The sequence below is a fragment of the Nocardioides sp. Z22_16 genome (assembly GCF_058134365.1).
Genome location: NZ_JBYTTI010000002.1, coordinates 781,419 through 836,786 on the forward strand (window position 1 = coordinate 781,419; position 55,368 = coordinate 836,786).

Consider the following 55,368-nt stretch of genomic DNA (forward strand, 5'->3'; position numbering starts at 1 on the left):
TCGAGACCGCCTCCGACCTCGCCCAGATGATCGCCCGCGGCCACTTCCCGCACACCGGCCAGCGCAGCGACGACGTGGACGCACCGCGGGTGGGGGACGGGTTCCTCCGGGTCGACGCTTCCGGCCGTGTCACCTACGCCAGCCCCAACGCGCTCTCGGTCTACCGGCGGCTCGGCCTGACCGGCGACCTCGCCGGGGTGGTGCTGGCCGACCTGACCCGCAGCCTGGTCCCGCCGCGACGGCGGCCCGACGAGGAGATCATCAGCGCGGTCCTGGGCGGACGGGCCCACCGCGACACCGAGCTGGTCACCGACGACGTCTCGGTGGTGGTGCGCGCGGTGCCCCTGCGCCCGCGCGGGGAGCACATCGGGGCCCTGGTCCTGCTGCGCGACGTCACCGACCTGCGCCGCCGCGAGCGCGAGCTGGTCACCAAGGACGCCACCATCCGCGAGATCCACCACCGGGTGAAGAACAACCTGCAGACGGTGGCGGCGCTGCTGCGCCTCCAGGCCCGCCGGATCGACCAGCCCGAGGCCCGCTCGGCGCTCGAGGAGGCGGTGCGCCGGGTGGGCTCGATCGCCATCGTGCACGAGACGCTGAGCCAGGCGGTGGAGGAGAGCGTCGACTTCGACGAGATCGCGGACCGGCTCGGACGCATGGTCACCGACGTGAGCGTGGCCGGGGACCGGGTGCGGGTGGAGCGCCGGGGATCGTTCGGCCACCTGGCCTCGGAGGCGGCGACGCCGTTGGCGATGGTGCTGACGGAGGTCCTGCAGAACGCGGTCGAGCACGGCTACGAGGAGGACGACGGCGTGCCCGGACTCATCGTGGTGGAGGCGCGCACGAGCGTCGGCCGGCTCCACCTCACGGTGTCCGACGACGGCGCCGGCCTGCCCGGGGGGTTCGACCTGGACGTCTCCACCAACCTCGGCCTCTCCATCGTGCGGACGCTGGTGGAGTCGGAGCTCGGCGGGCAGCTCACCATGGGCGCGGGGCCCGAGGGTGGCACCCGGGTGGTGGTCGACGTCCCGGTCGACGCGTTCCCGCGCTCGTGACGGCTAGGGGAGGTCGCCGGCGCTCAGGCGGTGCGCACCCGGGCGCGGGCGTTGCGCCGCTTGAGCGCGCGCCGCTCGTCCTCGCTGAGGCCACCCCAGACGCCGTGGTCCTGCCCGGCCTCGAGGGCCCAGGCCAAGCACTGCTCCCGGACCTCGCACCGTCGGCACACCTGCTTGGCCTCCTCGATCTGGAGGATCGCCGGGCCCGTGTTGCCGATCGGGAAGAACAGCTCGGGGTCCTCGTCGAGGCAGGCAGAGCGATGGCGCCAATCCATGGCTGAGGGTTCCTCATTCCTTGGGTTAGGGGGAGCGACGAGTCGGTTCTCATCTAGTCGCTGGGGCTGAGAGGGCTCGGGGTTGCACGGCAAGAAACGCCGTGGCAAGCGCGTCTCCAAGACTCGCAAGAGATCTGCCGCCGCACAACCCTTTGGGGACGTCACATCGGTCACAACTACAGTGGACAGGGTGAAGAACTTCCTTCCCGTGCCCCTGCCTCTGGCGCTCGCCCTGCTCCTCGTGGCCGTCGAGGCCGTGGTCATGCTCGGGCTCGCGGTGGTCGAGCTGCTCTCCCTGGACACGGGCCGCCTCACGATGGGACTCACGACCGCCGTCTTCTTCGCCGGGTACGGCCTCGGCCTGCTCGTCTGCGCCCGAGGCACCTGGCACCGGGAGACCTGGGGCCGCAGCCCGCTGGTGCTCGCGCAGCTCATCCAGCTGGGCGTCGCGTGGAGCTGGTATGCCGGGAACCCGCTCCTGGCCGGGGCGCTCGCGGTGGTGGCGATCGTCGTGCTGGCCGGGATCTTCCACCCCGCCAGCCTGCGCGCGCTCGACGCCGACTCCGACGCCGAGCAGCGGGTCTGAGGCCGGGCCCCGGCGGGGTCAGTCGGACTCGAGCGAGGCGCGCAGCTGGTCGAGGGTCCGGCTGAGCAGACGCGAGACGTGCATCTGCGAGACCCCGATCTCGCTGGCGATCTGCGACTGGGTCATGTTCTTGAAGAAGCGGAGCAGCAGGATCTTCTTCTCCCGGGCGCCCAGCCCCTGCAGCAGGGGCTTGATGGACTCGCGGATCTCGACGTGCTCCAGGTTGGTGTCCTGGACACCCAGGGCGTCCAGGATGGAGGGGCCCTCGTCGTGGTCGTCGCCGGCGTCCAGGGAGAGCGTCGCGTAGGCGTTGGAGGACTCGATCCCCTCCACGATCTCCTCGACCGAGCAGCCGATGGCCTCCGCCAGCTCACGAGGGGTGGGGGAGCGCCCCAGGGACTGGCTGAGCTCACCGGTCGTGGAGGTGATCTGCATGCGCAGCTCCTGGAGCCGGCGCGGCACCCGGATCGCCCACCCCTTGTCCCGGAAGTGGCGCTTGATCTCGCCGATGATCGTCGGGGTGGCGTAGGTGGAGAACTCCACGCCCCGGTCGGTCTCGAACCGGTCGATCGCCTTGATGAGACCGATCGTGCCGACCTGGACGAGGTCCTCGAACGGCTCCCCGCGGTTGCGGAAGCGGCGCGCGCAGTGCTCGACGAGCGCCAGGTGCAGGTGCACCAGCTCGTCGCGAGAGACGAGGGCCGTAGCCGACTGCGGCTCGGCAGCGCGCAGCTCGCCGAAGAGCTCAGCGCTGCGCTGACGCGTCAGCTCGAGAGCTGTGGGCTGTGCCGCGTCGGAGTCCCCCATCTCCACGACCATCTCAGAGGTCGGCCTCGCTTATGCTCGAGGCCATCGAGAGCCTGACGGTGAGGCGATCGTCCTCGGTGAAGACCTTGGTCTCGCCGGCCAGCGTGCTCAGCACCTGCCAGGCGAACGAGTCGGTGTCCGACTCCGGGGGGTGGTGGCACTCGACCGAGATCTCGATGACCATCGAGTGCGGCTCCAGGTAGAAGCGGCACGTCAGGTCCGAGCCCTCGTCGGCCTCCGGCAGCACCATGGCGCCGGCCTCGCCGATGGCGATCCGCAGGTCCTCGATGTCGTCGAGGGTGAAGTCGAGGCGGGCGGCCAGCCCGGCGGTGGTCGTGCGCAGGACGGAGGCGTAGGCGCCGTCGGCGGGCAGCCTGAGCTCGACCTCCGCCTTGCGAGCGGTGCTGCTGTCACTCATCGTCGTCCTACCGTCCTCGCTCCGTCGAACCGTGCCCAGACCTTAGTGGGGACGGGCGTCCGAAGAACGACCCGCCCCACCAGTGGTCTGAACCGGTCAGGCCTTCTTGGTCTCCCAGAAGATGTCGGCGATCTCGTCGATCTTGGCCAGCAGCTGGTCGGCCTTGGCGGCGTCGAGCTCACCCTTGGTGCCGGAGGCCCCGGCGAGCTTGGTGGCCTCGTTGATGAGGGTGTGCAGCTGCGGGTACTTCTCGAAGTGCGGCGGCTTGAAGTAGTCGGTCCACAGCACCCAGAGGTGGTGCTTGACGAGCTCGGAGCGCTGCTCCTTGATCAGGATGGCGCGGGTGCGGAAGTCAGGGTCTGCGTTGTCGGCGACCTTGGCGATGATCTGCTTGATCGACTCGGCCTCGATGCGGGCCTGCGCCGGGTCGTAGACGCCGCAGGGCAGGTCGCAGTGTGCCGAGGCCTCGACGGTGGGGGCGATGAAGCGGGAGAACATCAAACGTTCCTCTCGGTCGTGCTCATGGTGCAGCAGTCGTGATGGTCGACTGCGACACTACTCGCGTGAGCGGTGCCGGTCAGTGGGGTGGTACCCCGTCGGGACGAGGCCATGCGGTCGGCCTGGCCCGGGTGCGGGGAGCCTCGATGGTTCCCGTGCTGCGGCCGGGTGACCGGCTGGTGGTGCGGTACGGCGCCCGGGTCCGTCCGGGCGACCTGGTCCTCGCGACGCTCGCCGACGGGACGCTCGCGGTGAAGCGCGCGGAGTCGCGACGGCCGTTGCGCGACGGCCGCCCCGGGTGGTGGCTGCTCAGCGAGGACCCGGAGGTGGGCGTCGACTCCCGGCACCGCGGCCCGGTCGCGGAGGCCGCCGTCCACGCGGTGGTGCTGGCACGGGTCTGGCCCCGTCCTCGCTGGTGGCGCAGAGCCCCGGAGTAGCCCGGGGAGACCCGCTCCGGGGCGCCTCGCGACGGGACCTTCGGACACGGTCGTCGGCCGCCGGAGGGCGCGTGGAAGAATCGCCGCCATGGTTGACGCACCCGATCCGGCCCACCCGTTCCTCGGCGATCCGGTGTTCGACCTCCACGTAGGCGGCAAGCTCGAGACGGTCTCCACCGTCGAGCTCGACGGCCCCGAGGCGCTCGCCCTCGCCTACACCCCCGGCGTGGCCCGCGTCTGCGAGGCGATCGCGGAGGACCCGGCCATGACCCAGCACTACACCTGGGTCCCCAACACCGTGGCGGTCGTCACCGACGGGACCGCCGTGCTGGGGCTCGGCGACATCGGGCCCGCCGCGGCGATGCCGGTGATGGAGGGCAAGGCCGTCCTCTTCAAGCAGTTCGGCGGTGTGGACGCGGTGCCGATCGCCCTGGCGACCACCGACGTGGAGGAGATCATCGAGACGGTGGCCCGGCTCGCGCCGAGCTTCGGTGGGATCAACCTGGAGGACATCTCGGCCCCGCGGTGCTTCGAGATCGAGGACCGGCTCAAGGAGATGCTCGACATCCCGGTCTTCCACGACGACCAGCACGGCACCGCGGTGGTGGCGCTCGCCGCCCTGACCAACGCGCTGCGGCTCACGGGCCGTACCCCGGCCGGGACCCGGGTGGTGATCTCCGGTGCCGGCGCGGCGGGCGTCGCCGTCGCCCGGATCCTCCTCGAGGCCGGTCTGGAGGACCTCGCCATCGTCGACCGGCAGGGCGTCCTCAACTCCGAGCGCGCGGACCTGACCCCCGTCAAGGCGGCCCTGGCCCGCGACACCGCCGACCGGTTCGGGCGCAGCGGCCCCCTCGCCGAGGTGATGCGCGGAGCCGACGTCTACATCGGCGTCTCGGGCGGCACCGTGCCGGAGGAGGTGGTGGCCACCATGGCCGACGACGCCATCATCTTCGGCCTCGCCAACCCGCACCCCGAGGTCCACCCCGAGGTGGCGCACCGCCACGCCAGGGTCGTCGCCACCGGGCGCTCGGACTTCCCCAACCAGATCAACAACGTGCTCGCCTTCCCCGGCATCTTCCGCGGCGCCTTCGACGTGCACGCCACGGCCATCACCGAGGGCATGAAGCTGGCAGCGGCCGAGGCCCTCGCCGAGCTGGTCGGCGACGAGCTCGCCGCCGACTACGTGATCCCCTCGCCGTTCGACCCGAGGGTCGGGCCGGCGGTGTCGGCGGCCGTCGCCGCGGCCGCGCGCCGTGACGGGGTCGCCCGGCGCTGAGTGCCCGGCTCGGGTCCTGGGGCCGGCGAGGGATAACCTCGGGGCATGTTCGCCGTGTACGCCGACTCGTTCGCGCCCCGTGACTCCGCCGAGCCCCTGGCCGGCCTGGTGGTGGGGGAGCGTCCCGACCCCGTGGCCCCGGAGGGGTGGACCACCGTCACGGTGAAGGCGGCCTCCCTCAACCACCACGACCTGTGGTCCCTGCAGGGCGTCGGGCTGCGCGAGGAGGCCCTGCCCATGATCCTGGGCTGTGACGCCGCCGGCCACGACGAGGACGGCAACGAGGTCGTGGTCCACGCCGTGATCAGCGACCCCGACTGGTCAGGGGACGAGACCCTGGACCCGCGCCGTTCCCTGCTCTCCGAGCGGCACCAGGGCACCTTCGCCGACAAGGTGGTCGTGCCCCGCCGCAACGTCGTCCCCAAGCCACCCTCGCTCTCCTTCGAGGAGGCGGCGTGCCTGCCGACCGCCTGGCTGACCGCCTACCGCATGCTCTTCACCCAGGGCGGGCTGAAGGCCGGGGACTCGGTGCTCGTCCAGGGCGCCGGTGGCGGCGTCGCCACCGCCCTGATCACCCTCGCGCGGGCCGGCGGGCTCCGCGTCCTCGCGACCTCCCGGGACGAGGGCAAGCGGGCGCGGGCGCTGGAGATCGGGGCGCACGAGGTCTTCGAGTCCGGTGCCCGACTGCCGCAGAAGGTCGACGCGGTGATGGAGACCGTGGGGCGGGCGACCTGGTCGCACTCGATCCGGGCGCTGCGTCCCGGCGGCAAGGTCGTGATCAGCGGGGCCACGAGCGGCCCTCAGCCCGACGACGCCGAGCTGACCCGGATCTTCTTCCTCCAGCTGCAGGTCATCGGCTCCACGATGGGGACGCGTGCCGAGCTGGCCTCGCTGGTGGCGATGCTCGACGCCACCGGCACCCGGCCGCTGGTCGACCGGACGCTCCCGATGGAGAAGGCGTTCGAGGCGTTCGAGGCGATGAGTCGCGGCGACCTCTTCGGCAAGGTCGTACTGACCCGATGACGGCGCCGCGGACCCACCTGGTCACCGGTGCCGGCTCCGGCATCGGCCTGGCGCTGGCGCGCATGCTCTCGGCCCGCGGCGACCGCCTGGTGATGCTGGCGCGGACGCACCGGCGCGCCGAGGAGATGCAGGCCGAGCTGCCCGGGCACGCCTGCCACGTCGTCGACCTGTCCCAGCCGGAGGCGGTGGCCACGGCCGGCTCCGTGCTGGCGGAGATGGAGAGGCTCGACTCCCTGGTGCACTGCGCCGGTGTCGTCCACCTCGGTCCGGTGGCCAGCCTCAACGCGGACGCCTGGCAGGAGCAGCTCCAGGTCAACCTGGCATCCCCGGCCCGCCTCACCCGGGCGGTGCTCCCGGCGCTGCGGGCCGCGCGCGGCAGCGTCGTCCTGGTCAACTCCACGGCGGTGCACTCCGCCAACCCGCACTGGTCGGCCTACGCGGCGTCCAAGGCAGGCCTGCGGGCGTTCGCCGACGCGGTGAGGGCCGAGGAGGTCCGCCATGGCGTGCGGGTCACCTCCGTCTACCCGAGCCGCACCGCCACACCCATGCAGGAGCTCGTGCACCGGCAGGAAGGGCGGAAGTACGACCCCTCCGCCTTCCTCAGCCCCGAGTCGGTGGCGGAGACGATCTGCCACGTGCTCGACCTGCCTGCCGACGCGACGATCCCGGACGTGACCGTCCGCACGTCGCCGAAGCCCACCCCGGCCTGAGGCCGCACACCCCGGAGCGCTGCCCGTGCAGCGTCTGACACACCAAGGAAGTCCCCCGTGAGCCCCCTGCACCCCGCCCTCGAACCCGTCTACGCCGAGGTCCTGCACCGCAACCAGGGCGAGCTCGAGTTCCACCAGGCCGTCCACGAGGTCCTGGAGAGCCTGAGCCCGGTCGTGGAGAAGCGTCCCGAGTACGTGGAGGCCTCGATCATCGAGCGCATCTGCGAGCCCGAGCGGCAGATCATCTTCCGGGTCCCGTGGGTGGACGACCAGGGCACGGTGCGGATCAACCGCGGCTTCCGGGTCGAGTTCAACTCGGCGCTGGGGCCCTACAAGGGCGGCCTCCGCTTCCACCCGAGCGTCTACCTGGGGATCGTGAAGTTCCTGGGCTTCGAGCAGGTCTTCAAGAACGCGCTCACCGGCATGCCGATCGGTGGCGGCAAGGGCGGCTCCGACTTCGACCCCAAGGGGCGCTCGGAGGGTGAGGTGATGAGGTTCTGCCAGTCGTTCATGACCGAGCTCTACCGCCACCTCGGCGAGTACACCGACGTCCCGGCCGGCGACACCGGGGTGGGCGGCCGGGAGATCGGCTACCTCTTCGGCCAGTACAAGCGGATCACCAACCGCTACGAGTCGGGGGTGCTCACCGGGAAGGGCATCACCTGGGGCGGCTCCAAGGCGCGGACCGAGGCGACCGGCTACGGCACGGTCTTCTTCGTCGACGAGATGCTGCGTGCCCGCGGCTCCTCCTTCGACGGCAAGCGGGTGGTCGTCTCCGGCTCCGGCAACGTCGCCATCTACGCCGTGCAGAAGGTCCACCAGCTCGGCGGCACCGTCGTCGCGGTCTCGGACTCCGGCGGGTACGTGGTGGACGAGGCCGGGATCGACCTCGAGCTGCTGCGCGAGGTCAAGGAGGTGCGCCGGGCGCGGATCAGCGAGTACGCCGAGCTGCGCGGAGCGGGAGCGCGGCACGTCGAGGGCGGCTCCGTCTGGGACGTGCCCTGCGACGTGGCGCTGCCCTGTGCCACCCAGAACGAGCTTCCCGAGGAGGCGGCCCGCACCCTGGTGCGCCACGGCGTGCAGGTGGTGGCCGAGGGGGCCAACATGCCCACCACGCCGGGGGCCGTCGACCTCCTCCGCTCCGCCGGGGTCCTCTTCGCGCCCGGCAAGGCGGCGAACGCCGGGGGCGTGGCCACCAGTGCCCTGGAGATGCAGCAGAACGCCTCGCGCGACCGCTGGACCTTCGAGCACACCGAGGAGCGTCTGGCCGACATCATGGCCGGCATCCACCTGCAGTGCGTCACCACCGCCGACGAGTACGGCGTGCCGGGCGACTACGTGGCCGGGGCCAACATCTCGGGCTTCTGCCAGGTCGCCGACGCGATGCTGGCGATGGGCGTCATCTGAGGCACCGGGCACGCCGGGCCCACTGGACGGACGCCGCTCGCGGGGGAGCGGCTCACTCGAAGGTGACGGCGAAGTCCCGGAGCCGGAACGACGCGAGCGGGTGCCTGTCGGCCAGCCAGCCCAGCGGGCCCTGGGCGTCGAAGGACCAGTGGGCCAGGCAGGGGAGTCCGCGTGAGGACCCGGTGATGCTCGCCGTCCGGGTGCCCGCCGCGAGGGTGGGCTGCCGGGTGCGGGCACGCAGGGGGGCCCGCAGCGAGAGGGCCGAGGCGTCGAGGAACTCCGCCGTGGCCAGCGGGGCCCGGCCCTCCGACGCGCTCCAGAAGGTGCGGTCGACCGGACCCAGTCCGCCGTGGGAGTGGCTGAAGGTGGCCAGCTCCTTGGGCAGCCCCCAGAGGGCGCGGCCACCCTCGCGGGAGACCTCGGAGTCGACCCACAGGTCTCGGACCCGCAGGGCCAGCCCGCCCTCCGCGGCACGCCGGGCCACCAGCAGCTCGGAGTAGTCCAGCGTGCCGCCGGGGCGGTACTCCACGAAGGCGACCGCGAAGACGCCGGGGGACTCTCCGGGCGGGCGCGCCCGGAAGAGCGAGCCCCACAGATGGCCTCTCAGGTGCCACGGGGGTGACGGGAAGACCATCGGCCCGACTCCCTCCTTCAGTCCTCGGGGTCGTCCTCGCGGGCGAGCCAGGTGGCGAACCGCTCCACGGCCGTCTCGAACTCGGGATGGAGGTCGGTGAACTGCTGGAGCCGGTCGGCGAGCCACGCCAGGGTGACCTCCTCGTCACCCCGGCGTCGCTCCAGCTCCTCGATGCCCCGGTCCGTGAAGTACATCGGCTCAGTAGTCGGAGGCGTACGCGGAACCGGAGGCGAAGGCCTGACCGAGCAGGTTCTTCTGCTCCTCGGTGTGCCGCTTCAGCGTGCCCACCGACGGCGAGGCCGAGGCCGGGCGGGTGACCGGCTCGACCTTGATGCCGAGCTCCTCCCACACGTTGAGCGCGTAGTGCGGCCACGGGCCCATGTTGCGCGGCTCGTCCTGCACCCACCGGACGGTCTTGAGGTGGGGGTACCTCGCGATCTCCGCCTTGATCTCCTCGGTCGGACGCGGGTAGAGCTGCTCCACCCGGCCGATCGCGAACTTGTGGCCGTCCTCGCGCTTGCGCCGCTCCACGACCAGGTCCCAGGTGATCCGGCCCGAGCAGAGCAGCAGCGTCTCCACCTGCGAGGCGTCGGCCTCGTCGTCGCCGATGAAGGGACGGAAGGAGGTCCCCTCGGTGAAGTCGCTCGGCATGGAGGCCGCCTCCTTGCGCTTGAGCATCGACTTCGGGGTGAAGACCACCAGGGGACGGTGCTCCTCGCCCAGCGAGTGGCTGCGCAGCAGGTGGAAGTGCGAGGCGGGGGTCGAGGGCTGGGCGACCACCATCGCCTCCTCGGCGCACATCGTCAGGAAGCGCTCGATGCGGGCCGAGGAGTGGTCCGGGCCCTGACCCTCGTAGCCGTGCGGGAGGAGGAGGACCACCCCGGACTGCTGGCGCCACTTCGTCTCGCCCGCGGAGATGAACTCGTCGATCACGGTCTGGGCGCCGTTGACGAAGTCGCCGAACTGCGCCTCCCAGAGCACCAGGGCGTCGGGGCGCGCCACGGAGTAGCCGTACTCGAAGCCGAGGGCGGCGTACTCGGAGAGCAGCGAGTCGTAGATGTAGAACTTCGCCTGGTCCTCGCTGAGGTTGGTCAGCGGCGTCCACTCGTCGGCGTTCTTGCGGTCGATGATGGTGGCGAACCGCTGGACGAAGGTGCCGCGGCGGGAGTCCTGACCGGCCAGGCGGACCGGGCGGCCCTCCATCAGCAGCGAGCCGAAGGCGAGGATCTCGCCGGTGCCCCAGTCGATGGGACCGTTGGTGATCGCGGCGGCGCGCCGCTGCAGCTGCGGCATCACCTTCGGGTGGACGGTGAAGCCCTCCGGCGGGGTGATGTAGGCGTCGGAGATCCGCTTGAGCACCTCGGACGAGATCGCGGTGCCGCGGGTGCCCGCGGACTTCTCGGGGTAGTCGGGCACGGTGGTCCACTCCGACGGCTGGGCCGTCGCCTCGCGCACCTCGGTGAAGACCCGCTCCAGCTGCTGCTGGTAGTCGCGCAGGACCTGCTCGGCCTCCTCCAGGGTGATGTCGCCGCGACCGATCAGGGACTCGGTGTAGAGCTTGCGCACCGAGCGCTTCTGCTCGATCAGGTCGTACATGAGCGGCTGGGTGTACGACGGGTCGTCACCCTCGTTGTGACCGCGCCGGCGGTAGCAGACGAGGTCGATGACGACGTCCTTGTTGAACGCCTGGCGGTACTCGAAGGCGAGTCGGGCCACCCGGATGCAGGCCTCGGGGTCGTCGCCGTTGACGTGGAAGATCGGGGCCTGGACCATCCGGGCCACGTCGGTGGCGTAGAGGGAGGAGCGCGACGAGCCGGGCGAGGTGGTGAACCCGACCTGGTTGTTGACCACCACGTGCACCGTGCCGCCGGTGCGGTAGCCGCGCAGCTGGGAGAGGTTGAGGGTCTCCGCCACCACGCCCTGGCCGGCGAAGGCGGCGTCCCCGTGGACCAGCAGCGGCAGGACGGGGTACTCGGCGCCGCGGTCCAGGACGTCCTGCTTGGCCCGGGCGATGCCCTCGAGCACCGGGTCGACGGCCTCGAGGTGCGAGGGGTTGGCCGCGACCGAGACCTTGATGGTGTCGCCGCGCCCGGAGACGAACTCGCCCTCCGCGCCCAGGTGGTACTTCACGTCACCGGAGCCCTGGACGGTGCGGGGGTCGATGTTGCCCTCGAACTCCCGGAAGATCTGCGAGTAGCTCTTTCCCACGATGTTGGCCAGCAGGTTGAGCCGGCCGCGGTGGGCCATCCCGATGGTGACCTCGTCGAGGGAGGCCTCGGCCGCCGCCTCGCAGAGCTCGTCGACCAGCGGGATCGTGGTCTCGCCGCCCTCGAGCGAGAACCGCTTCTGCCCGACGAACTTGGTCTGCAGGAAGGTCTCGAACGCCTCGGCCTGGTTGAGCTTGAGCAGGATGCGCAGCTGCTCCTCGCGCGGCGTCTTGGTGTGCGGCTGCTCGACGCGCTGCTGGATCCAGCGGCGCTGCTCGGGGTCCATGATGTGCATGTACTCGATGCCGATCGTGCGGCAGTACGAGTCACGCAGGATCCCCAGGATGTCGCGCAGCTTCATGAAGCGGCGACCCTCGCCGCCGAAGGAGCCGGTGGCGAACTCGCGGTCGAGGTCCCACAGGGTCAGCCCGTGCGACTCGATCTGCAGGTCCGGGTGCGAGCGCTGGCGGTACTCCAGCGGGTCGGTGTCGGCCATCATGTGGCCGCGGACCCGGTAGGCGTGGATCAGCTCGAGGATCCTGGCCTGCTTGCTGATGTCCTCGTCGTGGTTGGTCGCGATGTCCGCGGCCCACCGGACCGGCTCGTAGGGGATCCGCAGGGAGCGGAAGATCTCGTCGTAGAAGCCGTCCTCGCCCAGCAGGAGGGCGTGCACGCGCTTGAGGAACTCACCCGACTGCGCGCCCTGGATCACCCGGTGGTCGTAGGTGGAGGTGAGGGTCATCACCTTGCTGATGGCGTTGCGGGCGATCGCCTCGGCCGAGGCACCCTGCCACTCGGCCGGGTACTCCATCGCGCCGACGCCGATGATGGCGCCCTGTCCCTTCATCAGCCTCGGCACCGAGTGGCTGGTCCCGATGCCGCCGGGGTTGGTCAGCGAGATGGTCGTGCCCTGGAAGTCGGTGACGCCGAGCTTGCCGTCGCGCGCCTTGCGCACGATCTCCTCGTAGGCGGTCCAGAAGCCGGCGAAGTCCATCGTCTCGGCGCCCTTGATGGAGGGCACCAGCAGCTGCCGGCTGCCGTCCTTCTTGGGGACGTCGATGGCCAGGCCGAGGTTGACGTGCGCGGGGGTGATCAGGTTGGGCTTGCCGTCGATCACGTCGAAGCCGACGTTCATCTCGGGCATCGCCTTGACCGCCTGCACCAGGGCGTAGCCGATGAGGTGGGTGAACGAGACCTTGCCGCCGCGGGCGCGGGCCAGGTGGTTGTTGATGACGGTGCGGTTGTCCCACAGGAGCTTGACCGGGACCGAGCGGACCGAGGTGGCCGTCGGCACGGTGAGCGAGGTGTCCATGTTCTGCGCGGTGCGCGCGGGGGCGCCGCGCAGCACCGTGTGGGTGGGCTCGTCCTTGACCTCCGCCGGAGCGGCGGGCCGGGCGTCCTTGGCCACGGGCTGCGCGGTGCCGGCAGCCGGCTCGGCGGCCGCCGCGGCGGGGCGCGGCTTGGCCTTCGGGGTGGGGGCGCTCGCCTGCTTGCCCGGCGCGCCCTGGGAGGAGGGCGCGGCCTGGGACGACGACGCACCCGGCGACGCGGCGGCCTGCGACGGGGCTCGCTCGGGGGCCGGCTGCGCCGGCGCCGATGACTTCGCGCCGTCCTGGTCCGACGCGCGGCCGGAGCCGCCGCCCTCGGACGTCGCGTGCTCCTTGAAGTAGTCGGCCCAGGCGGGGCCGACGCTGGCCGGGTCCTTCTGGTACTGCTCGTACATCTCCTGGACCAGCCACTCGTTGGCGCCGAAATCGGCGTCCGCCGAGGAGTTGGAGGACTGGTCAGAGGTGGGGGACTGCGGCACGGCTTGGTTCGCCTCTTCCGGGTAAGCGCGCGGTTATGGGATGAGTCGCCGTCAAGGCTAGACCCCCCGGTCTACAAATGCGTGGCAAGGTGGTCTTTGGGGCAGGCTGTGGGGGACGCCGTACCCTTCCCCGAGCTGGAGAACCCGCTGTGCCGTCCCGCCCCACCCACCGTCTCGTCGCTGTTCCCGTGGTGCTGCTGCTGCTCGGCCTGGCCGGCTGCTCGGGTGACGAGGACGAGCCCGACGGTGCGCCGTCGCCCACCGCCCCCGCCGCCTCCGCGCCGCCCGAGGCCGCCGCGGTTCCCACCAAGCACCTCCTCGGGCAGGTCGTCGGCCGTCTGCCGGGACCGGGCCGCAAGCGGCTGGTGCGCCAGGTGGCCCCGGTGGTGGACGGCTGGCTGGACGACGCCTTCGTCGGCGGCACCTTCCCGCGCGAGATCACCGGCGCCTGGTCGGGCTTCACCCCCGGGGCCGCCCGGCGCGCCCGCAGAGACAGCGGGCTGACCTCGCTCTCGGGGCTCTCGGAGCGGATCGACGGGGTGCGGGTCACCAAGCGCGCGGTCCGCTACAACGTGCTCTCGCCCGGAGGCCGTCCGGCGGGGGTGACGGCTCGCCTGACCCTCGACCTGCACACCTCGGGCGAGGTCTCGCGCAAGGTCTCCGTGCGAGGGCGGCTCTCGCTGACCCCGGTGCGTCAGCGCGGCGGCACCGGGTGGCGGATCTTCGCCTACGACCTGACCCGGGGGCAGCGATGACGCGCGCGCCCGGCCGCCGCACCCGCCGCCACGCCGCCCGCAGGTGGGCCGGGGCGCTGCGCGTCGTCGTGCTGGGCGTGGTGCTGGCGGTGCTGGGGCTGGTCGTGCCCGACTCGGCGGTGGCCCCGACCGAGGTGACGCTGGTCAAGGTGCGCCGCGCCCAGGGGGTCGACCTGAGCCCCGACGTGGTGTGGATCCTGGCCCTGGGCTCCGACGCCCGGCCCGGCCAGTCGATGACCCGCAGTCGCGCCGACGCGATCCAGCTGGTGGGCCTCAACGCACGGACGGGCGCGGCGACCGCGATCGGGGTGCCGCGAGACGCCTGGGTCGACGTCCCCGGTCACGGTCGCACCCGGATCAACGCCGGCCTCGTCTACGGCGGCCCCCAGCTGATGGCCTCGACGATGCGCGGCCTCACCGGGATCGAGGCCGACTACGTGATGGTCACCCGCTTCCCGTTCTTCGAGGACATGGTCGACGACATCGGCGGCATCACGGTGCGGAACCCGCGCCGCTTCGCCGATCCGAACCTCAAGAAGGAGGGCTTCGCGCCCGGGCGGATCCGGCTCGGCGGGTACGACGCGATGGCCTTCAGCCGCATCCGCAAGGGGCTGCCCGACGGCGACTTCGGACGCTCCGCCAACCAGCAGCGCACCCTGCGGGGCATCCACGCCAGGATCGTGGCGGCCAAGGACCGCCCGGGCTTCCTGGAGCGCGGCGTGATGACGGTGCTGCAGCACACCGACACCGACGCCTCCCCGGCCGAGCTCTTCCGGATCGCCCAGGCGGTCGCGCAGGTCCGGTCCCGGTCGATCACCACCTGCGTGGTGCCGGGCCGGGTCGGCTTCGCCGGCTCGGCCAGCGTGGTCTTCCCGGACGTGGCGACGGCACGGCGCTGGGGCGCCGACGCACGCCGTGACGCGACGATCCGGCGCTGCTGAGCGGACGGCGGAGACGACGAGGGCCCCGACCGCGTGCGGTCGGGGCCCTCGTGTCGTGCGTGCCTCCGGCAGGATTCGAACCTGCGGCACCTGGTACCGGAAACCAGTGCTCTATCCCCTGAGCTACGGAGGCAGTGCGTCGCGACGACGCGAGTGGGGAGACTACCTGCCCAACCTGCCGCAGCGGAAACCGGGACCCGCGGATACGCTTGTCGGGTGACCCCGGACCAGCTCTCCACGACCATCCTCACCGCCCTCGAGTCCCTGGTGGCCGACGGTGCGGTGACGCTCCCGGACGGCCTCCCGGCGTCGGTCACGGTCGAGCGACCCCGGCAGAAGGGGCACGGCGACTACGCCACCAACGTGGCGCTGCAGCTGGCCCGCAAGGCGGGCACCGACCCGCGGTCCTTCGGGGAGCTGCTCGCCGAGCGGCTGCGCTCCGCCGACGGCGTGGCGGGCGTGGCGGTGGCGGGTCCCGGCTTCCTCAACATCACCGTCGAGGCCGGCGCCCAGGGGCAGGTCGCCGCCGAGGTCGTGGCGGCCGGCGCCAGCTACGGCCACAGCCGCACCCTGGACGGGCGCAAGATCAACGTGGAGTTCATCTCCGCCAACCCCACGGGTCCGCTCCACCTCGGCCACACCCGCTGGGCGGTGCTCGGCGACGCGATCGGACGTGTGCTCTCCGCGGCGGGTGCGGAGGTGACGCGTGAGTTCTACATCAACGACCGCGGCGTCCAGATGAACCACTTCGCCGCCTCCATCATCGCCGCGGCGCTCGGTGAGCCGACCCCTCAGGACGGCTACGCCGGCGGCTACATCCAGGACCTCGCCCGCCGGGTGGAGGAGGCCAGCCCCGGGATCTTCGAGCTGCCCGCACCCGAGCGGCTCGACGCCGTGCGTGCCAAGGGCTACGAGCTGCAGCTCAAGGAGCAGCAGGAGCAGCTCGACCAGATCAACACCCACTTCGACGTGTGGTTCTCCGAGAACTCCCTCCACGACGGTGGCGAGGTCCCCGAGACGCTGGCCCGCCTGAAGCGGCTGGGCCACGTCTTCGAGGAGGGGGGCGCGCTGTGGATGCGCACCACCGACTTCGGGGACGACAAGGACCGGGTGCTGATCAAGTCCGACGGCGAGCTCACCTACTTCGCCTCGGACACCGCGTACTACCTCAACAAGCGGGCGCGCGGGTTCGACCGCTGCCTCTACCTGCTCGGCGCCGACCACCACGGCTACGTCAACCGGCTCAAGGCCATGGCCGCCTGCGTCGGGGACGACCCCGACGAGACCCTCGACGTGATGATCGGCCAGCTGGTCAAGATCCTGCGCAACGGCGAGGAGCTCAGGCTCTCCAAGCGCGCCGGCACCATCGTGACGCTGACCGAGCTCGTCGACGAGATCGGGGTGGACGCGCTGCGCTACTCGCTGGCGCGCTACCCCGCCGACAGCCCGCTCACCCTGGACGTCGCCGAGATCACCAGGGCCTCCAACGACAACCCCGTCTACTACGTCCAGTACGGGCACGCCCGGACGTGCCGGATGATGGAGAACGCCGGAGACCTCGGCATGCGGCTGCCGGAGGACCCGTCCGAGGGCTTCGACCCCGCCCTCCTCTCCCACGAGCTCGAGGGCCGGCTGCTGCGGGCCCTGGCCGAGTTCCCCCGCGTCGTCGCCAGCGCCGCGGAGCTGCGTGAGCCGCACCGCGTCGCCCGCTACCTCGAGGACACCACCTCGGTCTTCAACAAGTGGTACGACTCCCGCGAGTGCCGGATGCTGCCCCAGGGCGACGAGCCGGTGACCGAGCTCAACCAGGCCCGGCTCGTCCTGGTCGCGGCCACGCGCACCGTGCTCTCCAACGGTCTGGGCCTGCTCGGGGTCTCCGCCCCGGAGCGGATGTGAGCACCACCCACGAGGCGGGGTGGGCGCACGCGTCCGGCGCCCTGCGCGGGCCGTCCTGGCTGGGCCAGCCCGAGGACCCCAACGCGCTCGTGCCGCACCTGTGGTCGAGCACCGCACGCAAGGTCGACGGCGTGCTCGAGATCGGCGGCGTGCCGATGGACGAGCTCGCCGCGGAGCACGGCACCCCGGCCTACGTCCTCGACGAGGCCGACTTCCGGGCGCGGGCCCGCGCCTTCCGCGACGCGTTCGACGACTTCGACGTCTTCTACGCCGGCAAGGCGTTCCTCAGCACCGCGGTGGCCCGCTGGGTCGCGGAGGAGGGGCTCCACCTCGACGTCTGCAGCGCCGGCGAGCTGCTGGTCGCCCAGCGCGCCGGCTTCGACATGGCCCGCGTCGGCTACCACGGCAACAACAAGTCGTCCTCGGAGCTCGCCCGCGCGATCGAGCTCGGGGTGGGTCGCGTCATCATCGACTCCTTCGACGAGATCGACCGGCTCCTCGCCCTGACCGGGGAGCCGCCCCACGGCCGGGTGCCCGTGATGGTGCGGGTGACGGCCGGCGTGGAGGCGCACACCCACGAGTACATCGCCACCGCGCACGAGGACCAGAAGTTCGGCTTCTCGATCACCTCCGGCGACGCGCTCGAGGCGGTCCGGCGGGTGCACGACGCGCCGGGGCTGGACCTGCTGGGACTGCACTCCCACATCGGCAGCCAGATCTTCGACTCCTCCGGCTTCGAGGTCGCCGCCCGCCGCGTCCTGGCGCTGCACGCCCAGGTGGCGGCACAGCTCGGGGTGACCATGCCGGAGATGGACCTGGGTGGAGGCTTCGGGATCGCCTACACCACCCAGGACGACCCGGCGGAGCCGTCGCGGCTGGCGGAGGAGATGCGCGGGATCGTGGCCCACGAGTGCCGCGCGCTGGGGATCGCCGCCCCGCGGCTCTCGATCGAGCCCGGCCGGGCGATCGTCGGCCCCTCGATGTGCACCCTCTACACGGTCGGCACGGTCAAGGAGGTCGCGCTCGACGGCGGTGCCCGCCGCACCTACGTGAGCGTCGACGGCGGGATGAGCGACAACATCCGCACCGCGCTCTACGACGCCGACTACTCCTGCACGCTGGCCGGGCGCGAGTCCGCCGGACCGGCCCGGCTCTCCCGGGTGGTCGGCAAGCACTGCGAGGCCGGCGACATCGTCGTCAAGGACGAGTTCCTCCCCGCCGACGTCGTCCCGGGAGACCTGCTGGCGGTGCCGGCGACCGGCGCCTACTGCCGCTCGTTGGCCTCCAACTACAACCATGCCCTGCGACCGCCGGTGGTCGCGGTCCGAGACGGCGCCTCGCGCGTCGTCGTTCGACGTGAGACTGAGGACGACCTGTTGGCAACCGACGTGGGTGACGCATGAGTGACAAGCGGCTGAAGGTGGCACTGCTGGGCTACGGCTCGGTGGGGTCCCAGGTGGCCCGTCTGCTGACCGAGCAGGCGGACGACCTCGAGGCGCGGGTCGGTGCCCGGATCGAGCTGGTCGGGATCGCGGTGCGGCGTCTCGACGCCCCCCGCGAGGTGGAGGTGCCCGAGGGGCTGCTCACCACCGACGCCGAAGGGCTGGTCAGCCGCGGGGACGTCGACGTCGTGGTGGAGGTGATCGGCGGGATCGAGCCCGCGAGGTCGCTGATCCTGACCGCCCTCGAGCACGGGGCCTCGGTGGTGACCGCCAACAAGGCGCTGCTGGCCGAGGACGGCCCGAGACTCTTCGAGGCGGCGGACAAGGCCGGACGCGACCTCTACTACGAGGCGGCCGTGGCGGCCGCGATCCCGATCGTCCGTCCGCTGCGCGAGTCGTTGGCCGGCGACCGGGTGACCAGGGTCCTGGGCATCGTCAACGGCACCACCAACTTCATCCTGGACAAGATGGACACCTCGGGCGCCGGCTTCGCCGAGGCGCTGGAGGAGGCCCAGGAGCTCGGCTACGCCGAGGCCGACCCCACCGCCGACGTCGAGGGGTTCGACGCGGCGGCGAAGGCGGCCATCCTGGCGAGCCTCGCCTTCCACACCCGGGTCACCGCGGCCGACGTGCACCGGGAGGGGATCTCCGAGGTGACCGCGGCCGACGTCGCCTCCGCCCGTGACATGGGCGCGGTGGTCAAGCTGCTGGCGATCGCCGAGCTCGTCGACGACGAGGTCGCGGTGCGGGTGCACCCCGCCATGATCCCGCGCACCCACCCGCTGGCCAGCGTCCGCGAGGCCTACAACGCGGTCTTCGTGGAGTGCGAGGCGGCGGGTCAGCTGATGTTCTACGGCCCCGGGGCCGGCGGTGCGCCGACCGCCTCCGCGGTCCTGGGCGACCTCGTGACGGTCGGTCGTCACCGGCTCTCCGGCACCAGCGGCGCCGGTGAGTCCGCCTACGCCGAGCGGGTGGTGCGGCCGATGGGGGAGACCCGCACCCGGTACCACGTGGCGATCGACGTGCAGGACCGGGCCGGCGTGCTCGCGGACGTCGCGCACGCCTTCGCCGAGCACGACGTGTCGATCCAGACGGTCCGGCAGGAGGGCCGCGGTGCGGACGCCCAGCTCGTCGTCGTCTCCCACCAGGCCACGGACGCCCAGCTGGCGGCGACCGTCGAGCAGCTCAGCCAGATGTCGGTGGTCCGCGAGGTCACCTCGGTGATGCGGGTGGAAGGGGAAGCGGAGTGAGTGCCCATCAGTGGCGAGGCGTGATCGAGGAGTACCGCGAGCTGCTCGACATCCCGGAGGGGACCCCCGCCGTCACGCTCGGTGAGGGCGGCACGGCGCTGGTCGACTCGCAGTGGCTCTCCGGGCTCACCGGCGGGCAGGTGTGGCTCAAGGTCGAGGGCGACAACCCCACGGGCTCCTTCAAGGACCGGGGCATGACCACGGCCATCTCCGTGGCCCGGCACGAGGGCGCCGAGGCGGTCGTCTGCGCCTCCACCGGCAACACCTCCGCCTCCATGGCCGCCTACGCCGCCAAGGCGGGCCTCAAGCCCCTGGTGCTGGTCCCGGAGGGCAAGATCTCCGCCGGCAAGATGGCCCAGGCGATCATGCACGGTGCCCAGGTGATCATGGTGCGCGGCAACTTCGACGACTGCCTGCGGCTCTCGCGCGGGCTTGCCGAGCAGTACCCCGTCGCCCTGGTGAACTCGGTCAACCCGGTGCGGCTGGAGGGTCAGAAGACCGCCGCCTTCGAGGTCGTCGACCGGCTCGGCGACGCCCCCGACGTGCACCTCCTGCCGGTGGGCAACGCCGGCAACATCTCGGCCTACTGGCTGGGCTACCGGCAGTACGCCGAGCTCGGCCGCAGCGGCAGGAAGCCCATCATGCGGGCCTTCCAGGCCGAGGGCGCCGCGCCGCTGGTGACCGGTGAGCCGTTCCCCCACCCCGAGACCCGGGCGACCGCCATCCGGATCGGGAACCCCGCGTCCTGGAAGCTGGCGGTGGCCGCCGCCGAGGAGTCGGGCGGTCGCTTCGCCTCCCTGAGCGACGACCAGATCCTGAGCGCGCAGCGCGAGCTCGCGCGCCGGGACGGCGTCTTCGTCGAGCCGGCCTCGGCGGTCGGCGTGGCGGGGATGCTCCAGGAGCTCGAGCAGGGCGAGTCCTACGCCGGCCAGACGGTCGTGGTGACGGTGACCGGTCACGGTCTCAAGGACACCGACACCGCCCTCGAGGGCCTGGGTCCGGTCGTCGACACGGTGGTCGACGCCGACGTGCTGGCGGCCGCCACGGCGGCCGGACTGGCCTGAGCGTGGCGACCTTCGTCGAAGGGCCCGTCCGGGTCACCGTGCCCGCGACCTCGGCCAACCTGGGTCCCGGGTTCGACACCCTCGGGCTGGCGTTGGCCCTGCGCGACGAGCTCACCGCGCAGGTGACCGCCGACGGGCTCCGGGTCGAGGTCGAGGGGGAGGGGAGCGACGGCGTTCCCCGCGACGAGCGCCACCTCGTCGTCCGCGCCATGCGCGCGGGGTTCGCGGCGATGGACGCCGCCCCGCCGGGCCTGGCGCTGTGCTGTCGCAACGTCATCCCGCACGCCCGCGGCCTGGGCTCCTCCTCCGCCGCCATCGTCGGCGGGCTGGTGCTGGCGCGGGCGCTGGTGGCCGGCGGCGCCCTCCTCCTCGACGACGACGCCCTCTTCGCCATCGCGGCGCGGATGGAGGGTCATCCCGACAACGTGGCTCCGGCACTGCACGGTGGGTTCACCATCTCGGGCCGGGACCGGGACGAGTGGTTCACCGTCCGGGCCCCCGTGGACCCACGGCTGACCACCGTCGCCTTCGTCCCGCCCCATCCCGTCTCCACGGAGGAGGCGCGTGGGCTGCTCCCCGCCCAGGTGAGCCATGCCGACGCGGCCGAGAACGCCGGCCGGGCCGCGCTGCTGGTCGCCGCGCTGGCGGGTCGGCCGGAGAGCCTGCTCGTCGCGACCGAGGACCGGCTGCACCAGGACCACCGCGAGCCCGCGATGCCCGGGTCGCTGGCGCTGGTGCGCAGCCTGCGCGCGGCCGGGGTGCCGGCGGTCGTCTCGGGTGCCGGCCCGACCGTCCTGGCCCTGACCGACCACGCGTCGGTCCCCGAGCTGCTCGGGAGGGGACCTGACGGCTGGCGGGCGCACCACCTGGAGATCTCCGCCGCAGGCGCCCTCGTGCTGCGGGACTGATCCCGGTGCTACCGTGAGCCTGCGCCATTCGGCGTACGCACCGATCGTGGTGGTTGATCGCCCCGGTGCAGTTCTCCTCGTCCAGGCTCGCCGTGACCTGTGGTCCACGTCTCGCACGGGTGAGGAACCCACGAGAAAGCCGGCGGCACTGGCCGCGCGGCACTGAGACGGCAGGACCTCACGTGAGCGAAACCACGGACTCGACCACCTCGACCAGCCAGGCGACGGAGCCTGCTCAGGCGTCCCGCAAGCGCGCCGGCGGGCTCAACGGCATGCTGCTCGCGGAGCTCAAGGCGGTGGCCCAGCAGCTGGGGATCGCCGGTGCCGGCGCCATGCGCAAGGCACAGCTGGTCGAGGCGATCAAGGACCATCAGGGCGGTGGCGGGGCGAAGGGGACGCCGTCACAGACCCGGACGGAGCCCAGGCACGCGCAGCCCAGCCGCGAGGAGCCCGCCCGGGCCGAGCAGGCCGAGCAGGAGCGGGGGACCCAGCGCGAGCCGCGGGCCGGCCGCGCCGGCAAGGCCGAGCCCGGCAGCCCGGCCGGGCGCGCGGAGTCTGCCGAGACGAGCAGCATCCCGGAGCGCCAGCCCGCCGAGCACACCGTCACGGTCACCCGCCGCGAGCGCACCCGCAGCCGTCAGCAGGGTGAGAGCCAGGAGCGTCCCGCCCAGGAGCGTCCGGACGAGAACGCCGCACGCGGGACCCAGCAGGGCCGTGGCAAGCAGGACGGCCACAAGCAGGACGGCCACAAGCAGGACGGCCAGAAGCAGGACGGCCAGAAGCAGGACGGCCAGAAGCAGGACGGCCACAAGCAGGAGAGCCGGAAGTCCGGGGGCGAGAAGCAGGAGGGCCGCGACCGCCAGGGCGGCCAGCAGCCCAAGCAGGAGCGGCGCCCCCGCACCGAGCACGACGAGCAGGACCTGCGCGACGAGCGCGAGCTCGGGGACGACGAGAGCGGGAGCCGCCGCAACCGTCGGCGCCGCGGCCGGGAGCGGCAGCCCGTGGCGCGGGGCAACCGCAACGAGCCGGACACCACGATCCTGGAGGACGACGTCCTGGTCCCCGCCGCGGGCATCCTCGACGTCCTGGAGAACTACGCGTTCGTGCGCACCAGCGGGTACCTGCCGGGCACCGACGACGTCTACCTGTCGCTCTCCATGGTGCGCAAGTACGGCCTGCGCCGCGGCGACGCGATCGTCGGTCAGGTGCGTCAGCCCCGGGAGGGCGAGCGGCGGGAGAAGTTCAACCCGATGGTCCGCGTCGACACGGTCAACGGAACGGATCCGGAGGCCTCCCGGGACCGTCCGGAGTTCGACACGCTGACGCCGGTGCACCCCGCGGACCGGCTGCGGCTGGAGACCGGCCCCGACAACCTGGTCGGCAGGATGATCGACCTCGTGGCGCCGATCGGGAAGGGCCAGCGCAGTCTCGTCGTGGCCCCGCCGGAGGCGGGCCGGACCACGGTGCTCCAGGCGGTCGCCGACTCGATCAGCGCCAACAACCCGGAGTGCCACCTGATGGTCGTCCTGGTGGACGAGCGGCCGGAGGAGGTGACGGACTTCCAGCGCCGGGTCAAGGGTGAGGTGATCGCCTCGACCTTCGACCGGCCCGCCACCGACCACACCATCCTGGCCGAGCTGTCGATCGAGCGCGCCAAGCGTCTCGTGGAGCTGGGCCACGACGTCGTGGTGCTCCTCGACTCCCTCACCCGGCTCGGCCGCGCCTACAACGCGACCGCCCCCGCGAACGGCCGGACCCTCTCCGGTGGCGTGGACGCCGCCGCGCTCCACCTGCCGAAGAGGTTCTTCGGAGCGGCCCGCAACGTCGAGGACGGGGGCTCGCTGACCATCCTGGCCACCGCCGTGGTGGAGAACGGCTCACGGACCGACGAGGTGATCTTCGAGGAGTTCCAGGGCGCCGGCAACATGACGCTGCGGCTGCGCAGGGAGCTCGCCGGGCAGCAGTCCTTCCCGGCGATCGACGCCGTCCGGTCCGGCACCCGGCACGAGGAGCAGCTGATGGGGGCCGAGGAGCTGGCCATCGTCCGGAAGCTGCGTCGGGCGCTGGCCGGGATGGACGACCAGCAGGCGGCGCAGCTGCTGCGCGAGCGGCTGGCGAAGTCGCAGAGCAACATCGAGCTGCTGACCTGGGTGCAGAAGTCCGGTCCCGAGCTGGGTCTGTCCTCGGGGGGCTGAGGCCTCCCGGTCGGTTCCTCCTCGGGGAGGATCGTGCCGCGTCGTACGTCACAGGTCGCCGTTTCGGCCCGCCTGACGCCCTGAGCACCTACGCTGAGGGCCACATCCAGCAGGAGGAACACGAAGCCATGGCACGCATCCTTGTCGCGGACGACGACGTCGACATCCGAGAGCTGGTGGAGTTCAAGCTCTCCACCCTGGGCCACGACGTGGTCGCCGTGGCCGATGGCGCCTCGGCGGTCGACGAGGTGCAGCGGCAGCGCCCGGACCTCGCCGTCCTGGACGTCATGATGCCCGGCATGTCCGGGCTCGACGCGGTGCGGGTGATCCGCAACGACCCGGCCCTGGCCGACCTGCCGGTGATCCTGCTGACGGCCCGGGCCCAGGAGTCGGACGTGGAGACCGGCTTCGACTCGGGTGCCGACGACTACATCACCAAGCCGTTCAGCCCCCGCGAGCTCGCGTCCCGGGTGCAGGCGCTCCTCACCAGGGCGCGATGACCGACGTGGCATGACCACCGAGCGGCTCGCGTGGTGGGGAGCCGCGATCTGCGGGGTCCTCTGCGTCCTGGTGGTGCTGGTGCTCGTCGTGGCCCGTGTCGTGCGCGATCGCAGCGACGAGCGGCGTCGCCGTACCCGGGCGCCGGTGTGGAACCAGATCCTGGTGCTGACCCTCGGTGAGCCGGACGAGATCGAGGCCGCCACGCTCGCCCTGCTGCGCACCGGGCGCAGGCAGCGGAGGGCGGTCTTCGACGACGCCTTCGGCCTGGTGCCCAAGCTGCGCGGCGATTCGCGCACGAGGCTGCGCCAGCTGATGCGCGACTGGGGCTCCCTGCACGAGGCGCAACGGCTGGCGGCCAGCGCCTCCGTGGTGCGCCGGTGCCGCGGCCTCTACCAGCTGGGCATCCTGGCCGATCCCTCCAGCCTCCCCAGGCTGTTGCGCGGGCTGCAGGACACCGAGTTCGCGGGACGCCGCAGCGCGATGCTGGCGCTGGCCTCCTACCAGGGCGACGAGGTGGTCGAGGCGCTCCTGGAGGCGGCCGCCGGTGAGGTTCGTCTGCGGCACGACTTCCTGGCCACCCTCGACCGGATCGGCGCCTCCGCCGTCCCGGTCCTCCAGGTCGCCCTCGTCTCGGGGCCCGAGGCCGACTCGGCGCTCGGCCAGCGTCGGCAGTTCCTGGCCGCGGAGGCGCTCGGGCTGGTCGGCGGGCACACCGCGGTGCCCACCCTGGAGGCCGCGCTCTCCTCGGCGTCCCAGGACCTGGTGGTCGCCTGCGTCAACGCCCTGGGCGACCTGGGGGCACCCAGCTCCGTGATCTCGCTCGCCGGGCTGCTCGACCACGAGTCGAGGGAGGTCCGCCGCACCGCAGCGGTGGCACTGGGCATGATCGGGGGCCCCGGCAGCGTGGCCTTCCTCGCCGCCGGGCTGCGGGACCGGGAGGTCGAGGTCGCCCGGGCGGCGGCCCAGGCGCTGGAGCGCTGTGGCGAGGCCGGACGGCGCGCGCTCGAGGCGAGCGCGGCCCACCCCGTGGTCCGCGAGACCCTCGCCCTGAGCCGGCTGGTGGCCAGTGGCTGACCTCGTCCCGCTGGTCCAGTCCGCCTTCTTCTGGAGCACCCTGGTCTTCGCTGTCTACTCGGTCCTGATCAACGCCAGCTTCGTCGTCCTCACGCTCCTGGCCCTGGTCGACCTCGGGGCGCACCGGCGCAGGCTCGCCTACGCCGGGTACGACGAGTGGTTCCTCGATCCCCACGCGCGGGGGGTCTCGGTGCTCATGCCGGCCCACGACGAGGCCCAGACGATCGTCACCTCGGTGATGGCCATGACCTCGCTGCGCTACCCCGACTTCGAGGTCGTGGTGATCGACGACGGCTCCGGCGACGACACCTCCGAGCGGCTGATCCGGGCCTTCGACATGCAGGAGGTGCCGCTGGTGCCGTCCGGTGGCCTCGAGACCCGGGGAGAGGTGCTCTCGACCTGGGTCACTCGTCAGGGACGCCGCAACCTTGCCCTGGTCGTCAAGGCCAACGGCGGGAAGGCCGACGCCTTGAACGTGGGGATCAACTACTCGCGCAAGGAGCTGGTCTGCATGGTCGACGCGGACTCGCTGCTCGACCCGGACGCCCTGCTCAACGTGGCGCGACCCTTCGCCGACGACCCCGGCAACGTGGTGGCGGCCGGGGGAGTGGTCCGGGTCGCGAACGGCTCACGCGTGGACCGCGGCCGCGTGGTGGACATCAAGATGCCGCGGCGGTGGATCTCCCGCATCCAGGTCGTGGAGTACCTGCGGGCCTTCCTGGTGGGGCGCTCGGGGTGGAGCCGGGCGGGTGGCCTGCTGGTCATCTCGGGCGCCTTCGGGGTCTTCCGCAAGGACGTGCTCCTCGAGGTGGGTGGGCTCTCGACCGAGACCATCGGGGAGGACGCCGAGCTCGTGGTGCGACTCCACCGTCACCTCGGTGAGACCGATCGTCGCGCCGGCGTCGTCTTCGTGCCCGAGCCGGTGGCCTGGACCGAGGTGCCCACTTCGTGCGCGATGCTGCGCAAGCAGCGCCGCCGCTGGCACCGGGGGCTGGCCGAGATCTTCTGGCGGCACAAGGCGATGCTGGGCCGGCCCCGTTTCGGGGTGGTGGGCATGCTCGCCATGCCGTGGTTCCTGGTCTTCGAGCTGCTCGCGCCCGTGGTCGAGGTCCTCGGGCTGCTCCTCATGGGCCTGCTCCTCGGATCCCTGGTGGCGGAGGCGTGGTGGGCCCCCGGCTGGGACGTGGTCGACCTGCCGGTGGTGGTGCTGCTGCTGACCGCCTCCGTCCTCTTCGCCGTCCTGGTGACCCTCTTCGCGCTGCTGGCCGAGGAGCTGAGCTTCCGTCGCTACCGGGGACTGCCCGACCTCGCGCGGGCGGTGTGGGCGGCGGTCGAGGAGAACTTCGGGTACCGGCAGCTCAACGCGTTCTGGCGGCTGGGCGGCCTGGTCGAGGCGGTCCGCGGCACCCGCCAGGAGTGGGGCCGGATGGAGCGGACGGGCTTCGGCGACCTCGACGACCGGCGTCGGGCCGCCGCACCGCCTCGCCAGGTCGGCCCGGAGAGCACGGGAATGCCCTGATTCACGCCCGCGTTGTCGCAGGTGGCACACTTGTGCGTCGGTTCCGGTTCACGTGCGTGCACCCGGCAGCACGACCCGGCGACCTCGAGAGGACATGACATGCAGAAGGACATCCACCCGGAGTACGTCGAGACCGAGGTCACCTGCACCTGCGGCGCGACGTTCACCACCCGCAGCACTGCCACGTCGGGCAAGATCCGCGCCGACGTCTGCTCGCAGTGCCACCCGTTCTACACCGGCAAGCAGAAGATCCTCGACACCGGCGGCCGCGTCGCCCGCTTCGAGGCCCGCTACGCCAAGGCTGCCAAGAAGTAGCTGCTCCACGGACGCCGGTCCCCACCAGTGTGTGGTGACCGGCGTTCGCGATTTCGTCGCCCGTCGCCAGTGGAGGAGGAACCGTGTTCGAGGCCGTGGAAGGTCTGGTCCGGGAGCACGCGGAGCTGGAGACCCGGCTCGGAGCGCCGGAGACCCACGCCGACCAGCGCCTGGCCAAGACCCTCAACCAGCGCTACGCCGAGCTCTCCTCGGTGATCGCGGCCTGGCGGGAGTGGAACCAGCTCGGCGAGGACGCCGAGGCGGCCCGGGAGCTCGCCGCGCAGGACCCCGACTTCGCCGGGGAGGCGGAGGCGATCGCCGTACGCCGGGCCACCGCGGAGGAGCGGCTGCGCCGGCTCCTGGTCCCGCGCGACCCCACCGACGCCAAGGACGCGATCCTGGAGGTCAAGTCCGGCGAGGGCGGTGAGGAGTCCGCCCTCTTCGCCGGCGACCTGCTGCGGATGTACACGCGCTTCGCCGAGCAGCGGGGCTGGCGCACCGAGGTCCTCGACGCCACCGAGTCGGACCTGGGCGGCTACAAGTCGGTCACCGTCGCGGTGAAGGCCAAGGGCACGCCCGAGCCGGGTGAGGCTCCCTACGGGATGCTGAGGTTCGAGGCCGGGGTGCACCGGGTCCAGCGGGTGCCGGTGACCGAGTCCCAGGGGCGCGTCCACACCTCGGCGGCCGGGGTGCTGGTGATGCCGGAGGCGGAGCAGGTCGACGTGCGGGTCGACGACAACGACCTGCGCATCGACGTCTTCCGCAGCTCGGGTCCCGGGGGCCAGAGCGTCAACACCACCGACTCCGCGGTGCGCATCACCCACCTGCCGACCGGGATCGTGGTCAGCTGCCAGAACGAGAAGTCCCAGCTGCAGAACAAGGAGCAGGCCATGCGGATCCTGCGCGCGAGGCTGCTCGCCGCGGCGCAGGAGGAGGCCGACGCCGAGGCCAGCGAGACGCGCCGCAGCCAGGTGCGCACCGTCGACCGCTCCGAGCGGATCCGCACCTACAACTACCCGGAGAACCGGATCAACGACCACCGGACCGGCTACAAGGCGCACAACCTCGACCAGGTCCTCGACGGCGACCTGGGTCCGGTGCTGGAGAGCTGCCTGGACGCCGACCTCGCAGCGCGGCTCGACGCGCTCGAGCCGTGAGCGGAGCGGTCCCGGTCCGAGTCGCGCGCCGGGAGGGGGCGGCCCGCCTGCGGGAGGCGGGGGTGGCGAGTCCGGAGCGCGACGCCGACGAGCTGCTCGCGCACGCCCTCGGCGTCTCCCTCGGCCGCCTGCCGCTGGTCACGGAGGTGCCGCCGGCCGCCGGGGCAGAGTTCGAGGAGCTCCTCGGCCGCCGGGCAGCCCGGGAGCCCCTGCAGCACCTGACCGGGACCGCCGGCTTCCGCTACGTCGAGCTCGCGGTGGGACCCGGCGTCTTCGTGCCCCGTCCCGAGACCGAGCTCCTGGCGGGCTGGGCGGTCGAGGCGGCGCGGGCCGCACAGCAGGAGGGCGGCCGCGCGGTCGTGGTCGATCTGTGCACCGGCTCGGGAGCGATCGCGCGCGCGGTCGCCGACGAGGTGCCGGAGGCGCTCGTGCACGCGGTGGAGCTCGACCCGGCGGCGCACGCCTGGGCTGCCCGCAACCTGGCGGGGACCGGCGTCGACCTGCGCCAGGGCGACATGGCCGAGGCGTTCGAGGAGCTGGCGGGCGAGGTCGACGTGGTGGTGTGCAACCCGCCGTACATCCCGCTGGAGGCCTGGGAGTCCGTGGCGGTCGAGGCGCGTGACCACGACCCCCACCTCGCCCTCTTCTCGGGTGAGGACGGGCTCGACGCGATGCGGGTCCTCGAGCGCCGAGCCGCCGCACTGCTGCGGCCCGGAGGTGTGGTGGGTGCCGAGCACGCCGATGCCCAGGGAAGGAGCGCCCCTGAGGTCTTCGTGGCAGCGGAGCGGTGGACCGAGGTGCGCGACCACCTGGACCTGGCCGGTCGCCCGCGCTACGTCACGGCCAGGCTGGCACGATGATCTCCATGCGACTTGCGACCTCCACCGACGCCCAGCGCGACGAAGCCATCGAGGCGGCCAGCCTCGCGGTGCGACGTGGGGAGCTGGTGGTGATCCCCACCGACACCGTCTACGGCATCGGGGCGGACGCCTTCGACGCCGGCGCCGTGGGTGCGCTGCTCGCCGCGAAGGGCAGGGGCCGGGAGAAGCCGCCCCCGGTGCTGGTGAGCAGCCCCGCCACCCTCGAGGCCCTCGCCAGCAGGGTGCCCGACTACGCCCACGCGCTGGTCGAGGCGTTCTGGCCCGGTGCGCTGACCCTCGTCTGCCACCAGCAGCCCTCGCTGCAGTGGGATCTGGGGGAGACCCGGGGGACGGTCGCGATCCGGATGCCCGACGACGCGGTGGCCCTCGCGGTCCTGGAGCGCACCGGTCCGCTCGCGGTGAGCTCGGCCAACCTGACCGGTCAGCCCGCGGCGCAGGACGCCGAGGAGGCCGAGCGGATGCTCGGGGACCGGGTCGCGGTCGTGGTCGACGCAGGCCCCTCGCCCGGCGGCGAGCCCTCGACCATCGTTGACGTCACCGGCACCCGCCCGGTCGTGCTGCGCTGGGGAGCGCTGGGCGCCGACGCGCTCGACGCGGTGCTCGCCCCGCTGGGCATGGCGCTCGAGGCAGCGCCGGGGACCGGGGTCCCCGGTACCGCGGGGGCCACCGGAGCCGAGCGTGGGCCGGACGGGGACTGATGCGCGAGTACCTCCTCGTCTTCCTGGTGGCCGCGGCCAGCACCTACCTGCTCACGGTGATCGCACGCGAGATCGCGCTGCGCACCGGGGCGGTCGCCGCCGTCCGCGACCGCGACGTGCACGACGAGCCGATCCCCTACCTGGGCGGGCTCGCGATGCTCGGCGGACTCGTCGCGGCGTTCGTCGTCGCCCGCGAGCTGCCGTTCCTCTCCCGCAGCGACCCGTTCGTCTTCCGCGACGTCGCGGTGGTCCTCGGCGCCGGCGCCCTCATCTGCGCGGTCGGGGTGCTCGACGACATCTTCGACATCGACGCGCTCACCAAGCTGGGCGGACAGGTGCTGGCCGCGGGCCTGCTGGTCTTCTTCGAGGTCAAGTTCTACTTCTTCCCCGACAGCGGGGGCGGACAGCTCGCGCTCGACCCGGCCCAGGGAGCGCTGCTCACCGTCGTGGTCGTGGTCTCCACCGTCAACGCCGTCAACTTCGTCGACGGGCTGGACGGTCTCGCCTCGGGCGTGGTCGGGATCGGCGCCTGCGCGTTCTTCCTCTTCTGCTACCAGCTCTCGGACCTCAACGGGGTCACCCTCGCCACCACCGGCGCCCTCCTGAGCGCCGCGCTCGCCGGTGCCTGCGCGGGCTTCCTGCCGCACAACTTCCACCCGGCCCGGCTCTTCATGGGTGACAGCGGCTCCATGCTGCTGGGCCTGGTGCTCTCGGCCAGCGCGCTGACGCTCACGGGTCAGTTCGTGGGCTCCGAGATCTCCTTCGGACGGGAGGGGAGCACGGCCGGCTGGGTGGTCATGCTCCCGCTGCTGCTGCCGGTCTCCCTGCTGCTGGTGCCGATGGCCGACCTGGTGCTCGCGGTGGTGCGCCGGACCCGCGCGGGCCGTTCCCCGTTCGCCCCCGACAAGCAGCACCTGCACCACCGCCTCCTCGAGATCGGGCACTCGCAGCGGCGTGCGGTCTTCATCATGTGGACCTGGGCGGCGCTGATCGGGTTCGGGGGAGTGGTGACCAGCCTCTACACCGGTCCTACCGTGTGGATCGGCCTGGTGGTCGCCACCCTGCTCACCCTGGGGGTCACCTTCCTCCTCCCGAACGTGAAGGCGCCGAGCCAGCCCGCGGGTGCGGCTCCCCACGAGCCCTGACCGGCCCTCGCCCGGATTCGGCCCGGTCCGGCCCTTGTGATAGTTTTCACGAGCGCCCGCGGCACTTGGCGGGCATGACCCACGCCCTCCACAGGAACGGCCGCCGACCATGTCGACCGAGACGAAGCAGGACCACCGGGACCCCGGTCTCGCGGTCCTCCTCGCGGCGGCTCTCGTGGCGGTCGGGCTCGGCGTGGCGGTCGTCGCGGTGGCGGCGCTGGCCGGAGGCCGCAGCGGCGCGCTGGGCGCGGCGGCCGGAGCCGGGGCGGTGCTGACCGTGCTGGTGACGGGCTCCTTCGTGGTCCACGTCGTCGCTCACCTGATGCCGAGCGCGTCGTTGCTCGTGGCGCTGCTCACCTACGGCCTGCAGATCACCGTGCTCGGCGCGGTCCTGCTCTCGTTCAGCCGCTCCGGCGCGCTGGGGGAGACCCTCGACCCCGAGTGGCTGGTGGCGGGCGTGGTGGTGGTGACGCTGACCTGGGTCTGCGCGCAGATCTGGATCAGCTCGCGCTCGCGGGTGCTGATCTACGACCTCCCCCCGCCTGCGCCGTCCGAGCGGGCCGAGGCGGGTGCGAGATGAGATCCCACGACTGCTATTGTCCGGTTCGCGATGGCTCGACAGAACACTCCCCAGGGTCACGCCGAGGACTCGGGTGGTCCGCCCAGCCAGGATCCCTGGCGGGCGTTCAGCTACGTGCTCACCGGCGTACTGGTCTACGGACTCGCCGGGTGGGGCCTCGACAAGTGGTGGGGCACCAGCTTCATGGTCGGCCTGGGGATCGTGCTGGGCGCGGTCCTGGGTCTCTACCTGACCTGGAAGACCTTCTCAGCGCCAACAGCTCGCGACGACAACTCGAACTGAAATCAGCAGTGCGGCAGACACAGGAGACAGCGTGAGTGCAATCGCGATGAGCGCGATGCGGACCGAGGGGTTCGTCCCCCCGGGTCCGGGCGACTTCAACCTCCCCCCGGTGGGCTACACCCAGGAGAGCGCTCCGACGTTCGAGTTCCTGGGCGAGACGATGTACCTGGGTGTCACGAAGCCGATGCTCCAGCTCGCGCTGTCGGTCATCGTGATCTTCGCGTTCTTCTACTACGCCTCCCGCAAGCGCGCGGTGGTGCCCGGCAAGCTCCAGTACGTCGGCGAGATGGGCTACGGCCTCGTCCGCAACAGCCTGGCTCGCGACAACATCGGCAGCCAGGACTTCATGCGGTTCGTGCCGTTCCTGGTCTCGATGTTCTTCTTCATCCTGGTCAACAACTACTTCGGGTTGATCCCGTTCATCCAGTTCCCGACGATGTCGAGGATCGGGATCGCCGCCACGCTGGCGATCATCGCCTGGGCCGTCTACAACTACGTGGGCGTGCGCAAGCACGGACTGATGGGCTACCTCAAGCTGCAGACGGTGCCCGCCGGCATGAAGGGCCCCGTGCTCCTGCTCCTGGTCCCGCTCGAGTTCTTCTCCAACATCCTCGTGCGGCCGGTGACGCTGGCACTGCGTCTGTTCGCCAACATGTTCGCGGGCCACATCCTGCTGCTCCTCTTCGCCCTCGGCGGCGAGTACCTCATCGTCGAGATGGGCGGCATCTACATCGGCGCCGGGATCCTGGCCTTCGCCATGTTCATGGTCATCTGCGTCCTGGAGATGCTGGTCATGTTCCTCCAGGCCTACGTCTTCGTCCTGCTGACCTCGATGTACATCGCCGGCGCCCTCGCCGACGAGCACTGATCCACAGACTCGGCCGGGCAGTGCCCGGCCATGCAGAACCAACCGAACACCAACACACTCCCAACTCTGGGAACTACGAAAGGAAGAAGCCGTGGGTGGCTCTCTCAACATGCTCGGTTACGGCGTCGCGACGATCGGCCCCGGCCTCGCCGTCGGCCTGATCTTCGCCGCGTACATCAACGGTGTGGCCCGCCAGCCCGAGGCGCAGGGTCGCCTGCAGCCGATCGCCATCCTGGGCTTCGCCCTGGCCGAGGCGCTCGCCATCATCGGTATCGCCCTCGCCTTCGTCCTCAGCTGACGCAGGCCTGGCCGACATCCGACTGATCCGAACTAAAGGACCTGCCCATGCAGACTGAGGTCATCCGGGCGGCGGGTGGGGAGCTCAACCCCCTCATCCCGCACCCGATCGAGATCGTCCTCGCGGCCGTCTTCTTCATCGTCCTCGTGGCGCTCGTGAAGAAGTTCGTCATGCCGGCCTTCGAGGAGGCGTACGCCGAGCGGACCGCCGCCATCGAAGGCGGCCTGGCCGCGGCGGAGAACAAGCAGGCCGAGGCCGACGCCAAGCTCGCCGAGCTCGAGAAGCAGCTCGGCGACGCCCGGCACGAGGCCGCGCGCATCCGTGAGGAGGCGCGTGAGCAGGGTGCTGCCATCGTCGCCGAGATGCGTGACCAGGCCCAGGCCGAGGCCACGCGCATCGTCGAGCACGGCAAGACCCAGATCGAGGCGGAGCGCCAGCAGGCGGTCACCTCGCTGCGGGCAGAGGTCGGAGTCCTGGCGACGGGGCTCGCCGGTCGGATCGTCGGTGAGAGCCTGGACGACGAGGCGCGCCAGCAGCGCGTCGTCGACCGCTTCCTCGCCGAGCTGGAAGGCGCCAACTGATGTCTTTCCGGGGTGCTTCTGCCGAGGCGTACGTCGCACTGTCCAGGGCGGCTGACGCCGCCCTGGCCGGTGGGGCCGACGCCGCGCAGGTCGGGCACGACCTGTTCTCGGTGGCCGAGGTGCTGCGCGGTGAGCCGGGCCTGCGCCGGGTGGTGACCGATGTCTCGGTCGACTCCACGGCGAAGACCGGCCTCGTGCGGCAGCTCTTCGGCACCAAGGTCTCCGCGGCCGCCCTCGAGCTCGTCGCCGAGGCGGTGTCGTACCGCTGGACCCAGCCTCGCGACCTCGCCCTGGCGCTCGAGGAGCTGGGGGTGACCTCCGTGGTGAGGTCCGCCGGGTCCGACTCCGGCCGTCTCGCCGACGAGCTCTTCTCCTTCGCGGAGCTGCTCGAGGCCAACCCCGACCTGCGCAGCGCGCTGTCCGACCCCGCACGGTCGATCCAGGACAAGCGTGACCTGCTGCGTGGGCTGCTGGACGGCAAGGCGCTCCCGGCGACGCTCACCCTGGTCGACCAGTCGCTGGCCGGCACGCACCGCACCGTGGGTGCCGCCCTCGTGGCCTACCAGCACCTGGCGGCCTCGATCCACGGCCAGAAGGTCGCGACCGTGCGAGTCGCCCAGCAGCTCTCCACGGGCGACCAGGAGCGGCTGGTGGCGGCGCTGCGGCGCCAGTACGACCGTGAGATCCAACTGAACGTCGTCGTCGACCCCGCGGTCATCGGCGGGATCCGTGTCGAGGTCGGTGACGACGTCATCGACGGCACGGTGGCCTACAAGCTCGACGACGCCCGTCGCGCGCTTGCCGGCTGAGCCGGACCACCAGGGTCCACCCACTCAAGAACTTCGAGCACACGAAAGTAAGGATGAGGAAATGACGGAGCTTTCGATCCGTCCGGACGAGATCCGGGACGCTCTGCAGCGCTTCGTGTCGGACTACACGCCCGAGACAGCCAGCCGCGAAGAGGTCGGCACCGTGGCCGAGGCTTCGGACGGTATCGCCCGCGTGAGCGGCCTGCCCTCCGTCATGGCCAACGAGCTGCTTGAGTTCGAGGACGGGACGCTGGGCATCGCGCTCAACCTCGACACCCGCGAGATCGGTGTCGTCGTCCTCGGTGACTTCGACAAGATCGAGGAGGGCCAGAAGGTCCGCCGGACCGGGGAGATCCTCTCGGTCCCCGTCGGCGAGGGCTACCTCGGTCGCGTCGTGGACCCGCTCGGCACCCCGATCGACGGCCTGGGCGAGATCCACTCCGACGAGCGTCGTGCCCTCGAGCTCCAGGCGCCCGACGTGATGCAGCGCAAGTCGGTCCACGAGCCCCTCGCGACCGGGATCAAGGCCATCGACTCGATGACCCCGATCGGCCGCGGCCAGCGCCAGCTCATCATCGGCGACCGGGCGACCGGCAAGACCACGATCGCCATCGACACGATCATCAACCAGAAGCAGAACTGGGAGTCCGGGGACCCGGACAAGCAGGTGCGCTGCATCTACGTCGCCATCGGTCAGAAGGGCTCGACCATCGCCTCCGTGCGTGGCGCCCTCGAGGAGGCCGGCGCGCTGGAGTACACCACCATCGTCGCCTCGCCCGCCTCGGACTCGGCCGGCTTCAAGTACCTCGCGCCCTACACCGGCTCGGCGATCGGCCAGCACTGGATGTACGCCGGCAAGCACGTCCTGATCGTCTTCGACGACCTGACCAAGCAGGCCGAGGCCTACCGTGCCGTGTCGCTGCTGCTGCGTCGCCCGCCGGGCCGTGAGGCCTACCCCGGCGACGTCTTCTACCTGCACAGCCGGCTGCTCGAGCGCTGCGCCAAGCTCTCCGACGAGATGGGCAAGGGCTCGATGACGGGTCTGCCGATCATCGAGACCAAGGCCAACGACGTCTCGGCGTTCATCCCGACCAACGTCATCTCGATCACCGACGGGCAGATCTTCCTCCAGTCCGACCTGTTCGCCGCCAACCAGCGCCCCGCGATCGACGTGGGTGTCTCGGTGTCGCGGGTGGGCGGCTCGGCCATGACGAAGGCGATGAAGGCCGTCACCGGCTCGCTCAAGGTCGACCTGGCCCAGTTCCGGGCCATGGAGGCCTTCGCGATGTTCGCCTCCGACCTCGACGCCGCCTCGCGCCAGCAGCTGGACCGTGGACAGCGCCTGATGGCCCTGCTCAAGCAGCCGCAGTACTCGCCGTACCCCCTCGAGGAGATGACCGTCTCCCTGTGGATCGGCACCTCGGGCCGCCTGGACAAGGTGCCCACCGAGGACGTGCTGCGCTTCGAGACCGAGTTCCTCGACTACCTGCGCCGCTCGCACGAGGGCATCCTCGCGGGCATCCGGGAGACCCAGAAGTTCGAGGACTCGACGGAGTCGCAGCTGGCGTCGGCCTACGACTCCTTCCTCGACCAGTTCGAGACCTGGGACGGCCAGTCGATCAAGGCCGGCAAGGAGGAGCACGTCGCTCTCGAGGACGAGGACGTCGAGCAGGAGCAGATCGTCAAGCAGAAGCGGGGCTGAGGGATGGCTCTCTCGGTACGTGAGTACCGCGCGCGGATCAAGTCGACGGAGTCGATGAAGAAGATCACGCGTGCCATGGAGCTCATTGCCGCGTCTCGCATCATCAAGGCGCAGCAGCGGGCCCAGGCGGCAGCGCCGTACGCCCGTGAGCTGACCCGCGCGGTGTCGGCGGTGGCGACGTTCTCGAACGTCGACCACCCGCTGACCACCGAGCCGGAGAACGCGGCGCGCGCCGCGGTGCTGGTCGTCACCAGCGACCGCGGCCTCGCCGGCGCCTACTCCTCCAACGTGCTCAAGGAGGCCGAGCGCCTCGTCGAGAAGCTGAGGGTGGAGGGCAAGGAGGTCGACCTCTACGTCACCGGCCGCAAGGCGGAGGCCTACTTCAAGTTCCGCCAGCGCAAGGTCGTCCAGGCGTGGACCGGCTTCTCCGACCAGCCCACCTACGACGTGGCCGCCGACATCGGCGCGACCCTGATCGCCGCCTTCCTCAATGACGACGACACCGAGGCCGACCAGGACACCCCTCCGGGGGTCGACGAGGTCCACGTGGTCTTCACGAGGTTCCGCTCGATGCTCACCCAGGAGCCGCAGGCCGTGCGCCTGCTGCCGCTGGAGGTCGTCGAGGGCAACGAGGCACCGGAGGCGGGAGAGCTCCTGCCGCTCTACGAGTTCGAGCCGTCCGCGCAGGAGGTCCTCGACGCCCTCCTGCCGCGCTACGTCCAGAGCCGGATCTTCTTCGCCCTGCTGCAGGCCGCCGCTTCCGAGCTGGCAGCCCGACAGAAGGCGATGAAGTCGGCCACCGACAACGCCGACGAGCTCATCAAGAAGTACAAGCGAATCGCCAACCAGGCCCGCCAGGCTGGCATTACCCAGGAAATCAGCGAGATCGTCGGTGGCGTCAACGCCCTTGCCGACGCGAACGCCGGCCAAGAGTGAATGCGGAGAAGAGAGACATGACTGCCACTGTTGAAGAGACCCGGTCTTCCGGCGCCGCCGGCGGTGTCGGACGGATCACGCGCGTCATCGGCCCGGTCGTCGACATCGAGTTCCCCACCGACGCGATGCCGGCGATCTACAACGCCCTCAAGGTCGATCTGACCCTCGCCGGCGAGACCCAGACCATCACCCTCGAGGTGGCCATGCACATCGGGCACGGCATGGTGCGTGCCATCTCGATGAAGCCGACCGACGGCCTGGTCCGCGGTTCGCAGGTGCGCGACACCGGCGGGCCCATCTCGGTGCCCGTGGGCGACGTGACCCTGGGCAAGGTGTTCAACACCACCGGTGACTGCCTCAACCTCGCCGAGGGCGAGACCCTCGAGGTGACCGAGCGCTGGGGGATCCACCGCAAGGCTCCTGCCTTCGACCAGCTGGAGTCCAAGACCCAGATGTTCGAGACGGGGATCAAGGTCATCGACCTGCTCACCCCCTACGTCCAGGGCGGCAAGATCGGCCTGTTCGGTGGTGCCGGGGTCGGCAAGACCGTGCTCATCCAGGAGATGATCGCCCGCGTCGCCAAGGACCACGGCGGTGTGTCGGTCTTCGCCGGCGTCGGTGAGCGCACCCGTGAGGGCAACGACCTCATCGTCGAGATGGAGGAGGCCGGCGTCATCGGCCAGACCGCCCTCGTCTTCGGCCAGATGGACGAGCCGCCGGGCACCCGGCTGCGGGTCGCCCTGGCCGCGCTGACGATGGCGGAGTACTTCCGCGACGTGCAGCAGCAGGACGTGCTGCTCTTCATCGACAACATCTTCCGGTTCACCCAGGCCGGGTCCGAGGTGTCGACGCTGCTCGGCCGCATGCCGTCCGCGGTGGGCTACCAGCCCAACCTGGCCGACGAGATGGGTCAGCTCCAGGAGCGGATCACCTCGACGCGTGGTCACTCGATCACCTCGATGCAGGCGATCTACGTGCCCGCCGACGACTACACCGACCCGGCGCCGGCGACCACCTTCGCCCACCTGGACGCGACCACCGAGCTCTCCCGCGAGATCGCGTCGCTGGGTATCTACCCGGCCGTGGACCCGCTGACCTCGACGTCGCGGATCCTCGATCCGCAGTACATCGGCAAGGAGCACTACGACTGCGCCATCCGGATCAAGCAGATCCTGCAGCGCAACAAGGAGCTCCAGGACATCATCGCGATCCTCGGTGTCGACGAGCTCTCCGAGGAGGACAAGGTCATCGTCTCCCGGGCCCGCCGCATCCAGCGGTTCCTGTCCCAGAACACCTACGTCGCCAAGCAGTTCACCGGCATCGAGGGCTCCACCGTCCCGGTCAAGGACACCATCGAGGCGTTCAACAAGATCGCCGACGGTGAGTACGACCACGTGGCCGAGCAGGCGTTCTTCATGTGCGGCGGTCTCGACGACGTCGAGGCCAAGTGGGCCGAGATCCAGAAGAACCTGTGATGGCGTCCGACTCGTTGCTCCAGGTGGAGCTCGTCGCCGCCGACCGCCTCGTGTGGTCGGGGCAGGCGAAGATGGTCATCGCGCGCACCACGGAGGGCGACGTGGGCATCCTGCCCCGTCATGCTCCGATGCTCTCGGTGATCATCGAGGGGGTCGTGGACGTGCAGACGGCGGAAGGCGAGACCTGGGTCGCCGCCGTCGACGCGGGGTTCCTCTCGGTGGCCGACAACCGGGTCTCGATCCTTTCGGAGCGTGCGGAGATGTCGCACGAGATCGACCTGGAGAAGGCCCGCGCGGAGTACGACCGGGTGAAGCAGGCCGGCGAGAACGACGACGCGTCGGCCGAGGCCCTGCGTCGCGCCGAGGCTCGCATCCGTGCAGTGGAGCGGGCTTCCTGACGACGCGCTGAACCACACCAGTAGGGTGAGCACACGGGTAGCCGTGGGCTCACCCTGCTGCATTTCCGGGGGCCGATTCCGTGAGGAGGTGGGATGCCGACCTGGCTCGTGGTCCTCGACGTGATCGGGGTGCTCCTGATCCTGGTTCTCTGCTACGGCGTCGCCCTGATCGTGCGCCGCCGGGCACTGTCCCGCCACGGAGGCACGTTCGAGCTCAGCCACCGCGCGCACAACGAGCGTCCCGGTCGAGGATGGGTCCTGGGGCTCGGCAGGTATACCGGTGACTCCCTGGAGTGGTTCCGGATCTTCTCGCTCTCGCCCAGGCCCTCCCACGTGTGGGTGCGGGAGCAGATCAGCTATGCCGGCCAGCGGCCTCCCGAGGGGCCCGAGCAGCTCTCGCTCTACGCCGACCACGTCGTGGTCTCCTGCACCACTCCGGACGGGACGGTCGAGCTGGCGATGAGCCGCTCCTCGCTCACGGGCTTCCAGGCGTGGCTCGAGGCGGGCCCCCCGGGCACCAACTGGGACCTCCGGCCGGTGCGCTGAGCCGGGTCAGTTCCGCTCGCCGCCGGGCACCCACAGCACGTCACCCTGCTCGGCATTGGCGTGCCGGGCCAGGATGAAGAGCAGGTCCGAGAGCCGGTTCAGATAGGTGATGGCCAGCACGTTCATGACCGCCTCGTGCTCGGCCCAGGCCGCCCAGGCCGACCGCTCGGCCCGTCGCACCACGGTGCGCGCGACGTGCAGGTGCGCGGCTCCGGGCGTCCCGCCGTTGAGGATGAAGGAGCGCAGGTTCGGCAGGCTCTCGTTGAACCGGTCGCACCAGCCCTCCAACCGGTCGACGTACGCCTGCTCGATCCGCAGCGGCGGGTACTCGGGGTCGGGGACGACCGGGGTGCACAGGTCGGCGCCCACGTCGAAGAGGTCGTTCTGGATCCTCGTGAGGACTCGGTCGACCTCCCCGTCCAGCCCGCCGGTGGCCAGCGCGACGCCGATCGCGGCGTTCGCCTCGTCCACGTCGGCGTACGCGGCGAGCCGCAGGTCTGTCTTCGACGTCTCGCTCATGTCGCCGAGGCGGGTGGTCCCGGCGTCGCCGGTGCGGGTGTAGATGCGGGTGAGGTTGACCATGGCGGGGAGCCTAGCCCGGCGCCCGTGCGTCGCGGGGATCCGCTGGCACTTCAGCCCCACTGGCCCCGGGTGTTGCTCACGTCACATTACCGACGGGTCGAGGGGGCCAGTGTCCGGTTATCGACCACACGGTCGCCACGCCCACGGAATGTTGTGGATCGAGCACAACCCGCTGGGGTAGTTATTCGTCATAGAGGTCGAGTGCACGTCACACCGGGGTGACGTGCCGGACCAGCTGGAGGCGTCGGGGGACATCTCCAACGACCGGCGATCGGGCGCCGGGAAGGGGCAGGCCATGGAGATCATCGCCGACGGACCGACACTCCTCCTACGAGGTGACTTCGACGTGCGCAGCACGCTCGAGGTCCGCAACGCCGTCTACGCGCACCTCGAGCGCCACCGGCAGGACGACGTGGTCGTCGACCTCACCGGCGTGAGCGCCGTGGACGTCACCGCCCTGCGGCTGCTGGCGGTCGCGACGCGGCAGGCCCTCCGGGAGGGGCACCACCTCACCCTGCGGGGCTGCGGACCCGCGGTGCGCCGGATGCTCCACCTCTCGGGCCTGGTCAGGGTGCTGGAGGTGGAGCGCCCGGCCGCCACCGCCTGAGTGCTGTTTCCCACAACGAGACCGGGCACCTGGCTGTCGCCCTGCCCTTAGCATCCTGTCTATGACTGAGCCCCTGCACGCCAAGGATCGTCCCTGGGTGATGCGCACGTACGCCGGCCACTCGACCGCCACGGCGTCCAACGCGCTCTACCGCAACAATCTCGCCAAGGGACAGACCGGCCTGTCGGTCGCCTTCGACCTGCCGACGCAGACCGGGTACGACCCCGACTCGCCGCTCAGCAGGGGAGAGGTCGGCAAGGTCGGCGTCCCGGTTCCCCATCTCGGCGAGATGCGTCGCCTCTTCGACGACATCCCGCTCACCGAGATGAACACCTCGATGACCATCAACGCCACCGCGATGTGGCTGCTGGCGATGTACCAGGTGGTCGCGGAGGAGCAGAACCCCGGGCTCGAGCCCGCCGAGGTGGCGGCGCAGCTGGCCGGCACCACCCAGAACGACATCATCAAGGAGTACCTCTCCCGAGGGACCTACGTCTTCGGGCCCGAGCACTCCATGCGGCTGACCGCCGACATGATCGCCTACACGGTCAACAACATCCCCAAGTGGAACCCGATCAACATCTGCAGCTACCACCTGCAGGAGGCCGGGGCGACCCCGGCCCAGGAGCTGGCCTACGCGCTCTGCACCGCGATCGCGGTCCTGGACTCGGTCCAGGCGACCGGCCAGGTCTCCGAGGACGACTTCGAGAAGGTCGTGGGTCGGATCTCGTTCTTCGTCAACGCCGGGGTGCGCTTCGTCGAGGAGACCTGCAAGATGCGGGCCTTCGTGCAGCTGTGGGACGAGATCACCCGGGAGCGGTACGGGGTCCAGGACCCGAAGATGCGCCGGTTCCGCTACGGCGTCCAGGTCAACTCCCTGGGCCTGACCGAGGCGCAGCCGGAGAACAACGTGCAGCGGATCGTGCTGGAGATGCTGGGCGTGACCCTCTCCAAGAACGCCCGCGCGCGGGCGGTCCAGCTGCCGGCGTGGAACGAGGCGCTCGGGCTGCCGCGTCCCTGGGACCAGCAGTGGTCGCTGCGGCTCCAGCAGGTCCTGGCCTTCGAGTCCGACCTGCTCGAGTACGAGGACATCTTCGAGGGCAGTCACGTCATCGAGGCCAAGGTCGCCGACCTGGTCGCCGCCGCGCGGGCCGAGATGGACCGGGTCCAGGCGATGGGCGGGGCGATCGCCGCCGTCGAGTCGGGCTACATGAAGTCCGCGCTGGTCTCCGCCCACGCTGCTCGCCGGGCGCGCATCGAGGCGGGGGAGGAGATCGTCGTCGGTGTCAACAAGTTCGAGACGACCGAGCCGTCGCCGCTGACCGCCGACCTGGACGGGGCCATCCAGACCGCCGACCCGGCCGCGGAGGAGGCCGCCCGCGAGAGCGTGCGCTCCTGGAAGGAGCAGCGTGACGAGGCCGAGGTGGCCGCGGCGCTCGAGCAGCTGGCTGCGGACGCCAAGACGGAGAAGAACCTGATGGAGGCCACGCTCGCCGCGGCGCGCGCCGGTGCCACCACCGGCGAGTGGGCCGGCACCCTGCGGGAGGTCTTCGGCGAGTTCCGCGCCCCGACCGGCGTGCAGGGCGCAGTCGGCGCCGCCGAGGCCGGCACCGAGCTCAGCGCCGTCCGCGAGCGGGTTCGGGCGACCGGCGAGGAGCTGGGAGGGCGCCTGCGGCTGCTGGTGGGCAAGCCCGGCCTCGACGGGCACAGCAACGGTGCCGAGCAGGTGGCCGTCCGCGCCCGGGATGCCGGCTTCGAGGTCATCTACCAGGGCATCCGGTTGACCCCGGAGCAGATCGTCGCGGCCGCGGTGGCCGAAGACGTGCACTGCGTCGGCCTCTCGATCCTCTCCGGCTCGCACATGGAGCTGGTGCCGGCGGTCCTGGAGGGGCTGCGCGAGTCCGGGCTGGCGGAGCTCCCGGTCATCGTCGGGGGGATCATCCCGGAATCCGACGGCAAGGCGCTGCTGGCCCAGGGGGTGGCGGCGGTCTACACGCCCAAGGACTTCGGCCTGACCGAGATCATGGCCGACCTCGTCGAGGTCATCCGCCGGGCCAACGGGCTGGACTGACACGAACGCGGGGCCCGCACGCGGGCCCCGCGGAGCACCGGCCGGCGGCGGTGCGTGATCCGTCTCACACAGGTAAGGCTGCCCTCATCTCTGCTACCGTGCCCGGGTGGGCAAGGGGAAGAAGAAGCCGAAGGCGGAGGACGTCGCCAGGCTGCCCAAGAAGAAGTGCTGCGAGTCCAAGCCCCGGTGTGGTCGTTGCCCGCTCCGCATGCTCAAGGAGGGCACCCTCCCGGAGGGTTACACCGTCCACAAGCGCAAGCTGGTGAAGGTCGAGGAGAAGCCGACCCGCCAGGTCGAGAAGTCCGGCAGGCCGGGCCGCAAGTCCACCGCCGCCTGAGGCCGGGCCGAGCGCCCCTCAGAAGAGCCGGTGCTCGGAGTCGTCCATGCCGCGCAGTGCGTCGTAGTCGACGACCGCGCAGGCGATGCCGCGGTCGGTGGCCAGCACCCGGGCCTGGGGCTTGATCTCCTGCGCGGCGAAGATGCCGCGCACCCGGCCCTTGGCGCAGAGCAGGGGGTCCCGGTTGAGCAGCTCGAGGTAGCGGGTCAGCTGCTCGACGCCGTCGATGTCGCCGCGCCGCTTCACCTCGACCGCGACGCTGACGCCGTCCTGGTCGCGGCACATCAGGTCCACCGGCCCGATGGCGGTCGGGAACTCCCGACGCACCAGGGTCAGGCCGTCCGCGAGGGCGGCGGGGTGCTCGGCGAGCAGCTCCTGCAGGTGCTTCTCGACCCCGTCCTTCTGGAGCCCGGGGTCGATCCCCAGCTCGTGCCGGGAGTCGTGGTGGACCTCGTCGATGAGGATCCGCAGCGTGTCGCCGTTCTTGCCCGTGACCGTCCACTCCACGACGTCCGCGCCCTCGACCTCGACGGTGCCCTCGCGGACCGTGCAGGGAGGGGACATCCAGTTCAACGGCTTGTAGGAGCCGCCGTCGCTGTGTACCAGCACCGAGCCGTCCGACTTGAGCATCAGCACCCGCGTGGCCATCGGGAGGTGCGCGGTCAGGCGGCCGGCGTAGTCGACCTGGCAGGTGGCAACGACGAGTCTCACGGGGAGGCAATCTACCCGGCGGACGGCGCCACGGTTCGGCGGCCGGGTCGCGGCCGGGGGGCCCACCGCACCGGACCGCCTGTGGTGCGGATCTCCACGTCCAGCAGGTGAGCCGGGACTACCGGTCGGTACGTGCGTGTCATCATGCCGCCATGACTGAGACCGCAGCCTCGAACGAGCAGATCAGCGACACCCTGGTCCTGCCCTATCTCAACCACGCCCTGCGCATGTACGCCGAGGGCTACGCCTCCCGCGCCGACATCGATGCGGCCATGCGCTTCGGATGCGGTTACCCGGTCGGCCCGCTGGCGGCCGTGGAGGAGCAGGGGCTCGAGTCCGTGCGCGACCAGCTGGCGGCCCTGTTCGCCCGGACCGGCGACGAGCTGCACCGCCCCGCCGAGCTGCTTGAGGGCCGGGTCGCCTCCGGTGCCACCGCCCTCGAGGGGAGCGGCTCCGCCCCGGCGGCGGCGGAGCCCCAGCTGCGCCACGAGATCGCCAAGGTGGGCGTCGTGGGCACCGGGACGATGGCCTCGGGCATCGTCGAGGTCTTCGCCAAGAGCGGGTACGACGTGGTCTACGTCGGCCGGAGCCAGGAGAAGCTCGACGGCGTGGTCGCCCTGATCACCAAGTCGCTGGACAAGGCGGTCTCCCGCGGCAAGCTCGACGAGTCGGCCAAGGCCGAGGTGCTGGGCAGGCTCACCGGCGCGACCAGCCGTGAGGCGCTCGCCGACGTCGACCTGGTCGTCGAGGCGATCGCGGAGGACCTCGCGGTCAAGACCCAGCTCTTCGCCGACCTGGACCGCATCTGCAAGCCCGGGACGATCCTCGCCACCACCACCTCGTCGCTGCCGATCTCGCAGTGCGCGGCGGCCACGGCGCGTCCGGAGTGGGTCATCGGGATGCACTTCTTCAACCCGGCTCCGGTCATGAAGCTGGTCGAGGTGGTCACCACCGAGCTGACCGACCCCGTCGTCGACGAGACCGTCCGCGCGCTCTGCGGGCGGGTGGGCAAGGTCGCGGTCTCCTGCGGCGACCGTGCCGGCTTCATCGTCAACGCGCTGCTCTTCCCCTACCTCAACGACGCGGTGAAGATGCTGGAGTCGGGTGAGGCGGAGATGACCACCATCGACGCCGTGATCAAGGAGCGTGCCGGCTTCCCGATGGGGCCGTTCGAGCTCCTCGACGTCGTCGGCAACGACGTCTCGCTCGCGATCCAGAAGGAGCTCCACGCCGAGTTCAAGCACGCCGGCTTCGCGCCGGCCCCGCTGCTCGAGCAGGTCGTCGCGGAGGGCCGCCTGGGCCGCAAGACCAAGCGCGGCTTCCACGACTACTCCTAGTCGTGCCGACTCAGCGGATGTCGGTGACGATGGCGGCGAGCCGGGCGCGGGTGTTGATCTCGAGCTTGCGGTAGATGTGCCCCAGGTGGGTGTCGACCGTTCGGGGGGAGACGAAGAGCTCCTCGGCGATCTGGCGGCTGGTGAGGCCGTCCGCCACCCGGTGCGCGACCTGTTGCTCCGCCGGGGTCAGCTGGTCGAGCGGGGAGGACCCTTCCGGGGCGGCGCCCGGCTGCACGAGAGTGGTCATCAGCCGGATGACCTCGGCCAGCCCGGCCGGCGTCAGGTGACCGTCCTCCACCCATCCCGGCGGGGCCGACCGCGCGGGGACGGGCCGGCACCGCGCGGCGATCCCCCACGCGACCGCCTGACGGGCCCGCCGGATCTCGGCCGCGGCGGCCGCGAGGAGCCGGGAGTCCCGGTGCTCGAGGAGAGCGGCGATCCCGGCGAGGCCGTCCAGCACGTCGGCGACGCGTAGCGGCATCGGCATCGCCGTGGCGCGCTCGAGCGCCGCCAGGAACGTGTGCGCGGACTGAGGGAGGTCCCGGTCGGCCAGCAGGGAGTGCGCGAGGATGATCCGGGCCTCCACGGCGTCGCGTCCCAGCATGCTGCTGTCGGCCAGGACCACGACATCGGCGGCGAGACCGGCGGCGTGGGCGGCATCACCCGCCTCCAGGAGGTCCCGGGCGTCCTGCACGAGCACCGGCAGCCTGACCGCCCACGGGAGGCTCTCCCGCTCGGTGGTGGTGACCGGGGCGTCCGGGTCGACCTGGCGCAGGAGTGTCTCGGCCAGGAGCCGGACCCGGTCCTCGGCCAGCTGGCGGGACTCCGCGACGGCCGTACGTGCGGCCGCCTCGGCCTCGGCGAGGCGGCCCTGCTCCAGCGCCACCCGACCCAGCAGGGTGCGGGCGGAGAGGCTGATCCAGCGCTCGTCGCTGCCGTCGTGGGTCGGGATGATCTCTCCCGCCAACACGACGGCGGCCGCCAGCTCGCCGCGGGAGACCAGGGCGTCGATGAGGGTGCGGGTGGCCTGCCTCGCGATCGAGCGCCCGGTCGTGTCGAGCTCCATGGCCCGGCGGGCCTCGGCCTCGGCGCGGGCGAAGTCACCCGCGTCCAGGTGCATCTCAGCCCGGATGGAGGCGGTGCGGGCGAGCTCGAGGGCCGGCTCGGCGGCGGCGCGCGCGTGCTCGTCGGCCCGGTCCAGCAGCCAGAGCCCCTCGTAGGTGCCGCGGACCTCGGAGGCAGCGATCCCGGCGCGCCGTGCGACCTGGGCGCCGATGGCACCGGGCCCGTCGCCACTGACCAGCACCCCCTCGAGGATCTCCACCGCCTCCCGGGCGCGCATGGCGGTGTAGAGCGAGGAGAAGATCCGGTTGGCGAGCTGGTAGCCGAGGTCGCGGGTCGTGGCGTCCGCCGCGGCGGCCTCGATGGCGGCACGCATCGCGGGGAGGTCGGGGAGCCAGGGTGCGTCCCCGGCGCCGAAGTTGGTGTGGTCGGGAGCCACCCGGTCCGCCCAGGCCATCAGGCCCCGGAGCGCCTCGGGCGCGTCGCCGTGCTGCGCGGCCAGGTGGGCACCGTGGTGGCGGATGGGGGAGAGCATGTCGAACCTCCCGTCCGCCAGGACCTCCACGAGGCTGACCCGGGCCAGCCCCGCGGCCAGCGAGGCGGCCTCGGCGCGGTCGGTCGCGGTGATCGCGCCGAGCACGTCGATCGAGACGGGGAACGGCATCTGGGCAAGCCGCCGGAAGCATCGCTGCCGGTCCGGGTCCAGGAGGTCGTAGGAGGCCTGCACCGCGGTGGCCAGCGAGGCGGCAGGCGCCGCGTTGGTGACGCCGAGCAGCGCGATCTGGGCTGCCGTCTGCTCGATGATCAGCGGGAGCCCACCGGTCGCCCGGAGCAGACGGCGCACCACGCCCTCGTGCCCCTGGAGGTCCTGGGGGCGGCCGCCGGCGGAGACCACCCTGGAGCACAACAGCTCGAAGGCCGGGCCCTCCAGCGGATCCCGGGGGCCTGGCACCGGCAGCGGCCCCAGGCGCAGCACGCGCTCGTCGGGCTGCCCGGACATGGCGCGCGCCGTCACCGCGAGCCGGACCCCGCTGGTCGCCTCCACCACCTTCTGCAGGCTGACGCCCAGCTCGTGGTGGTCGACCTCGAGGCCGTCGACCACCAGGACCGTGTCGGTGCCGTCCACCGCGCGGCGCAGGGCGCCTTCGTAGCTGTCGCCCGGCGCGGTGTCGGCGTCCAGCTGGCGCAGGCAGGCGCGCAGCACCTCCTCCGCGCAGCGCAGGCCGGCGGCGTTGACCCAGGCGATCTCCGACCGTCCGTCCAGCACGTGGCGCACCAGCAGGGTCTTGCCGCAGCCGGGGGGTCCCACGACGCTGACCCACCGAGAGGCCGCCAGAGCCCTCTCGAGTGATCCCCGGGCCTTCTCCCGGCCCACGCACGGTGTCAGCACCCTAGGAATCTATCGGTTACCGACGCGGATTACGTAGGACTACGGATGTGCGGGCCCCCGGACGCGCGAGAGGGTGGGGCCACGCTCGCCGGAGCCGGCCCGATCGGGGGACGGGCCGGACCCCGCGAGCGGGACCGTTCGGCGCGCCGGATCCGCTTCCGCTCCCACGTAGGCTGACTCCATGGAATACCTGCTGCTCGTGCTCGTGGTGATGGCCGCCGTGGGCGCCGTCGCGGTCGGTTCACGCTCCTCGCGTCGCCGACAGGAGAAGAGAGCCGCCGCCGAGCTCGCGCCGGTGCGGCGACTGGTCGACGAGGACGTGACCGCCCTGGGCGTCGAGCTGCAGGAGCTCGACCTCGACGTGAGCGCGCACGAGCTCGACGCAGGTGCCCGGGCCGACTACCAGCGGGCGCTGGACGCCTACGAGTCGGCCAAGGCGGCCACCGAGAGACTCACCGCCCCCGAGCAGGTCAGGCACGTCACCGAGATCCTGGAGGACGGCCGCTATGCCATGGCGTGCGTCCGCGCCCGGGTCGCCGGCGAGCCGCTGCCGACGCGTCGTCCGCCGTGCTTCTTCGACGCCCGGCACGGGCTCTCCGTGGCCGACGTCGCCTGGACGCCGCCCGGCGGCGCCGTGCGCGAGGTCCCCGCGTGTGCCCTCGACCTCGAGCGCGTGCGGGCCGGCGCCGAGCCGGACGTGCGCAAGGTGATGGTCGGGACGCAGCGGGTGCCCTACTGGCAGGGGGGCAAGGCATACCAGCCCTACGCGATGGGCTACTACGGTGCCTTCGGCCCGATGCAGTGGATGTTCATGGGCATGATGTTCAGCGGGGGCCTCGACGGGCTCGGCGAGGGGCTGGGCGCACTGGGCGAGGGCGTCGGCGACATGCTGGGCGGCATCGGCGAGGGCCTCGGCGACATGTTCGACGGCTTCGACTTCTGAGCGTGACGCAGCAGAGCCCCTCGACGGGGGCCCACGACCTGCACACCGTGGAGCTGGGCGACTCCGGCCCGCCGGTGGTCTTCTGCCACGGCCTCTTCGGGCAGGGCCGGAACTGGACCCAGCTCGGCAAGCGGACGGCGTCGGCGGGGCGCCGGGTCACCCTGGTCGACCTGCCCAACCACGGACGGTCGGCCTGGACCTCGCAGCTCGACCTGGTCGCCGACGCCGACCTGGTCGCCGGCCTGCTGGACGAGACGGAGCCCGCTGCCCTGGTCGGCCACTCGATGGGGGGGAAGGTCGCGATGCTGACCGCCCTGCGCCACCCCGAGCGGGTGGCGCGGCTCTGCGTGGTCGACATCGCCCCCGTCGCCTATCGACGGGTCGGCGAGTTCGCCGGCTTCATCGAGGCGATGCAGGGCATCGACCTCGGTCGGCTCTCCCGACGCGACGAGGCGGACGAGCAGCTGGCCGGGGCCGTGCCGGACCCGTCGGTGCGCGGCTTCCTCCTGCAGAACCTGCGCCGTGACGGGGACCGGTGGCGCTGGCAGGTCAACCTGGAGCTGCTGGGGCGCCAGCTCGACGTGATCGGCGGATGGCCCGACGCCGGGCTCGCCGGGCACCCGTCCTACGACGGCCCGGTGCTCTGGGTGGCCGGGGCCGACTCCGACTACGTCGGGGACGAGCACGCCGCCGAGATGGAACGGCTCTTTCCCCGGGTGCGACGGGTCACGGTGAAGAAGGCCGGGCACTGGGTCCACTCCGAGCAGCCCGACGTCTTCTTCGAGGTGCTGGCCCGGTTCCTCGGGCTCGACGCCTCGCCGCGCTGAGGCGCAGCCGAGCTCCGGTCAGGACTCGTCGTCGGCCGCGAAGCCCGCGACCACGTCGCGCAACGCCCCCAGCTGGGCGGTGATGGCGTCCCGGCGCTTCGACATCCTCTCCACCTCGGCCTTGATGGCCGCCAGCTCGCGCTCGGCCTCGGCGTGGCCGCTGGCGGCGATCGACTCGGCCTGCGTCTTGGCGGAGGTGACGATCTGCTGCGCCTCGCGCCGCGCCCGAGCGAGCATGGCGTCGGCCTCGGTCTGGGCCTGCTGACGCTGGCTGCTCGCCTGGGTGATCGCCTCGCGGGCCCGCTTCTCGGCGGCGGTGGCGCGCTCCTCGGCCTCCTTGACCAGTCGGGCGGTCTCGGCGGTGGCGTTGGAGTGGTGCTCGGTGGCCTCCCGGGCCAGGCGCTCCTTCTCCACGGCCAGGGTGCGTCGTGCCTCCTGGACCTCGCGGTCGGCGGCGGCACGCGCCTGCTCGGCCTCACGCTTGGCGGTGGTGCGCAGGTCGTTGGTCTCCTGCTGGGCGGCCAGCCGCAGCTGCTCGGCCTCCCGCTGCGCGGAGGCGCGCAGGTCCTCGGCCTCGCTGCGCGCCAGGGAGCGCTCCTGCTCGGCGTCGGCCAGGATGCGGGTGCGGCTCTCCTCCAGCTCCTTGAGCTGGACGATGCGCATGTCCTCGGCCTCCCGGGCGGCCTCGGCCTTGATCGCCCGACCGTCCCGGTGGGCCTGGTCGCGGATGTCCTGGGCGTCGCGCTCGGCGGCGCCACGCACGTCGGTGGCCTCGTCCTCGGCGAGCTTGAGCATCGACGCGGCGCGGCCCCCCAGGCCCGCGTACGTCGGGTTCTCGGCCTCGTCCAGCGACCTGCGGAGCCGCTCCACCTCTTCCTCGAGCGCCTTCAGTCGCTGCTCGGCCGCGCTGCGGCCGCCGGCCGCCTCGGCCTTCTCGGTGAGCAGGCTCTTGATCACGCGGTCGACGGCGTCCTTGTCGTAGCCGCCGCGTCGCACCATCGGGAGGGACGGCATCGGCGCGGCGCCCGAGGGGGCGGCGCCCGAGGGGGCGGCGCCCGAGGGCGCGGCGGCACGGGCCGGAGCCGCCGCCCTGGTCACCACCGGCTGCACCTGGGTGCGCTCGGTCGCTGCCGGCTTCTCGGACACGACGTCGAGGCGCTGGGTGGGAGCGTCGTCGGAGGGATCTCCGGAGTCGTCCTGGTCGAAGATGGACAGGCCCTCGTCGCGGCTCATGTGCGGGGCACCCTTTCTGGGGTCGGGGTGGTCTGGTGCTCACCCCAGTGTGACGGATCGGGCCAACAGACACACCCCGGCTCGCGGGACACCGGCGATGGAAAGCCGGTCGCGGTCCGGGGTGTGTCGGAGGTGGTGCTGCGGAGAGTGCTCAGACGCCGCGGAAGCGGTTGATCGCGGTGATGTGCTCGGCGCGCATCTCCTCGTCGCGCACGCCCATCCCCTCCTGCGGGGCGAGGCAGAGGACGCCGACCTTGCCCTGGTGGGCGTTGTTGTGGACGTCGAGCGCGGCCTGGCCGACCTCGTCGAGGGTGTAGGTCCGCGACACGGTCGGGTGGATCTTGCCCTGGGCGATGAGGCGGTTGGCCTCCCACGACTCGCGGTAGTTGGCGAAGTGGGAGGAGACGATGCGCTTGAGGTTCATCCACAGGTAGCGGTTGTCGTACTCGTGCATGTAGCCCGTGGTGGAGGCGCAGGTGGTGATGGTGCCGCCCTTGCGGGTCACGTAGACGCTGGCGCCGAAGGTCTCGCGGCCCGGGTGCTCGAAGACGATGTCGATGTCCTCGCCGCCGGTGAGCTCGCGGATCTTGGCGCCGAACCGCTTCCACTCCTTCGGGTCCTGGGTGTGCTCGTCCTTCCAGAACTGGTAGTTCTCCTCGGAGCGGTTGATGATCAGCTCGGCTCCCATGGACCGGGCGATCTTGGCCTTCTCCTCGTTGGAGACCACGCAGATGGGGGTGGCGCCGCCGTTGAGGGCGTACTGGGTGGCGAAGCCCCCGAGGCCGCCCGAGGCGCCCCAGACCAGGACGTTGTCGCCCTGCTTCATGGCGCCGCCGTTCCTGGAGACCAGCTGGCGGTAGGCGGTGGAGTTGACGAGCCCGGGGGAGGCAGCCTCCTCCCAGGTGAGGTGGGCCGGCTTCGGCATGAGCTGGTTGGCCTTGACCAGCGCGACGTGGGCGAGGCCCCCGAAGTTGGTCTCGAAGCCCCAGATGCGCTGCTCGGGGTCCATCATCGTGTCGTCGTGGCCCTCGGGGCCCTCGAGCTCGACCGAGAGGCAATGCGCGACGACCTCGGTGCCCGGCTTCCACTTGGTCACGCCGGGGCCGGTCTTGAGGACGACGCCGGAGAGGTCGGAGCCGACCACGTGGTACGGCAGGTCGTGCCGCTTGGTGAGCGGGCTGAGGCGGCCGTAGCGCTCCAGGAAGCCGAAGGTGGAGACGGGCTCGAAGATCGAGGTCCAGACGGTGTTGTAGTTGATCGCGGAGGCCATCACCGCGACCAGGGCCTCGCCCGGGCCCAGCTCGGGCAGCGCGACGTCCTCGACGTGGATCGACTTGCGCGGGTCCTTGTCGCGGGTCGCGAGGCCCTCGAACATGTCGACCTCGTCCTTGTGCACGGTCGCGGCCCGGTAGGACTCGGGCAGCTCGAGGTTGGCGAAGTCCTCCGGCGCCGTGTCGCCGGCGAGGATGGCATCGAGGATGTTCTGCACTGGTCTGGTCTCCTAGTACTGGGCTCGCGGGGTGGTGTGATGGGCGAAGATTACCCGTCGGTAACTGTGATGTAACCCATTGTGCGGCAGGTCATACCCACGCTACGGCCCCCGGCGGTCGGTCGGCGACGGCTGAGCGCACAGAGAAGACGGGAGGGCGGCGCCCGCCTACGGCCGCTGGTGGCGGGCGGCGGCGACGTCGTCGCGGGGTCAGTGACCGTCGGCAGCGGGCTCGACCAGCTCGACCAGGACGCCGCCGGCGTCCTTGGGGTGCACGAAGTTGATGCGCGAGCCGGCCGTCCCGCGCCGGGGTGCGTCGTAGAGGAGACGGACGCCTCGGCTGCGCAGGATCTCGCTGACCGCCTCCACGTCGGTGACGCGGTAGGCCAGCTGCTGGAGGCCGGGCCCCGAGCGCGCGAGGAACTTCGCGATGGTCGAGGTCTCGTCCAGGGGGGCCAGGAGCTGGATCGCCGAGCCCGAGTCGCCCACGGCGATCATCGCCTCGCGCACCCCCTGCTCCTCGTTGGTCTCCTCGTGGGCCACCCGCATGCCGAAGGTGTCCCGGTAGAAGGCGATCGCCTCGTCCAGGTCGGGGACGGCGATGCCCACGTGGTCGATGGCGGTGAACAGGTGGTCGGGGATCTCCAGAGGTGCGCTCATGGGGCCTATGGTCACCTGCCGTCCCGAGGGCCCGGGCGGGAGGTCCACATCAGGGACACCCGCTGGGGGGGGCGTTGCTGGGGTTAGGCTCGCTCGTACTTCACCCGCCAGCACAGGAGGCATCCCAGCATGTCGAGCAACACTTCCGTCATCGTCGCGGGGGCGCGGACCCCCATCGGGCGTCTTCTGGGTGGTCTGAAGGACCAGTCCGCGGCCGACCTGGGCGGCGTCGCGATCAAGGCCGCACTCGAGCGGGCGGGCGTCACCGGCGACCAGGTCGAGTACGTGATCATGGGCCACGTCATCCAGGCCGGCACCGGTCAGATCAGCGCGCGCCAGGCCGCCGTCAAGGGTGGGATTCCCATGGGCGTCCCCGCGCTGACGATCAACAAGGTCTGCCTCTCGGGGATCAACGCGATCGCCCTGGCCGACCAGCTGATCCGTGCGGGCGAGCACGAGATCGTCGTGGCCGGCGGCATGGAGTCGATGACCCAGGCCCCGCACCTGCTCCCCAAGTCCCGCGAGGGGTTCAAGTACGGCGACACCGCGCTGGTCGACTCGATGGCCTACGACGCGCTCTTCGACCAGTTCACCAACCAGGCCATGGGCCTGCTCACCGAGGAGTGCAACGCCGCGTCCGCCAACCTGACCCGGGAGGAGCAGGACACCTTCGCCGCCCGCAGCCACCGGCTCGCCGCCGTGGCGCAGAAGGACGGCGTCTTCGACGACGAGATCGTGCCCGTGGTCGTCACGTCGCGTCGCGGCGAGGTCACCGTCGACACCGACGAGGGGGTGCGCGCCGAGACCACCGTCGAGTCGCTCGGCGCCCTGCGCCCGGCGTTCTCCAAGGAGGGGACCATCACGGCCGGCTCCGCCTCCCAGATCTCCGACGGCGGCTGCGCCGTGGTCGTGATGAGCAAGGCCAAGGCCGAGGAGCTGGGCCTGACCTGGCTCGCCGAGATCGGTGCCTCCGGGCAGGTCGCCGGTCCCGACTCGACCCTGCAGCTGCAGCCCGCCGAGGCGATCGCCAAGGCCGCGCAGAAGGAGGGGATCTCGGTGCAGGACATCGACCTGTTCGAGATCAACGAGGCGTTCGCGGCGGTCGGGATCTCCTCGGCCCGCGAGCTCGGCGTCGACGAGGAGAAGGTGAACGTCAACGGCGGCGCGATCGCCCTGGGTCACCCGGTCGGCATGTCCGGTGCCCGGATCGTGCTGCACCTGGCGCTGGAGCTGAAGCGCCGCGGCGGCGGCATCGGCGCGGCCGCCCTCTGCGGCGGTGGCGGCCAGGGCGACGCGCTGATCATCCGGGTCCCGCAGGCGTGACACCGACGACCGGGGACCGACGCCGCACGGCGTCGGTCCCCGCTCTCGTCTCCGGCGCGCGGTCGGGCGACCCCAGGGCGGTGGCCCGGCTGATCTCGCTGGTCGAGGACGAGTCGCCGCTGCTGCGGGAGGCCACGGCCGCCTTGACCCCGTTCGCCGGGAGGGCCCACGTGGTGGGGCTCACCGGCTCGCCGGGCGTGGGGAAGTCGACCACGACCAGCGCCCTGGTCGGGGAGCTGCGCAGGGCGGGGCGCCGGGTGGGCGTGCTGGCCGTCGACCCGTCCTCCCCGTTCTCCGGGGGAGCGCTGCTGGGTGACCGGGTGCGGATGCAGGACCACGCGACGGACCCCGGTGTCTTCATCCGGTCGATGGCCTCGCGAGGCCACCTGGGCGGGCTCGCCTGGGCGACTCCCCAGGCGGTCAGGGTCCTGGACGCCGCCGGCTTCGACGTGGTGCTGGTGGAGACCGTGGGCGTGGGCCAGAGCGAGGTCGAGGTGGCCGGCCTCGCCGACACCACGGTGGTGCTGCTGGCCCCCGGCATGGGAGACGGGATCCAGGCCGCCAAGGCCGGGATCCTCGAGATCGGTGACCTCTACGTGGTGAACAAGTCGGACCGGGAGGGTGCCGACCAGGTCCGCCGCGAGCTTCGCACCATGCTGGCGATGACCGACCGGCGCGAGGGCGACTGGCGACCGCCCATCGTGCGCACCGTCGCCCGCGCGGGGGAGGGGATCGGTGAGGTCGTGGAGGGGCTCGCGGCCCACCTGGCCTGGTCGCAGGCCACCGGCGCCCGCGAGGTGAGGCAACGGCGCCGCGCCCGTCAGGAGGTCGAGGCGATCGCGGTCGCCTCGCTGCGTGGCCGGTGGGCCGGACTGCATGGGCACGCCTCGCTCGACGCCCTGGCCGAGGGGGTGGCGGCGGGCGAGCTGGATCCCTACGCCGCGGCCGATCGGCTGCTGGAGGCTCTGTAGCACACCCGCCGCGCACGGCCGGCGGTACCGGCAGCGCGCCTCCCCACACCCCTGCTCATCACCTGGTAGCAATGGGTCGATCTGTGACCTGAACCGGACGGAGTCTCGCAGATGAACCCCAAGAAGACGTTCCTCGTCCTGCTCGTGGTCTTCCTCGGGTTCTGGATGTTCACCGACCCCCGTGGTCTCGCGGACGCGGCGGAGTCCACCGCGACCACGGCGTGGGACCTGCTGGTCAGGCTCTTCGAGGCGATCATCGACTTCTTCGGCGCGCTCTGATGGGTCTGCGCCGGCGAGGTCCTGCTCGTGCGTGGCCGTGATGGGTCTCCTGACCGACCCTGACATCGGGCAGTACCTCCTGCGCGACGAGGGCGAGGTGGTCGTCGACGAGGTGCGGCACCACTGGACGGCCTACGTGCGGGCCGCACTGGAGCTTCTCGTCGCCGGGGCGCTGTTGGCGACCGTCCCC

57 protein-coding genes and 1 tRNA gene (2 of these 58 running past the window's edge) are annotated in these 55,368 nt (G+C 71.6%); 44 read left to right on the forward strand and 14 right to left on the reverse strand.

From position 1 onward, the window contains the following. On the forward strand, positions 1-1,055 hold the 3' portion of the coding sequence (locus AC3X7R_RS07985) for a sensor histidine kinase (protein WP_489965052.1). Its footprint begins 430 nt before the window's first position; only the last 1,055 of its 1,485 coding nucleotides appear in the window; the start codon falls outside the window, past its left edge; the stop codon is at positions 1,053-1,055. Between the two features lie 23 nt (positions 1,056-1,078). On the opposite strand, the gene AC3X7R_RS07990 is transcribed toward AC3X7R_RS07985, so the two are convergent. Next, the gene (locus AC3X7R_RS07990; protein ID WP_011755173.1) at positions 1,079-1,330 is read right to left on the reverse strand and encodes a WhiB family transcriptional regulator; all 252 of its coding nucleotides are present in this window, start codon (positions 1,328-1,330) and stop codon (positions 1,079-1,081) included. A 190-nt stretch (positions 1,331-1,520) separates the two neighbouring features. Here AC3X7R_RS07990 and AC3X7R_RS07995 point away from each other — a divergent pair, with 190 nt between their 5' ends. Continuing rightward, the gene (locus tag AC3X7R_RS07995) at positions 1,521-1,916 is read left to right on the forward strand and encodes a hypothetical protein (RefSeq protein WP_489965055.1); all 396 of its coding nucleotides are present in this window, start codon (positions 1,521-1,523) and stop codon (positions 1,914-1,916) included. A gap of 18 nt (positions 1,917-1,934) precedes the next feature. Here the strand turns inward: AC3X7R_RS07995 and AC3X7R_RS08000 are convergent, their stop codons facing one another. The 3 genes from AC3X7R_RS08000 to sodN form a co-directional block, all read right to left on the reverse strand. Next, the gene (locus tag AC3X7R_RS08000) at positions 1,935-2,723 is read right to left on the reverse strand and encodes an RNA polymerase sigma factor SigF (protein ID WP_489965056.1); all 789 of its coding nucleotides are present in this window, start codon (positions 2,721-2,723) and stop codon (positions 1,935-1,937) included. Positions 2,724-2,736: 13 nt separating this feature from the next. Next, positions 2,737-3,141, reverse strand: a complete 405-nt coding sequence (locus tag AC3X7R_RS08005) for an ATP-binding protein (RefSeq protein WP_489965057.1) — start codon at positions 3,139-3,141, stop codon at positions 2,737-2,739. A 96-nt stretch (positions 3,142-3,237) separates the two neighbouring features. Further along, positions 3,238-3,639, reverse strand: coding sequence for a superoxide dismutase, Ni (sodN, locus tag AC3X7R_RS08010; RefSeq protein ID WP_489965058.1), 402 nt, complete (start codon positions 3,637-3,639; stop codon positions 3,238-3,240). 65 nt (positions 3,640-3,704) lie between these two features. Here sodN and AC3X7R_RS08015 point away from each other — a divergent pair, with 65 nt between their 5' ends. The 5 genes from AC3X7R_RS08015 to gdhA all read left to right on the forward strand — a co-directional run bounded on the left by AC3X7R_RS08015 (position 3,705) and on the right by gdhA (position 8,492). Then, a complete protein-coding gene (locus AC3X7R_RS08015) occupies positions 3,705-4,076 on the forward strand; it encodes a S24 family peptidase (protein WP_489965059.1) in 372 nt (123 codons plus the stop codon). A gap of 88 nt (positions 4,077-4,164) precedes the next feature. Then, positions 4,165-5,352, forward strand: a complete 1,188-nt coding sequence (locus tag AC3X7R_RS08020; RefSeq protein ID WP_489965060.1) for an NAD(P)-dependent malic enzyme — start codon at positions 4,165-4,167, stop codon at positions 5,350-5,352. Between the two features lie 45 nt (positions 5,353-5,397). Next, the gene (locus tag AC3X7R_RS08025; protein WP_489965061.1) at positions 5,398-6,375 is read left to right on the forward strand and encodes a zinc-binding dehydrogenase; all 978 of its coding nucleotides are present in this window, start codon (positions 5,398-5,400) and stop codon (positions 6,373-6,375) included. Further along, positions 6,372-7,085, forward strand: a complete 714-nt coding sequence (locus tag AC3X7R_RS08030; protein WP_489965062.1) for an SDR family oxidoreductase — start codon at positions 6,372-6,374, stop codon at positions 7,083-7,085. Before AC3X7R_RS08025 ends, AC3X7R_RS08030 begins: the two co-directional genes overlap by 4 nt. Positions 7,086-7,151: 66 nt before the next feature. Further along, the gene (gdhA, locus tag AC3X7R_RS08035) at positions 7,152-8,492 is read left to right on the forward strand and encodes an NADP-specific glutamate dehydrogenase (protein ID WP_489965141.1); all 1,341 of its coding nucleotides are present in this window, start codon (positions 7,152-7,154) and stop codon (positions 8,490-8,492) included. A gap of 52 nt (positions 8,493-8,544) precedes the next feature. On the opposite strand, the gene AC3X7R_RS08040 is transcribed toward gdhA, so the two are convergent. From AC3X7R_RS08040 to AC3X7R_RS08050, 3 genes are read right to left on the reverse strand one after another with little or no spacing between them, the layout of a single operon-like run. After that, a complete protein-coding gene (locus AC3X7R_RS08040; RefSeq protein ID WP_489965064.1) occupies positions 8,545-9,126 on the reverse strand; it encodes an acetoacetate decarboxylase family protein in 582 nt (193 codons plus the stop codon). Between the two features lie 17 nt (positions 9,127-9,143). Further along, a complete protein-coding gene (locus AC3X7R_RS08045) occupies positions 9,144-9,320 on the reverse strand; it encodes a DUF6104 family protein (protein ID WP_489965065.1) in 177 nt (58 codons plus the stop codon). A gap of 4 nt (positions 9,321-9,324) precedes the next feature. Continuing rightward, positions 9,325-13,140, reverse strand: a complete 3,816-nt coding sequence (locus AC3X7R_RS08050) for a multifunctional oxoglutarate decarboxylase/oxoglutarate dehydrogenase thiamine pyrophosphate-binding subunit/dihydrolipoyllysine-residue succinyltransferase subunit (protein WP_489965066.1) — start codon at positions 13,138-13,140, stop codon at positions 9,325-9,327. A 149-nt stretch (positions 13,141-13,289) separates the two neighbouring features. Here AC3X7R_RS08050 and AC3X7R_RS08055 point away from each other — a divergent pair, with 149 nt between their 5' ends. Beyond that, complete coding sequence (locus AC3X7R_RS08055; RefSeq protein ID WP_489965067.1) at positions 13,290-13,895, forward strand: hypothetical protein; 606 nt, start codon at positions 13,290-13,292, stop codon at positions 13,893-13,895. Beyond that, positions 13,892-14,836: an LCP family protein gene (locus tag AC3X7R_RS08060; RefSeq protein ID WP_489965068.1), complete on the forward strand. Its 945-nt coding sequence runs from the start codon at positions 13,892-13,894 to the stop codon at positions 14,834-14,836. Before AC3X7R_RS08055 ends, AC3X7R_RS08060 begins: the two co-directional genes overlap by 4 nt. A gap of 60 nt (positions 14,837-14,896) precedes the next feature. On the opposite strand, the gene AC3X7R_RS08065 is transcribed toward AC3X7R_RS08060, so the two are convergent. Further along, positions 14,897-14,969, reverse strand: a tRNA-Arg gene (locus tag AC3X7R_RS08065). Between the two features lie 83 nt (positions 14,970-15,052). On the opposite strand from AC3X7R_RS08065, the gene argS reads away from it, so the two are divergent. The 25 genes from argS to AC3X7R_RS08190 all read left to right on the forward strand — a co-directional run bounded on the left by argS (position 15,053) and on the right by AC3X7R_RS08190 (position 39,356). Further along, positions 15,053-16,732, forward strand: coding sequence for an arginine--tRNA ligase (gene argS / locus AC3X7R_RS08070; protein WP_489965069.1), 1,680 nt, complete (start codon positions 15,053-15,055; stop codon positions 16,730-16,732). Further along, positions 16,729-18,135 (forward strand): diaminopimelate decarboxylase, encoded by a 1,407-nt coding sequence (gene lysA, locus AC3X7R_RS08075; RefSeq protein WP_489965070.1) that lies wholly within the window; start codon positions 16,729-16,731, stop codon positions 18,133-18,135. Before argS ends, lysA begins: the two co-directional genes overlap by 4 nt. Next, complete coding sequence (locus tag AC3X7R_RS08080) at positions 18,132-19,424, forward strand: homoserine dehydrogenase (RefSeq protein WP_489965072.1); 1,293 nt, start codon at positions 18,132-18,134, stop codon at positions 19,422-19,424. Before lysA ends, AC3X7R_RS08080 begins: the two co-directional genes overlap by 4 nt. Further along, the gene (thrC, locus tag AC3X7R_RS08085; protein WP_489965073.1) at positions 19,421-20,488 is read left to right on the forward strand and encodes a threonine synthase; all 1,068 of its coding nucleotides are present in this window, start codon (positions 19,421-19,423) and stop codon (positions 20,486-20,488) included. The genes AC3X7R_RS08080 and thrC overlap by 4 nt, the downstream gene beginning before the upstream one ends. Positions 20,489-20,490: 2 nt before the next feature. Continuing rightward, a complete protein-coding gene (gene thrB, locus AC3X7R_RS08090; RefSeq protein WP_489965074.1) occupies positions 20,491-21,396 on the forward strand; it encodes a homoserine kinase in 906 nt (301 codons plus the stop codon). A gap of 182 nt (positions 21,397-21,578) precedes the next feature. Continuing rightward, the gene (gene rho, locus AC3X7R_RS08095; RefSeq protein WP_489965075.1) at positions 21,579-23,591 is read left to right on the forward strand and encodes a transcription termination factor Rho; all 2,013 of its coding nucleotides are present in this window, start codon (positions 21,579-21,581) and stop codon (positions 23,589-23,591) included. 128 nt (positions 23,592-23,719) lie between these two features. After that, positions 23,720-24,091, forward strand: a complete 372-nt coding sequence (locus AC3X7R_RS08100; protein WP_101524927.1) for a response regulator transcription factor — start codon at positions 23,720-23,722, stop codon at positions 24,089-24,091. A gap of 10 nt (positions 24,092-24,101) precedes the next feature. Continuing rightward, positions 24,102-25,166, forward strand: a complete 1,065-nt coding sequence (locus AC3X7R_RS08105) for a HEAT repeat domain-containing protein (RefSeq protein ID WP_489965076.1) — start codon at positions 24,102-24,104, stop codon at positions 25,164-25,166. Then, positions 25,159-26,685, forward strand: a complete 1,527-nt coding sequence (locus AC3X7R_RS08110) for a glycosyltransferase family 2 protein (protein ID WP_489965077.1) — start codon at positions 25,159-25,161, stop codon at positions 26,683-26,685. The genes AC3X7R_RS08105 and AC3X7R_RS08110 overlap by 8 nt, the downstream gene beginning before the upstream one ends. Positions 26,686-26,784: 99 nt before the next feature. After that, positions 26,785-27,000 (forward strand): 50S ribosomal protein L31, encoded by a 216-nt coding sequence (gene rpmE, locus AC3X7R_RS08115; protein WP_489965078.1) that lies wholly within the window; start codon positions 26,785-26,787, stop codon positions 26,998-27,000. Between the two features lie 83 nt (positions 27,001-27,083). Beyond that, the gene (prfA, locus tag AC3X7R_RS08120; protein ID WP_489965079.1) at positions 27,084-28,157 is read left to right on the forward strand and encodes a peptide chain release factor 1; all 1,074 of its coding nucleotides are present in this window, start codon (positions 27,084-27,086) and stop codon (positions 28,155-28,157) included. Continuing rightward, positions 28,154-29,017 (forward strand): peptide chain release factor N(5)-glutamine methyltransferase, encoded by an 864-nt coding sequence (prmC, locus tag AC3X7R_RS08125; RefSeq protein ID WP_489965080.1) that lies wholly within the window; start codon positions 28,154-28,156, stop codon positions 29,015-29,017. Before prfA ends, prmC begins: the two co-directional genes overlap by 4 nt. Before the next feature lie 5 nt (positions 29,018-29,022). After that, positions 29,023-29,736: an L-threonylcarbamoyladenylate synthase gene (locus AC3X7R_RS08130; protein WP_489965081.1), complete on the forward strand. Its 714-nt coding sequence runs from the start codon at positions 29,023-29,025 to the stop codon at positions 29,734-29,736. Continuing rightward, positions 29,736-30,881, forward strand: coding sequence for an MraY family glycosyltransferase (locus AC3X7R_RS08135; protein WP_489965082.1), 1,146 nt, complete (start codon positions 29,736-29,738; stop codon positions 30,879-30,881). Before AC3X7R_RS08130 ends, AC3X7R_RS08135 begins: the two co-directional genes overlap by 1 nt. 109 nt (positions 30,882-30,990) lie before the next feature. Beyond that, positions 30,991-31,461, forward strand: a complete 471-nt coding sequence (locus AC3X7R_RS08140; protein WP_489965084.1) for a hypothetical protein — start codon at positions 30,991-30,993, stop codon at positions 31,459-31,461. A 30-nt stretch (positions 31,462-31,491) separates the two neighbouring features. Further along, complete coding sequence (locus AC3X7R_RS08145; RefSeq protein ID WP_489965085.1) at positions 31,492-31,743, forward strand: AtpZ/AtpI family protein; 252 nt, start codon at positions 31,492-31,494, stop codon at positions 31,741-31,743. A 31-nt stretch (positions 31,744-31,774) separates the two neighbouring features. Beyond that, on the forward strand, positions 31,775-32,611 hold the full coding sequence (gene atpB / locus AC3X7R_RS08150; protein WP_489965086.1) for a F0F1 ATP synthase subunit A: 837 nt from the start codon (positions 31,775-31,777) through the stop codon (positions 32,609-32,611). Between the two features lie 91 nt (positions 32,612-32,702). Beyond that, positions 32,703-32,909: an ATP synthase F0 subunit C gene (locus AC3X7R_RS08155; protein ID WP_309136429.1), complete on the forward strand. Its 207-nt coding sequence runs from the start codon at positions 32,703-32,705 to the stop codon at positions 32,907-32,909. A gap of 47 nt (positions 32,910-32,956) precedes the next feature. Further along, on the forward strand, positions 32,957-33,490 hold the full coding sequence (locus AC3X7R_RS08160) for a F0F1 ATP synthase subunit B (protein WP_489965087.1): 534 nt from the start codon (positions 32,957-32,959) through the stop codon (positions 33,488-33,490). After that, on the forward strand, positions 33,490-34,299 hold the full coding sequence (locus tag AC3X7R_RS08165; protein WP_489965088.1) for a F0F1 ATP synthase subunit delta: 810 nt from the start codon (positions 33,490-33,492) through the stop codon (positions 34,297-34,299). Before AC3X7R_RS08160 ends, AC3X7R_RS08165 begins: the two co-directional genes overlap by 1 nt. 61 nt (positions 34,300-34,360) lie before the next feature. Further along, positions 34,361-36,001, forward strand: coding sequence for a F0F1 ATP synthase subunit alpha (gene atpA, locus AC3X7R_RS08170; protein ID WP_489965089.1), 1,641 nt, complete (start codon positions 34,361-34,363; stop codon positions 35,999-36,001). 3 nt (positions 36,002-36,004) lie between these two features. After that, a complete protein-coding gene (locus AC3X7R_RS08175; protein ID WP_489965090.1) occupies positions 36,005-36,937 on the forward strand; it encodes a F0F1 ATP synthase subunit gamma in 933 nt (310 codons plus the stop codon). A 17-nt stretch (positions 36,938-36,954) separates the two neighbouring features. Continuing rightward, positions 36,955-38,412, forward strand: a complete 1,458-nt coding sequence (gene atpD / locus AC3X7R_RS08180; RefSeq protein WP_489965091.1) for a F0F1 ATP synthase subunit beta — start codon at positions 36,955-36,957, stop codon at positions 38,410-38,412. Next, the gene (locus AC3X7R_RS08185; protein ID WP_489965092.1) at positions 38,412-38,810 is read left to right on the forward strand and encodes a F0F1 ATP synthase subunit epsilon; all 399 of its coding nucleotides are present in this window, start codon (positions 38,412-38,414) and stop codon (positions 38,808-38,810) included. The genes atpD and AC3X7R_RS08185 overlap by 1 nt, the downstream gene beginning before the upstream one ends. Before the next feature lie 93 nt (positions 38,811-38,903). Then, positions 38,904-39,356 (forward strand): DUF2550 domain-containing protein, encoded by a 453-nt coding sequence (locus AC3X7R_RS08190; protein WP_489965093.1) that lies wholly within the window; start codon positions 38,904-38,906, stop codon positions 39,354-39,356. Between the two features lie 6 nt (positions 39,357-39,362). On the opposite strand, the gene AC3X7R_RS08195 is transcribed toward AC3X7R_RS08190, so the two are convergent. Next, positions 39,363-39,938, reverse strand: a complete 576-nt coding sequence (locus AC3X7R_RS08195; protein WP_489965094.1) for a cob(I)yrinic acid a,c-diamide adenosyltransferase — start codon at positions 39,936-39,938, stop codon at positions 39,363-39,365. A gap of 223 nt (positions 39,939-40,161) precedes the next feature. On the opposite strand from AC3X7R_RS08195, the gene AC3X7R_RS08200 reads away from it, so the two are divergent. The 3 genes from AC3X7R_RS08200 (at position 40,162) to AC3X7R_RS08210 (ending at position 42,953) form a co-directional block, all read left to right on the forward strand. Continuing rightward, a complete protein-coding gene (locus tag AC3X7R_RS08200; RefSeq protein ID WP_489965095.1) occupies positions 40,162-40,545 on the forward strand; it encodes an STAS domain-containing protein in 384 nt (127 codons plus the stop codon). Positions 40,546-40,606: 61 nt separating this feature from the next. Next, positions 40,607-42,616 carry a protein meaA gene (locus AC3X7R_RS08205; RefSeq protein ID WP_489965096.1) on the forward strand — a complete coding sequence of 670 codons (2,010 nt, stop codon included), beginning with the start codon at positions 40,607-40,609 and terminating at the stop codon, positions 42,614-42,616. 106 nt (positions 42,617-42,722) lie between these two features. Then, positions 42,723-42,953 carry a hypothetical protein gene (locus AC3X7R_RS08210; protein WP_489965097.1) on the forward strand — a complete coding sequence of 77 codons (231 nt, stop codon included), beginning with the start codon at positions 42,723-42,725 and terminating at the stop codon, positions 42,951-42,953. Between the two features lie 18 nt (positions 42,954-42,971). Here AC3X7R_RS08210 and nucS read toward each other — a convergent pair whose 3' ends face one another. Then, the gene (gene nucS / locus AC3X7R_RS08215; RefSeq protein ID WP_489965098.1) at positions 42,972-43,664 is read right to left on the reverse strand and encodes an endonuclease NucS; all 693 of its coding nucleotides are present in this window, start codon (positions 43,662-43,664) and stop codon (positions 42,972-42,974) included. 152 nt (positions 43,665-43,816) lie between these two features. On the opposite strand from nucS, the gene AC3X7R_RS08220 reads away from it, so the two are divergent. Continuing rightward, entirely contained in the window at positions 43,817-45,001 is a 1,185-nt protein-coding gene (locus tag AC3X7R_RS08220; protein ID WP_489965099.1) for a 3-hydroxyacyl-CoA dehydrogenase NAD-binding domain-containing protein, read from the forward strand. Positions 45,002-45,011: 10 nt separating this feature from the next. On the opposite strand, the gene AC3X7R_RS08225 is transcribed toward AC3X7R_RS08220, so the two are convergent. Beyond that, complete coding sequence (locus AC3X7R_RS08225; RefSeq protein WP_489965100.1) at positions 45,012-47,372, reverse strand: LuxR C-terminal-related transcriptional regulator; 2,361 nt, start codon at positions 47,370-47,372, stop codon at positions 45,012-45,014. A gap of 262 nt (positions 47,373-47,634) precedes the next feature. Between AC3X7R_RS08225 and AC3X7R_RS08230 the strand changes: the two genes are divergently transcribed. Then, a complete protein-coding gene (locus AC3X7R_RS08230; protein WP_489965101.1) occupies positions 47,635-48,396 on the forward strand; it encodes a hypothetical protein in 762 nt (253 codons plus the stop codon). A 2-nt stretch (positions 48,397-48,398) separates the two neighbouring features. Then, positions 48,399-49,223: an alpha/beta fold hydrolase gene (locus tag AC3X7R_RS08235; protein WP_489965102.1), complete on the forward strand. Its 825-nt coding sequence runs from the start codon at positions 48,399-48,401 to the stop codon at positions 49,221-49,223. Positions 49,224-49,241: 18 nt separating this feature from the next. Here AC3X7R_RS08235 and AC3X7R_RS08240 read toward each other — a convergent pair whose 3' ends face one another. The 3 genes from AC3X7R_RS08240 to mce all read right to left on the reverse strand — a co-directional run bounded on the left by AC3X7R_RS08240 (position 49,242) and on the right by mce (position 52,605). Beyond that, a complete protein-coding gene (locus AC3X7R_RS08240) occupies positions 49,242-50,456 on the reverse strand; it encodes a hypothetical protein (protein ID WP_489965103.1) in 1,215 nt (404 codons plus the stop codon). 151 nt (positions 50,457-50,607) lie between these two features. Continuing rightward, positions 50,608-51,945, reverse strand: coding sequence for a crotonyl-CoA carboxylase/reductase (gene ccrA, locus AC3X7R_RS08245; protein ID WP_489965104.1), 1,338 nt, complete (start codon positions 51,943-51,945; stop codon positions 50,608-50,610). A gap of 210 nt (positions 51,946-52,155) precedes the next feature. Continuing rightward, entirely contained in the window at positions 52,156-52,605 is a 450-nt protein-coding gene (gene mce / locus AC3X7R_RS08250; RefSeq protein ID WP_489965105.1) for a methylmalonyl-CoA epimerase, read from the reverse strand. A gap of 129 nt (positions 52,606-52,734) precedes the next feature. On the opposite strand from mce, the gene AC3X7R_RS08255 reads away from it, so the two are divergent. From AC3X7R_RS08255 to AC3X7R_RS08270, 4 genes are all read left to right on the forward strand, one after another. Then, a complete protein-coding gene (locus AC3X7R_RS08255) occupies positions 52,735-53,928 on the forward strand; it encodes an acetyl-CoA C-acetyltransferase (RefSeq protein ID WP_489965106.1) in 1,194 nt (397 codons plus the stop codon). Next, positions 53,925-54,899 carry a methylmalonyl Co-A mutase-associated GTPase MeaB gene (gene meaB / locus AC3X7R_RS08260; RefSeq protein WP_489965107.1) on the forward strand — a complete coding sequence of 325 codons (975 nt, stop codon included), beginning with the start codon at positions 53,925-53,927 and terminating at the stop codon, positions 54,897-54,899. The genes AC3X7R_RS08255 and meaB overlap by 4 nt, the downstream gene beginning before the upstream one ends. Positions 54,900-55,010: 111 nt before the next feature. Continuing rightward, positions 55,011-55,178: a hypothetical protein gene (locus AC3X7R_RS08265; RefSeq protein WP_489965108.1), complete on the forward strand. Its 168-nt coding sequence runs from the start codon at positions 55,011-55,013 to the stop codon at positions 55,176-55,178. Between the two features lie 40 nt (positions 55,179-55,218). Continuing rightward, a protein-coding gene (locus AC3X7R_RS08270; RefSeq protein ID WP_489965109.1) for a PH domain-containing protein crosses the window boundary here: on the forward strand, positions 55,219-55,368 show its start. Its footprint extends 366 nt past the window's final position; the window shows 150 of its 516 coding nt (coding positions 1-150); its start codon is at positions 55,219-55,221; the stop codon falls past the right edge of the window.

Coding starts and splice junctions, on each gene's coding strand:
- AC3X7R_RS07990 (WP_011755173.1), bottom strand. CDS start 1,330: ATGGATTGGCGCCATCGCTCTGCCTGCCTCGACGAGGACCCCGAGCTG.
- AC3X7R_RS08000 (WP_489965056.1), bottom strand. CDS start 2,723: ATGGGGGACTCCGACGCGGCACAGCCCACAGCTCTCGAGCTGACGCGT.
- AC3X7R_RS08005 (WP_489965057.1), bottom strand. CDS start 3,141: ATGAGTGACAGCAGCACCGCTCGCAAGGCGGAGGTCGAGCTCAGGCTG.
- sodN (WP_489965058.1), bottom strand. CDS start 3,639: ATGTTCTCCCGCTTCATCGCCCCCACCGTCGAGGCCTCGGCACACTGC.
- AC3X7R_RS08020 (WP_489965060.1), top strand. CDS start 4,165: ATGGTTGACGCACCCGATCCGGCCCACCCGTTCCTCGGCGATCCGGTG.
- AC3X7R_RS08025 (WP_489965061.1), top strand. CDS start 5,398: ATGTTCGCCGTGTACGCCGACTCGTTCGCGCCCCGTGACTCCGCCGAG.
- AC3X7R_RS08030 (WP_489965062.1), top strand. CDS start 6,372: ATGACGGCGCCGCGGACCCACCTGGTCACCGGTGCCGGCTCCGGCATC.
- AC3X7R_RS08040 (WP_489965064.1), bottom strand. CDS start 9,126: ATGGTCTTCCCGTCACCCCCGTGGCACCTGAGAGGCCATCTGTGGGGC.
- AC3X7R_RS08045 (WP_489965065.1), bottom strand. CDS start 9,320: ATGTACTTCACGGACCGGGGCATCGAGGAGCTGGAGCGACGCCGGGGT.
- AC3X7R_RS08060 (WP_489965068.1), top strand. CDS start 13,892: ATGACGCGCGCGCCCGGCCGCCGCACCCGCCGCCACGCCGCCCGCAGG.
- AC3X7R_RS08080 (WP_489965072.1), top strand. CDS start 18,132: ATGAGTGACAAGCGGCTGAAGGTGGCACTGCTGGGCTACGGCTCGGTG.
- AC3X7R_RS08100 (WP_101524927.1), top strand. CDS start 23,720: ATGGCACGCATCCTTGTCGCGGACGACGACGTCGACATCCGAGAGCTG.
- AC3X7R_RS08105 (WP_489965076.1), top strand. CDS start 24,102: ATGACCACCGAGCGGCTCGCGTGGTGGGGAGCCGCGATCTGCGGGGTC.
- rpmE (WP_489965078.1), top strand. CDS start 26,785: ATGCAGAAGGACATCCACCCGGAGTACGTCGAGACCGAGGTCACCTGC.
- AC3X7R_RS08130 (WP_489965081.1), top strand. CDS start 29,023: ATGCGACTTGCGACCTCCACCGACGCCCAGCGCGACGAAGCCATCGAG.
- AC3X7R_RS08135 (WP_489965082.1), top strand. CDS start 29,736: ATGCGCGAGTACCTCCTCGTCTTCCTGGTGGCCGCGGCCAGCACCTAC.
- AC3X7R_RS08140 (WP_489965084.1), top strand. CDS start 30,991: ATGTCGACCGAGACGAAGCAGGACCACCGGGACCCCGGTCTCGCGGTC.
- AC3X7R_RS08145 (WP_489965085.1), top strand. CDS start 31,492: ATGGCTCGACAGAACACTCCCCAGGGTCACGCCGAGGACTCGGGTGGT.
- AC3X7R_RS08160 (WP_489965087.1), top strand. CDS start 32,957: ATGCAGACTGAGGTCATCCGGGCGGCGGGTGGGGAGCTCAACCCCCTC.
- AC3X7R_RS08165 (WP_489965088.1), top strand. CDS start 33,490: ATGTCTTTCCGGGGTGCTTCTGCCGAGGCGTACGTCGCACTGTCCAGG.
- atpA (WP_489965089.1), top strand. CDS start 34,361: ATGACGGAGCTTTCGATCCGTCCGGACGAGATCCGGGACGCTCTGCAG.
- AC3X7R_RS08175 (WP_489965090.1), top strand. CDS start 36,005: ATGGCTCTCTCGGTACGTGAGTACCGCGCGCGGATCAAGTCGACGGAG.
- atpD (WP_489965091.1), top strand. CDS start 36,955: ATGACTGCCACTGTTGAAGAGACCCGGTCTTCCGGCGCCGCCGGCGGT.
- AC3X7R_RS08185 (WP_489965092.1), top strand. CDS start 38,412: ATGGCGTCCGACTCGTTGCTCCAGGTGGAGCTCGTCGCCGCCGACCGC.
- AC3X7R_RS08190 (WP_489965093.1), top strand. CDS start 38,904: ATGCCGACCTGGCTCGTGGTCCTCGACGTGATCGGGGTGCTCCTGATC.
- AC3X7R_RS08195 (WP_489965094.1), bottom strand. CDS start 39,938: ATGGTCAACCTCACCCGCATCTACACCCGCACCGGCGACGCCGGGACC.
- AC3X7R_RS08205 (WP_489965096.1), top strand. CDS start 40,607: ATGACTGAGCCCCTGCACGCCAAGGATCGTCCCTGGGTGATGCGCACG.
- AC3X7R_RS08220 (WP_489965099.1), top strand. CDS start 43,817: ATGACTGAGACCGCAGCCTCGAACGAGCAGATCAGCGACACCCTGGTC.
- AC3X7R_RS08230 (WP_489965101.1), top strand. CDS start 47,635: ATGGAATACCTGCTGCTCGTGCTCGTGGTGATGGCCGCCGTGGGCGCC.
- AC3X7R_RS08240 (WP_489965103.1), bottom strand. CDS start 50,456: ATGAGCCGCGACGAGGGCCTGTCCATCTTCGACCAGGACGACTCCGGA.
- mce (WP_489965105.1), bottom strand. CDS start 52,605: ATGAGCGCACCTCTGGAGATCCCCGACCACCTGTTCACCGCCATCGAC.
- AC3X7R_RS08255 (WP_489965106.1), top strand. CDS start 52,735: ATGTCGAGCAACACTTCCGTCATCGTCGCGGGGGCGCGGACCCCCATC.
- AC3X7R_RS08265 (WP_489965108.1), top strand. CDS start 55,011: ATGAACCCCAAGAAGACGTTCCTCGTCCTGCTCGTGGTCTTCCTCGGG.